The following is a 57,671-nucleotide window of genomic DNA, read 5'->3' on the forward strand; positions in this document are numbered from 1 at the left end:
TATGACAAGGGGCCTTTGTATGCCTTGCGTTTGCGGTAATCATGGAGCGTGCCAAGCATTGTGTTTGCTAGGATTTCCATTTCTTCTAGATCGTTTCTTGTGACTGGAGGGTCGTGCTGATTCCATTTGACATAACGAACGAAATAGTAATGACGAATGGGGGTAAGGACGGCAGGGGAGTGCGGAAAATCATCAAATAGAAATTCAATTTGTCCTTTTTTCCGATATGAATGTTTTAAGATTTCCATCCTGTCACACCACCCATTATCAAATTATTTCTGCGTGAGTTCATGCATGATCTCTTCAACGGTTAAAATCGAGAGAATGCGGCCAACCCCCTGACCTGCCCAAAGAGCCATTTGTTCTCGGTTTCCTGCAGCAGCTGCCGCTTTTCGCATCGGTGTTGTCCATACATGCTGTATGGGATAGGGGAGAACCCGGTCTTCATTTCGTCTTTCTTCCTCCATCCACTGATTGACAATACCTCTTGCTTTTTTTCCAGAGAAAAGCCGTGTCATCGCTGTTTCACTGCCTTCTGCCTGTAACAGCGCCTTTTTGTACACATCTGCCGCAGCACTTTCTTGACTCGCTAAAAATCGTGTCCCTATTTGAACCGCATCTGCTCCAAGTGCTAGTGCTGCTTTCATAGTGGTCCGGTCTGTGATCCCTCCAGCGGCGATCAATGGGATATGACAGACAGACTTGACATCACTGATCAGGCAGAAAAGTCCCTGCAGAGCATCTCCCTTTGAAGGTAAGAAGGTGCCTCGGTGCCCTCCTGCTTCGCTTCCTTGAAGAACAATGGCATCCATTCCTTTTTCTTCTAAAAGCAGTGCTTCTTTTTTTGTTGTAGCTGTTCCAATGAGAAAGATCCCCTTTTGTTTCAGATGATGAATTGTTTGTTCATTTGGACAGGCAAATGTAAACGACACAGCTGGGACTTCTTCTTCTTGAAGAATGTTGATTTTTTGTTCATAGTCCTTCCATAATTCTTCTTCTCTAGGGATCATCTGTGCTTCTTGTATGACAGGCAGCCGGTCTGTCCAAAATGATACATCTTCTGTTTTCGTTTCTGAAATGGGTTCAGGGACAAACACATTCACTTGAAATGGACGAGATGTCAGCTGTTTGACCTGTCTGATTTGCTGCCTCATCTTTTCTGGCTGTACATAACCACTTGCTAAGCTACCGAGACCGCCATATTGTGAAACAGCGGCGACAAGCTGCGGCGTCACCGCTCCTCCTGCCATTGGTGCTTGAATGATGCCATGTTCAATTTGAAGTAACGCTGTGAATTCTCCCATCTTCTCCCCCGCCCTTACTCGTTAGATGACACCTGGACATAAAAGTGACGATGTCTCGGTCCGTCAAACTCACAAAAATAGATTCCCTGCCACGTTCCAAGCACAAGATCACCATGATGGACAAGAACGTGCTGAGATGCTCCCATATAACTAGCTTTCATATGCGCTGCTGTATTGCCTTCCATATGACGATCTTTTGAATGTTCCCACGGAAAGACTTCGTCAAGCCGGCGCAGCATATCTCGTTTGACGTCTGGGTCGGCATTTTCATTAATGGTGATTCCAGCCGTCGTATGTGGACAATAGACCATAACCTTTCCGTTTTGAATTCCAGTTTCCCGGACATATTGCTGAACTTCATGGGTAATGTCTATCATGTCATCGTGTTTGTCTGTTTGTACGTTGATTTTTTTCATTTCTCTGCTCCTTTTGATCATGTCTATAAAACCATACCCTTTTTATGTGAAACCAATCACTGCCGGTTGGCAGAAACAAATCTTCTTACCTAAAGTTTACCAAGCAAAAAAACCTCGTCAATAGCTCCGAGGTTTTTAGGAAAAGTGAACCTTTTTTACTTCTATGGTTCGAATATGATGATCTTCTGCATCGACAATTTTAAATTCACAGCCTTCTGCTTCAATGATATCTCCAATGTCAAAATCAATTTTATGCGTCATCATCCAGCCGGCAATTGTATCAACATCATCATTTTCAATCGCTAAATCCAATAAATCATTTACTTCATCGATCAAGGCTTTTCCATCCATGACATAGTGGAAGTCACCTTTTTTCACAATATGCGGGGTCTCATCTTGATCATATTCATCTCGAATCTCGCCCACAATTTCTTCTAATATGTCTTCAACTGTGACGAGACCTGCTGTTCCGCCGTATTCATCTACAAGCACCGACATATGAATCCGTTCCTTTTGCATCAAAATCAGCAGTTCTTGAACCGGTGTACTTTCAATGACACGAATGACAGGGCGCATTAAGTCTTCAATGGACACCTCTTGATTGAGAAAACTTGCTTTAAATACGTCTTTGCTATTGATCACACCAATGACATGATCTTTGTCTTCTTTAATGACAGGATAACGTGTATACCTTTCGTTCAGCATATAATGCGTCACGTCTTCCAGGCTCTGTTCAATTTCAATGGCAGAGATTTCTGTGCGCGGGATCATGATCTCTCTCGCCACTCGGTTATCAAATTCAAATATTTTATTGACATATTTGTATTCAGATTGGTTGATCTCGCCCTTTTCGTAGCTTTCAGAAAGGATGAGACGCAATTCTTCCTCACTGATCGCCACTTCATGTTCTTTGACAGAATGAAAACCAAATAATTTCACAATGCCTCGTGCAGCCCCATTTAATGCTTTAATAAACGGGTACATGACTTTATAGAAAAAAATAAGAGGTTTTGCCGTCACAAGACTGACGGCTTCTGCCTTTTGAATGGCAATCGTTTTGGGAGCAAGTTCCCCAACGACAACATGCAAAAACGTAATGATCACAAAGGCAATGATAAACGATATGATGTCTGTCAAAGCGGAATGAAGCCCTGCCTTTTCAAAAAGCGGATGCAGGAAATGTTCCACTGTCGGCTCCCCTAACCACCCTAAGCCTAATGCCGTGATGGTAATACCAAGCTGACAGGCAGATAAATATTCATCAAGGTTGGTTGTCAGTTTTTGAACATGAATGGCTCTCTTATCACCGCTTTCAATCAGCTGATTGATTTTTGAGCCTCTAATTTTCACAATCGCAAATTCAGTGACAACAAAAAATGCTGTCGCAGCAATGAGTAATAGGACTAAAAATACGTTTAAAATATACAAAAAAACCCTTACCTAACACGGGTAAGGGCTCACCTCCTCTGGCGTCAATTAATCATTACGGCCATTTAGGAAGATCATTACAAAACGGAGCAATTCAAACAGGGAGACAAGGGCCGCTGCTACGTACGTAAGAGCTGCAGCATTTAACACCTTGTTCACGCCTCTTTCTTCACTGCTTCTAATGATTCCTTCTGAAACAATGATATTCTTTGCACGAGAACTTGCGTTAAACTCAACAGGCAATGTCACTAGCTGAAAGAACACAGCAGCTGAGAACAAAACGATCCCAAGCCCGATTAAGTTAAGGCTGCCGAGCAATAATCCACCTAGGAAAAGAAGCGGGGCAACACCAGATGCAAAGTTCACGACAGGGAAAATCTTATGTCTCAAGACAAGCGCACCATAGGATTCCTGATGCTGCAAGGCATGTCCAACCTCGTGTGATGCGACTGAAATGGCCGAAATGGAATGGCCATAATACACTGGTTCAGATAAACGAACCACACGCTGCGTCGGGTCGTAATGATCAGTCAAAGTTCCTCTTACCGGTTCAACGGGTACATCATATAACCCGTTGCGATCTAAAATATATCGAGCGGTTTCAGCACCTGTTTTCATACTGGCAGCTTCAACCTTTGAATACTTTTCAAAATTATTCTTTACTTTAAATTGTGCCCAAAAAGACAATCCCAATGCGGCAAATGTTAAAAAATAAAAAAACAGCATGCTCATCAGCTTCCTTTTTATTTTATATATTTATTTACAATTTTAATGACTTTTATGTAACGTGTACAGCAAAAAGCACTAGGTCTTTTTAAGGGGAATCACTACACCAATGAAAAAGAAGAACATTCCGATGCATGCTGTATAAAATGTCACCGTTCCATATAGGTCTTGAAAAAAACGAAGCCACGAGAAATCATTCATGAAATGGTTCACCGCATTTAAATCAAACACGAGTAAAATCACCGCAGATGATAAAAAGTGTGCGCCGATAAAAAGAAGTACGGTCTTTTGAACAAACGACATTCGCATTCCCTCCTTCTTCTCTCTTATTTTAAGATATGGGTTCTGTTTCAATACATGACGATGATGAAAAATTGTTTCCTAATCGGGCATACTGACATTAGCAGTCTCCCTGAAAGGACGAGTTCGATGAAATCAAACCGTATCTTCATTGCCTGGCTAAGATGGCCTCTTTATGTTCGCATTGCGATCATCATCTGTTTCTTGCTTCTCTTTTTTGGACAATTAATCGTCATACTTGAACCAAAGCAGTATCATACGATCTTTGATGGGATCTGGTGGGCTCTCATTACAGTCGCGACGGTAGGCTATGGTGATTTTGTGCCGCAAACCATGCCCGGACAAATCGCAGGTATGGCGCTGATTCTGATCGGGGCAAGCTTTGTAACGGCTTATTTTGCCACACTCGCTGCCGCTGTGTTCAGTAAGCAGCACCATTATGTAGAAGGAAAGGTCGCTTTTAAGGGGAAAGGACATGTCATTATCGTTGGCTGGAATGAGAAAACGAACAAACTGCTTCAATCGTTTCAAACCATTGATCCCGCCATGCCGATTGTACTCATTGATGATTCCTTAAAGGAAGGACCTCTTTTAGAGAATGTCCATTTTATTAAAGGCCATGGTACAGAGGATGCCACACTTCGCAGAGCAAATATTATGAGTGCTGATACATTGATGATTACCGCCGACCAGCATGAGAATGAAGTGACAGCTGATATGCAGAGTGTCTTAACCTTGCTTGCGGCAAAAGGATTAAATCCTTCGTTATATTGTTTAATTGAAATTTTAACCGACCGCTATGTGAAAAATGCTGAGCGGGCTGGCGCCAATCAAGTCATCCATACTTCTGATGCAGTCAATCATCTATTGGTGGAGCATTTTCTTTTAAAAGAACAGCTCATGGCGTTAAAAATAAAAAGAAACATGACCCTCCATAAACAGATCACCATCATTCCAGTACCAGCTTCATTAGCTGGAGAGACATTCTTAACGGCACTTCATCACTTTCTAGAGCACCATGTCATCATTGTAGGCGTACAAAAAAAAGAAGGACCCATGATGAATCCTCCTTTTGGATATGAGCTTCATCCAGAGGATGAGCTGATCAGCTTTTAAAGCAGTGCATCTTCTAATTCTTTGACGAGTGAAAAGCCAATTTCGGCATAAGCCTTTGACACATCTCCGTCTTTCTCTTTCGGTTCTTGGAATTGGTTAAAAGATGCCCCTACATTTCCAACCATCGCATGGTCATCTAATTTATCTTGATAGACATGCTTTAAGAGAAATGGATGTCCCATTTTCACCACAACGCCTGGCTGATCCAGCTGTCCTTTCTCGGCTGTAAACGGAACTCTGAGAAAGGTATAGCCGTCACGGTTGTCAATTTTATAATCAAAATATCCATGATCATAATCCCAATTCCCATTAATGACATATCCGAGCGGCTTCATGTTTTCTTCTAAATGGTACAGTGAAAAGCTTTCACCAGTTAGCCTAGATGGTACATGAATCATACAGAACCCTCCTTTTTGTATAGGGTTCGTTAAAGAGAGGAATTCATACATTTGCCTTTCGTGATTTGCACATTGTTTGTAAATGCGGCATCAAATAAGGCCTGGCTGGATGATGCATTTGTCTCGTTCGCACTGCCCGCTCCTGATGTTTCTTTCGTAGCACTCATTGGACAAATCCGCCCAACATTCCCAAAGTTAACGATGGCCTGCCCTGAAATGTCATGGATATAAATATGATTTGTTCTCATCGCTTCATCAACCTCCTCCATTGATTATTCTATGTACAGAGCTTAGGGAGGCTTGCACTGACACCATGAGAACATAAAAAAAGGCACACCTTATGCAAAGATGTGCCTTTTATTCTTATGATTGTTTGAGACGGCTCTCAAGTTCTGCCTTTTTCTCTTCGAAGCCCGGTTTTCCTAATAAAGCAAACATGTTCACTTTATACGCTTCTACTCCAGGCTGGTCGAATGGATTGACGCCTAGTAAATACCCAGACATCGCACATGCTTTTTCGAAGAAGTACACGAGATATCCGAATGTATAAGCATCCATTTCAGGAATCGTCACAATCAGGTTCGGTACTTTTCCATCCGTATGAGCAAGCATTGTGCCTTCAAATGCTTTTTTATTGACGAAATCAACCGTTTTTCCTGCAAGATAGTTTAACCCATCAAGGTCTTGTTCTTCTGCTTCGATGACAAGTTCATGTCGTGGCTTGTCTACATTCACGATGGTTTCAAACAAGTCTCTTCTTCCTTCTTGTACATATTGACCAAGTGAATGAAGATCCGTTGAGAAGTTGGCAGATGAAGGATAGATTCCTTTTTCATCTTTTCCTTCACTTTCTCCGAATAACTGCTTCCACCATTCTGCAAAGTATTGTAAGCCTGGCTCATAGTTAATCAGCATTTCAATTGTCCGTCCTTTATTGTAAAGAACATTACGGACAACCGCATATTGATAAGCCGCATTTTCTGAGAGCTCAGATGAAGCGAAGTCTTCACTTGCTTTCGCAGCACCTTCCATCATTTGATCAATGTCTGCACCGCTTACAGCGATTGGCAATAGACCAACTGCTGTTAAGACAGAATAGCGTCCGCCGACGTCATCAGGGATGATAAATGATTCATAGCCTTCTTCAGTTGCTAATGTTTTGAGTGCCCCGCGTGCCTTGTCAGTTGTCGCATAGATGCGTTTTTTCGCTTCTTCAGCACCATATTTTTCGATAAGGAGCTTTTTAAAGATACGGAACGCAATGGCTGGCTCTGTTGTTGTACCAGATTTTGAAATCACATTAATGGAGAAATCGGCATCTTCTAGCAGATCCATTACATCTGTTAAATAAGAAGAACTGATGTTGTTTCCAATAAAGATGATTTGCGGTGTTTTGCGTTTGCCTTTTGGCAAACTATTATAGAAAGAATGGTTTAAAAACTCAATGGCCGCACGTGCGCCAAGATAAGAACCACCAATTCCAACAACGAGTAATACATCAGAATCAGATTTAATCTTTTCTGCACTTTTTTTAATGCGGGCAAATTCTTCGCGATCATATTGCTTCGGTAAGTCAACCCAGCCTAAATAATCACTGCCAGTACCCGTTTGTTCATGAATATTATGATGGGCCACCTTCACAAAATCTTTTAAATATGTAAGCTCATGTTCTTGAAAGAAAGGTAACGCTTTCGAGTAGTCAAATTGAATATGTGTCATCGCTTGTAAGCCCTCCATTACGTTAGTTCTGTCCCTTTCACTTTAGCGGAACTAGCTATTGAAATCAAGTGATCGTCATTGATGCAGCAAAAAGCCGCTCCTCATGAAGAGAAGCGGCCATCCAAATTATAGAGAAGCTTTCAAAATCGCTAAAATGTCATCACGGCCAAGTTTCATAAAGTTACCAAAACCACCATATTCCATTTCTTTTGCTGCGATGTCAGCAATTTTGTCCAGTTGATCTTCACCAATATCATAATCCGCTAAACGGTTCGGTGCACCGAGGCTTGTCCAGAAGGCTGACAGCTTGTCGATTCCTTCTAATGCGATGTCACGATCCGATTTTCCTTCTGTCTCAATGTCAAACATGTTCAACATGAGGTTTTTAAAACGTTCGACATTATGATCAAGTGTATGACGCATCCAGTTTGGGAAGAGGATCGCAAGTCCACCTGCATGCGGAATGTCATAGACTGCTGATACTGCATGCTCAATCGTATGAGATGCCCAATCGCCAAAATAGCCCATTTGCAGCGTGCCATTTAAAGCAATCGTTCCTGCATAAAGGATGGTTTCACGGTGCTCATAGTTTTGTAAGTCTTCAAGTAGCTTTGGTGCTGTCTCGATGACTGTTTGAAGAACAGCAAAACACATCCGATCTTGTAGAGGCGTGTTTTTGACATTATGGAAGTATTGTTCAAATACATGGCTCATCATATCAACCATGCCATACACCGTTTGATTCTCTGGCACAGAATATGTGTGCTCAGGATCTAAAATTGAAAAAGCAGGGTGCGTGACTGAACTGCCCCACACATACTTTTCATTTGTTTCCCAGTTGGTGATCACAGAATCCGGGTTCATTTCTGAGCCTGTCGCTGCAAGTGTCAATACTGTGCCAAATGGCAGTGCTTTTTGAGCGGTCGTTTTCTTTGAAATAATATCCCAAACATTTCCGTCATATTCAGCTCCAGCTGCAATGGCTTTTGTACAGTCGATGACACTTCCCCCACCAACTGCTAATAAGAAATCAATGTTCTCATTTTGGCAAATGTCGATCCCTTTTTGCACTGTAGTGAGACGAGGGTTCGGTTCAACTCCTGACAGTTCAAATACGTCAGCCTCTGCTTCATTTAAAGCGCTGATGACCTTATCATAAAGACCATTTTTCTTAATACTGCCTCCACCATATACAAGAAGCACTCGCTTTCCATAACGAGCGAGTTCGCTTTTTAGTCCGTCTAGTTGTCCTTTTCCAAACATCAATTTCGTTGGATTATAGTAAATAAAGTTCTCCATCTGTTCTACATCTCCTTAAAACATTTATATCCAAAAACATGAAAGACTACTGTAACATATGTACATGCAGAACTCAAAAAAGATAACTGCTTAAAAGCAGCTATCTTTTCCATGTTCGATTATAAAGAAGCGTTTAAAATAGCTAGAACATCTTCTTTGTTCAGCTTTTTAAATTGGCCAAATTCACCACGTGCCATTGCACGGTCTGCAATCAGATCAATTTTCTCATCGTTGATGTCATAGTCAGCTAAACGGTTTGGTGCGCCTAGACTTGTCCAGAAAGCAGAAAGTTTTTCGATTCCTTCTAAGCCAACTTCTTCGTCTGTTTTGCCCGCAGGGTCTACATCGAATACACGCACTGCTAATTGCTTGAAGCGACCTGGGTTTTCTTGAATGACATGCTTCATCCAGTTCGGGAACAAGATCGCAAGACCACCTGCATGAGGGATGTCATACACAGCGGATACCGCATGCTCAATATTGTGAGATGCCCAGTCTCCGCGTGCGCCCATTGAAAGCATTCCATTCAGTGCAATGGTGCCTGTGAATAAAATCGTTTCACGAAGCTCATAGTTTTCTAAATCATTGATCAGCTTTGGTGCTGTTTCAATGACCGTACGAAGAAGTCCTTCACACATGCGATCTTGGTAAGGTGTATTCTCCGTGTGATGGAAATATTGTTCAAACACGTGAGACATCATGTCGACCATGCCATAAATCGTATGGTTTTTTGGCACAGTAAATGTATTGACTGGGTCAAGAATAGAGAATTTAGGGAAGACAGCTGGACTGCCCCATCCGTATTTCTCATTTGTTTCCCAGTTTGTGATGACGGAGCCAGAGTTCATTTCAGAACCTGTCGCGGCAAGTGTTAATACTGTACCAAATGGGATGGCTTCCATTGGGACATGCTTACGAGTGACGATATCCCAAGCATCTCCATCGTATTTCGCACCAGCTGCGATCGCTTTGGTTGCGTCAATGACACTACCGCCGCCGACTGCCAAAATAAAATCAATTTGGTTCTCTTTGCAAAGCTCAACCCCTTTTCTAACTGTTGTTAAGCGCGGGTTTGGCTCAACACCAGCAAGCTCAGTGATTGCAGCTCCTGATTCTTTTAAAATGCTGACAACTTGGTCATAAAGGCCATTTCGTTTAATGCTGCCTCCACCATATACAAGCAATACGTTTTTTCCGTAGTGTTTTAGTTCATCTGAAAGGGCTGATACTTCTCCCTTTCCAAAAATTAATTTCGTTGGGTTCCAATAAGTAAATCGATCCATGTGATCTCCTCCTCGCGCTACATTATGCGCCTCTTTCATTCCAAAAGTAAAGTAATTTGCTTTCATCCATTTTCTTACGCATAGTTTGGCTAAAAATCTGCAAAATATAAATGTATTGATACTGTAGCGAAAGGAGGAATCACGATGAGTGCTATTCAGCGTATTGCCCTCGTGCTCACGATTATCGGTGCTATTAACTGGGGACTAATCGGCTTTTTTCAATTTGACTTAGTAGCAGCGATCTTTGGCGGTCAAGGTGCTGCATTATCACGTATTATTTATGGTCTTGTTGGAATTGCAGGCCTTGTCAATCTTGGTCTGTTGTTCAAACCTAGCGAAGAAGCTGTCCGCCGTGACGAGCCAAATCCAGAGGTCCGCTAACAAAAAGACATAAAAAAAGACTGCCTATGAGGCAGCCTAAGGCACCGTTTGAAGCGGTGCTTTTTTTATTTCTTGATAAGGTCTTTACGGTTTGATTGCTCAATCCACTCTTCAAGTTTATCTTTCAGTGTATTGAAACCTTGTGGTGCAGCAGCTTCTTCTTTCACTTGCTGTGGTCTTTGTTTCTTTGGTTTGCTTTCTTTTCTTTCAGGTGCTTCTTGCGTTGCACGGATAGAAAGGCTGATTTTACCAGCATTTTCATCAACAGAAAGAACTTTCACTTGTACTTCGTCACCAATTGAAAGGTGCTCGTTGATGTCTTTTACAAAACCGTGTGTCACTTCAGAAATGTGCACAAGCCCTTGAGTTTCTTCATCTAATGCAACAAACGCACCATACGCTTGTAATCCTGTTACTTTACCAGTGTAAACACTGCCTACTTCAAACTTTGTCGCCATGATAACAACTCCTAAATAAATGTTTTAATATTCGTTTATACGCAATTAAAAACTATATCACAGAACGGTCTTTTACGCAAAATATTTTTTAATTGGGTTTAGATCCGTTCAAAAGGGGGAATACCTGAAAACAAGAATGCTTTCTAGTATTCCCCCCTAATTTGAGAGGCATGAATCCAGATGGATTGATGCCTTTTTTTATTTTAAGATAGCAGGTGCCTCTTCTTTCACTTGTCTATTCTGCAAAAAACGCTGGATTCTTGAAAGTGATTCCTGCAAGTGATCGAGTGATGATGCATATGAACAGCGAATATGTCCTTCACCACTTGGACCGAATACATTTCCAGGGACAACCGCTACTTTCTCGCTAAGCAGCAGCTCCTCGGCAAATTGTTCTGAAGTCATGCCTGTGCTTTTAATGGACGGGAAAGCGTAAAACGCTCCGTTTGGCTGGTGGCAAGTGAGTCCAAGTTCATTGAGAGAGCCGACAAACAAATTACGGCGCCTTCTGTAGCTTTTCTTCATTTTCTCCACATCTTCAAGTCCATTTTTTAATGCTTCTTCTGCGGCATATTGTGCCATAGCTGGTGCACACATCATAGAATATTGATGTATTTTCAGCATGGCATCACGGAGGATTGGCGGTGCTGCCACATAGCCTAAGCGCCACCCCGTCATAGCGAACCCTTTGGAAAAGCCTGAAATCAAAATCGTTCTTTCCTTCATATCTTGAATCGCCGCCACACTCGTAAAAGCTTCATCGTACGTCAGCTCTGCATAAATCTCATCTGTGATGATTAAAAGATCATGCTCCTTTGCAAACTGAGCAATATCTTCAAGCTCTTCTTTCGAGTAAACAGACCCTGTTGGGTTTGATGGAGAGCATAGCAAGATGGCTTTTGTTTTCGGCGTCAGCTTCGTACGAAGATCAGCAGAATCGGCTTTAAAATCTTTTTCTGCCGATGTACTTAAATAAACCGGTACACCGCCCGCAAGTGTCGTCAGAGCCCCATATGCGACGAAACAAGGCTCAGGGATGATTACTTCGTCCCCGTTGTTTAAAATGGCGCGAAAGGCCAAATCAAGCGCCTGGCTGCCGCCAACGGTAATAATGAGTTCTTCTTCAGGACTGTATTCAATTTGAAACCGCTTATATAAATAATGGCTCAATTCTTTTCGCAAAGAGAGCAGCCCAGCATTTGCTGTATAAGAGGTCAGTCCTTGCTCTAAAGACATAATACTGGCTTCTCTCACATTCCAAGCTGTCACGAAATCCGGTTCGCCGACGCCGAGGGAGATAACCCCTTCCATTGTGGCTGCCAAATCAAAGAATTTCCGAATACCTGACGGCTGAATGCTTTGTACCGTTTCAGATAAATAAGACTTTTTCATTTAAGGAGACACCACGATTCTTTTGTCATCGTCCCCTGTTTCAAAGACTTTCCCATCATGCTTATATCTTTTCAAAATAAAGTGGGTAGTGGTTGAAACAACAGAATCAAGTGTCGATAATTTTTCAGATACGAAGCGGGCGATATCAGACATGGATCTTCCTCTGATCACAACAGATAAATCATACACGCCTGACATTAAATACACGGACTCCACTTCTTGGAACCTGTAAATGCGTTCAGCAATTTCATCAAAACCGACGCCTCTTTTTGGGGTCACTTTCACATCAATCATCGCTGTAACGCCTTCGTGTCCGTCTACTTTTCGCCAGTCAATCATGGTCGAATAATCAATAATGACTTTTTGATCTTCCAGCTTTTGAATAATGGCTTCTGCTTCTTCTGATGTCACACCTGCCATTTTTGCAATTGTATTTAAATCGGCGCGGCTGTTTTCATCTAAAATCTCTAATATTTCAGTTTCTTTTTCGGTTAGTTTCATTGATTTCACACCTCTGATTGTAAAAAGCTAGTTTAAAAAAATCTTCTGAACATTATAGCACGTTTTTCCCGTTATGCTAAGCAGGGAAAAGATTCTAATCGTAGCTTAAAATCCACTTTTTAGGGTACAATACAGTCACCTAACAGAGAGTGAGTATCAAATATCGGAGTTGATGAGTGTGGACATTGTACAGCCATCCTATATGAAAAGTAAATTCGGTTTAGATATCTATTACGAACACTATCCAAATGAAGGTAAGAAGACATTGATTTTGATTCACGGCCTTTTCTCATCTACCTTCAGCTATCGAAAGCTCATCCCGCTTCTGAAACAAGACTTCAATTTAATTGCGATTGATCTGCCTCCATTCGGGCAGTCCGAAAAATCGAATACGTTCATTTACAGCTATCGCAACATGGCAAAAATCATCATTGAACTAGCTGGTTATTTGCAGATTCAGCATGCGATCCTCGTGGGGCATTCCATGGGGGGACAAATTGCTTTATATGCTGCCTCTGAGCGTCCCGACCTATTTGAAAAAGCTGTTCTTTTATGCAGTTCAGGGTATATGAATAAGTCCAAAAAGTCGCTTGTTTACAGCACATATATTCCTTATTTTTATCTCTATTTAAAAAGAAAGTTGTTCAAGCAAGGTATTATGAAAAATTTAACCGCTGTTGTGCATGATCATTCGATTATTGATCAAGAGATGGTGGACGGATATTTAAAGCCTTTTTCAGATGACCAAATTTTCAGAGGTATTTTTCGTTTGATTCGGCATAGGGAAGGCGATTTAGCGTCAGATGTCTTAAAGAAAATGGAGACACCTGTCCTGCTGATTTGGGGGGAGGAAGACCGGATCATTCCTATTCAAATTGGCGAAAGACTGCACAAGGATCTGCCGCATTCAACCTTTCACGCATTAAAAAAAACCGGGCACCTCATCCCTGAGGAAAATCCGGTCTTTGTGTCTGATCAAATTGGTCATTTCAGCCTGTCTTAAAACGAACAGGAGCTACTTTCTCTTATGATAAAAAGCTGATTTGCGATATGCTGGCAGCTTTCCATCGGAAGAAGCTGATCAAATGAGTGATGGTAAATGGCTTGAATGTCTTTCGCGAAAGATAACGGGTCTTCTGCGTCGTATAAGGCACTGATGACGTCAGCAGGCTCCGTTTCGTAAAAGTCCTCTCCATACTGAAAAGGGTCCCATGCCTTAATGATTTGAATCATCTCTTCTACAGCTTGACTATCTTTCATGGGGATCACCGCTTATAATAAATTTTGTGATGTTTATTTTAGCACAACCAAGAATGGTTGAAAAACGGCTAGAGGTGGGTTTCATGAATTTCGACGAACAGATCATACGTAAAGGTTCAAAATCAGTCAAATGGGATCAAGCAGAGTCTTTATTCCTGACAACAGATGCGCTGCCAATGTGGGTAGCAGATATGGATTTTAAAGCGCCCCAAGTCGTGCTTGATGCTTTAAAAGAACGATTAGATCACGGCGTATTCGGCTATGCATTTCAGGATCAGGATACGCAGCAAGCAGTAGCTGACTGGGTCAAAAGAAGACACGGTTGGACGATACAAACAGATGCCGTCACCTTCACACCAGGTATCGTGACAGCACTTAGTTTTGCGGTACAAGCCTTTACAGCTCCGAATGATGAAGTGGTCATTCAGTCACCGGTGTATACGCCCTTCTATCAAATGATTGAAAGAAACGGACGTATCGTCTCAACCAACCCTTTAAAAATAGAAAACAACCGTTACATGATGGATTTTGATGATTTAGAGAAGAAATTAAGCAGGCCAGAAGCAAAGCTGATGTTTCTTTGTCATCCGCATAATCCTTCAGGGAGAGCTTGGTCAAAAGAGGAATTAAAGCGTGTAGGAGATTTATGTGTACAGTACGGTGTCACCGTCGTGTCAGATGAAATTCATTCCGATCTGATGCTTTACGGGCAGCCGCATGTGCCTTTTGCCAGCCTTTCTGATGAGATAGCTAACATCACGGTAACGTGTATTGCACCGAGTAAAACATTTAATTTAGCTGGGCTTCAGGCATCTGCCATTATCATTTCTGATGAAGAAAAAAGAACTCTTTTCACCAATGAAGTGCAAAGAAATGGATTGTCTAAACTGAATGCCTTTGCGATTCCTGCCATGGAGGCGGCCTATCGCCACGGAGATGAGTGGCTTGATTCACTTGTTCTTTATCTCGAAAATAATATGAAGATCGCAATGGATTATATTGATGATTATCTGCCGAGCATGCGTTATATGAAACCAGATGCTTCTTATCTATTGTGGCTGGATATTCGTGATTATGAGCTCACTCAAGCAGAATTGAAACGTAATCTGCTGAAAAAAGGCAAGGTCATACTAGAGCTCGGAAACGTATATGGGCACGAAGGAGACGGCTTTATTCGAATGAATCTAGGCTGTCCTGCCGGAACAGTGAAAGAAGGTCTGAAGCGCCTTCACCAAGCATTCACTCAATCATCCGAATAAAACCATTTCTATCAAAAGAACATCCTAACGGGTGTTCTTTTTAAAGAAAAAAACCCTCCTATTATCATATCTACTTTGTACATGAAATGATATAATGAGAGGAATTACAATTATTTACGAGGAGAGCATTTAAATGGAAATGTTCAAGGATTTTCTGCTCCATGTATCTTTTATTCTATTTCCAATCTTTTTATATCATGCACTATGGCTAAGCCGGACCCCTGCTCATTTCCCTAAAACGAATAAACTGCTCATCACCATATTTGCATCCATTTCATCAGCACTATGTATTATGTATCCAGTTGGTTCGATTTTAGATTTGCAGACTGGGCTTCAATCGATTCCCCTTGTACTGGCTATTTTATACGGGGGATATACCGCCGGAATCGTCGCTATCTTGGTTAGTTCAACCGTAAAATTCGTGATGTATGGTTCTTTTTTATGGGTTGGATTGATTGTTGTACCGATTTACTTTTTCATTCCTTTCTTGCTTTACCGGAAATGGCGCCAATATTCTAAGCAGAGAAAGCTGTTATACGGAGTCATGATTGCGTTATCAAAAGGGATGTTTATTTACATTGGACTGCTTGTGGTCAGCTTAATTGAGTACAGCCCTGCATTCATTATGCAGCAAAAGCTACTTGAATTATTTTTCTCAACTCTTTACTACATATTCTTTCTTGTGCTGAGTATTTATTCCATTGAGTTTGTGAAAGAGAATGCGCAAATGAGAACACAGCTTGTCCAATCAGAGAAACTGACGATTGTGAGTGAACTGGCAGCAAGTGTCGCCCATGAAGTCCGCAATCCACTGACGGTGGTGAGAGGATTTATCCAACTGCTCTTTTCAAGTGACAATACGAAAGAGCCGTCAACCAATAAAGATTATAAAAATCTCGTTTTATCTGAACTTGACCGTGCTCAGGATATTATTACGAGCTATCTTGATATTGCGAAACAAAATTATTATCAAATTGAGTCTCTCAATTTATCTAAATTACTTGAAGAGTGTGCGTCGCTGATGACATCCTATGCGAATTTTAAGTCGGTCACGATTCATCAATCGATTGAACCAGACTTATACATCCAAGGTGATGAAACGAAAATCAAACAAGTCATGATTAATTTAATCAAAAATGCAATCGAAGCAGCACCCGAACACGAAGGTAAAATCGAACTGTTTGCTTCAAAAGAAAATCATCGAATCTGCCTTTATTTCGTTGATAACGGTGTAGGCATGTCAGAAAGCCAAATGAAAAAGCTTGGTGAACCCTATTACACATTGAAAAATAAAGGAACAGGGCTTGGGTTGACAGTGACATTTTCCATCATTGAAAATCATCATGGAACGATTCGTTTCAAAAGCTCATTGCAGTCTGGTACAACAGTCACCGTGAAGTTTCCTGAAGATACAAGAAGAAAATGATCAATCCATTTTTTTTGTCCTTTTTTCATCGATCTGCTCCTGCTTCTTAGAAGCACGAACGATCAGACGAAAGCAAATAAATGCAGCAGCAAAGAAAAGCACCGTCGTGATTGCCGCAGGGATATACTCCCTTTTATCTTCAGGAAAATACAGTAGAAAGAATATGATGAACGACATGTTCCGCTCTTCCCCCTTTTGCTCGTTTACTTCACTATATTGGCTAAAAGAAAGGAAATACCTTCTTATGCGAAGGAAATGGAGGAATTTCATATGACAGACATTCAGATTGGACAAATCGTGAAAGGTTTTTACAAAACAGGTGTTTACATTGGGGAAGTGACAGCCATTAAACCATCTACTTATCTCGTTCAAGTAAAAGCGGTTTTAACACACCCCACTCAAGGTGACCTGCATCATCCAAAAGAAGCGGACGTACCTTTTTTTCAGGAAAGACGGGCTTTGGCCTTTAGGGAACAGACGAACATCCCTCATCATATGGTCAAGCCTTATGATGGCGACATACCTGATTATCAAGTATCACTGAAAGACGCCGTAGACAAATTGAAAAAAGGGCTCAGTGCGGATGATTCCAAGTGGGCTGAAAAATCAAGAGCGTGCCTCTCTTCTCTTGAAAAAGATTATTTTCCAGAAGACGCCCGCTAATCTGCCGAATCAAAAAAGTGAGAGAAGTCAATGAGTTCACCAATTTTGGTTGTTTGCGGATTTTCCACATAGGATCGATCTTTTTCAAAAAGGGTGAACAGCTGATAAGTGGTCATGGCATCATCGAGTGCTTTATGATGCTTACCAGCTCCTTCACTGCCGTACTCCTTAGCTGCTTTCCGAAGTCCTGTGAGTGTTCTATCCCCAAAAAAGGTTTTATATTCAAAAGCCAGATCCCTTTGATTCCCCTTAAAAGGAAAACCAATATGATTGAGCATACAGTTTTGCTTCAGTACCTTCATGTCCATATTTCCCCATGTGATAATCTCACAGTCTTCTCCCCCATCGAGTGACACGAGCTTCTCGATAAACGTCTCAAAAGAAATCCCGCTTTCTACATCCTGCTGCGTAATGCCAAGGAACGATTTACAGCGCTTTGTCAGCTTCGGGAACTTTTTCGGTTTGACATAGCTTGAGAATGTGTCTATGATCGTTTCATTTGATGCTTTAACGACACCGGCTTCAATGATTTCCGGGAAAAAATTTTGCGGATGATATTTCCCATCAGGCATCGTAAATTCAAAATCGACCACAAGCAGCGTCTTCTGTTCCATCAGTCTCACCCCACTTTCTCGTCTATTTTCCATCCTGCTACTATTATATTAAGACGGACTTTGAAATCACTTCATTTTCGTGAAAATAATGCAGATTCACTATGCCCAACCTATTCATCAGATGAAAGATCGTTTATTTTCCTTTATAATTATTAAGGAACACGAAATAAATAAAGAAGGTGGTCTTTATCACAAACAGGAAGAAAAACTTGTACATCATGTGGTTTGTGAACTTTTTTGTATCTGCCAGCATTACAATGATCGTCCCTTTTTTATCACTTTACATAGAGTCTCTTGATAGCAGTTATTCGAATGAATTTGTTCAAAGATGGAGCGGCTATGTCTTTGGGGTTACGTTTTTAACAGCCTTTCTCATTTCTCCAATTTGGGGACGGATTGGTGACCGGCATGGCTATAAAAAGATTTTGCTCATTAATGGCATTGGGATTGCAACAAGCATTTTATTAATGGGGCTTGTTCAAACCGTTTATCAACTATTTGCGTTAAGGCTTTTCATGGGACTTGTGACAGGCTTTATTTCGACTTCGATGGCACTGATTTCTGCACAGACCGAAAAGGCAACAGCCGGTAAGACCCTTGGTACGATGCAGATGAGTAATGTCGCCGGAGGGTTATTCGGTCCGTTAATGGGTGGATTTATGGCAGACAGTGTCGGATTCATTTATACATTTTTCTTAACAGCTGCTGTCATATATGTGTCAGCGATTGTCATTATCTTCGGTGTGAAAGAACAGCCGATCCGTTCAAAAGAAGCAAAACGGGTATCTTACTCACGGAAGGACGTCCTTGTCCATATTTTCAAACAGCCTTTACTTGTCGTCACCATGCTACTCACATTTATTACGCAAGTCGGGAACTTTAGTATTCAGCCGCTTTTAGCCTTGTACATTCATGATTTACACGGCCCAGTCAATCTTGCCTTTTATGCAGGGCTGGCGTTTTCTGCAACCGGGCTTGGCAATTTGCTGTTTACACGGAAATGGGGAGACCTTGGAGATCGTATTGGTCACGATAAGGTGCTGCTTGCCCTTCTCATCCTCTCCTCCATTTTATTCATCCCGCAAGCGATGGCAGATTCCTACGGGATGTTAGTGATCTTCCGTTTCTTATACGGGATGGCACTAGGCGGCATCATTCCTTGTACGACGGCCTATATTCGCATCAAAGCGCCTGCCTCTATGCAAGGAGAAGTGCTTGGTTACAATGTCAGCTTCCGCTTTCTTGGAAATGTCGTCGGACCCGTCATAGGCGGTATTGTGGCGAGTCATTACGGAATTCCAGCTGTCTTTTATGTTACCGCCGGCATTTTCCTTTTCGGGGCATTATTTTTATGGGCGGTCCGCTCACAATCAAAGACAAAAGAGAGGAGTGTCTGATCCATCATCAGATACTCTTTTCTTCTGTCTAAATGCCTTGTTTACTAGACTTCACGTCTATTCTTTTCTAAAAATAACCTTCTCGTAATCGCAAAAGAATGGTACGATATGGCTAGAAATCCGAAGAAAGTGAGTGACCTCATGTTTCGTGCAATCATTGGTTGGTTATTACTTGCTGCCCTCATCCCATTATTTGTTCTGACTTTTTATCTATCAAAGGAAGAAGCCGCAAGTGTAAAACCTGTTAACGAAGTGCTTGATCAAAAAATCAAGCTGGAAAAGGTAGACTTTTCCCAAAACAGTTATATGTATGATCGAGATGGTTCTCTTATCTCTGAGATCGTATCAAACGATGAGAACCGTGTTTTCGTGAAATACGATAAAATTCCTGATTCCGTCAAGGAGCTGTTCCTCCGATCAGAGGACCGCAACTTTTATGACCATAAAGGCATTGACTTTATGGGCGTGATTCGTGCCCTTGCTGCAAATGTGAAAAACCATGGCATTAGCCAAGGCGCCAGCACCATCACACAACAGTTATCCCGTAATTTATATTTAAGTCATGAACGTTCATTCAGCCGAAAGTTTACAGAACTGCTCTATTCCTATGAGCTCGAGCGAAAATTTACAAAAGAGGAAATTCTCGAAAGCTATTTAAATACGATTTATTTCAGTAACGGGGTTTACGGTGTCGGTTCTGCGGCTAATTACTATTTTGATAAGCCGCTTAGTTCTTTGACGCTTGCACAGATGGCATTTATTTCTGCGATTCCTAACAACCCTACGCTGTATGACCCATTGAAACAATTCAAACATACAAAGAAACGCCAGGAACGGCTGCTTGGTATTTTAGAAAAAGATGGTGTCATTACGAAGAAGCAATACAAAAAAGCAGTGAAAGAAAAAATCAGCTTGTCCTTAAGTGAAAAGAAAAATCTTTATCCTGACTATGTGACATATGCTAATGAAGAATTTACCGATCTGGTGTCTGATCAGGAAGGCTTTACAAAACGATTGAAAAAAGCCAAAACAGCTGGCGCAAAAAAAGCAATTCAAAAAGAATTATCAGAAAAGGTTAGTGCATTGCTTCAAGATGGTGTGAAGATTTATACAGCACTAGACCCTTCCTTACAACAAAGAGCGGTCTATCAGCTCAATGCACAATTGCCTTATCAAGGTGTGGAAGGCGGTTCAGCAGTCATTAACCACCAAACCCACCAAATCGTCGCACTTGCTGGCGGGAAGAATTATAAAAAGTTTGATTTCAACTACGCCTATCAAGCGCAAAGACAACCTGGTTCCGCAATTAAGCCGCTGTTAGATTATGGCCCTTATATTGATCAAACCGGTGCCACGGCATCAAGCAAAATTAGTGCCGGCAAGTTTTGCAGCAGCGGATACTGCCCGCAAAACTATAGTCATAAAACATATGGAACTGTAACACTTGAAACAGCCTTTAAGAACTCTTACAATACACCAGCGATTCGTATGCTTGATACAGTCGGTGTCAAAAAAGGCTTCAGCTATTTAGAAAAGTTTTCATTCGAACATATTGTCGCAGATGATTACCGCCTCCCTTCTGCACTTGGAGGATTTACAAAAGGCTTCTCGCCGCTAGAAATAACCGATGCCTATACCGTGTTTGGCAATCAAGGTGCCTATACGCGAAATCACTCCATTACAAAGGTCACAGACTTAAACGGCAAAACCCTTTACAAGTGGAAAGAGTCGCCGAAGCAAATCTATTCTCAGCGTACAAATGAAACAATGCGCAAACTACTTGCCTCTGTTGTGAAAAGTGGAACAGGGAAAAAGGCGAATTTCAATTCTCCTTACATTGGGGGGAAAACAGGGACATCCAATGACTACAAAGACATTTGGTTTGTTGGCCTGACAGATCAATACACAATGGGTGTATGGGTAGGAAGAGATAGAGGAACCGTTGAATCGATTTATAGTTCAAGCCCGCACTTACGTATTTGGAAACAAACTATGCAATACGCTAGATAAACAGGAGGTTTGATTGCAATGCATTCAACACAACCCTCTCACTTCATTTTATTTGACGGTGTCTGCAACGTGTGCAGTGGTGCTGTTCAGTTTATCATCAAGCGCGACCCGAATGAGCGGATGATGTTTGCTTCTTTACAATCAGATACAGGACAGCGTATTTTAAAAGAAAACGGCTTGCCTTTAGATGAGTTCAATTCATTCATTTATATTGAAAATGGGACCCTTTATATGAAGTCAACAGGCATCTTAAAAGCCGCGCGGCATTTAAAAGGGATATACAGATGGAGCTATTTACTCCTCGCGATCCCTCGTCCAATCCGTGACTGGTTTTATCAGCTCATTGCAAAGAATCGCTACAAATGGTTTGGTCAAAAAACATCCTGTATGATGCCTACACCAGAAATTCAGAAGCGGTTTCTTCCATAAAAAAAAGCATCCTCCATCATCGGAGGATGCTTTCTTTCGTCTGATTAAGCTGGCAGACTCGCCATCACACTGTTATAAAGCTTAATAAATAAGTACAAAATGCCGATCAAAAACGTGGCCCAAAACAGCAGAATAAACATCATAAACCCAATTAAATTCAGCATGGAAAGTGATTGATAAATGCGTACCACAACCCAGATAAAATAGACGAGACTTGCTAAAACAAAAAGTCCAACAAGCAGAATGAGCTGCTGCGTCAATAGAAATGCAAGTAAGCTGGCAAACAAATAGACAACCGATGCAATCCGAATTTTCTTTAAGTTCTCCCCTTCAGGGTCCTTTGCAAAAAAGAGCAGCGCCAACTCTAACACCGTATCTGCAATGAGTTTTAAAGCAGATAAAATCATAAAATAAACAAGTGCAAATGCGGCAAACAAAGCAAGACGAATGCCCTGTTCAGAGAAAAATTCCAGCATTCCTTTTAAAATCCCTGCTTGGGTCAAGAAGTCAGTCGTGATACCTACTGTAAAAATAGAAAAGGCAGAGCTGAATAGCAAAATCGAAATCAGCGGAAAATATCCAGTCAAATATGTATTTTTCATAAATAGATCCTTTCTCATAAGCTCATTTTTATTATGGCTCACTTAAAACGGATTGACAAGATGCTTTCCAAGTAAACTGGAATCTAAATCAAATTTGTGATTTTGCACGTACATTCCTTCACAAACTTACATTTTCCCGTTAAAGTATTACTATTACGAAAAAATTGCGCGTTAGGGGTATACTCGTGAAAAAAACTTTAAGACTGCAAACACGGCTGACGATCTTTGTCTGTATTGTTGTCCTGATCTCCCTCTGTATCACATTCTTTACGATCTGGTCAGAAACAGCCAAAAATATTCATCAGCAGGAACGTGATATCGCCCTCTCCACTGCCAAAATGGTCGCAGAGGCTCCGATCACAGCAAAATCATTGGAAAAAGATCAATCATATACAGCACTGCGAAAATATACAACAAGTGTTCAGCGTATTACCAAAACCGAATTCGTTGTCGTCATGGATATGAACGGTATCCGCAAAACACATCCGAATCCGCAAAAGATTGGGAAGCGGTTTGCTGGCGGTGATGAAAAACCGGCATTACAGGGTAAAGAACATATTAGTACCGCATCTGGAACACTTGGCAAGTCCATGCGTGCCTTTGTTCCTGTTTATAACCAAGATGGCAAGCAGCTCGGGGCTGTGGCAGTTGGGATTACATTAAAGGAAATTGATTTAATTATTCATCAAAGCCTGCTCCCGCTCTACTTTGTCACATCGCTAAGCCTTTTATCTGGCATTATCGGCGCACTCATTGTGGCACGTAAAGTAAAGAAGATTATGTTTGGACTAGAGCCAGATGAAATTGCCACATTATTAAAAGAACGAAGCGCTATGCTAGAATCAACAAAAGAAGGCATTCTTGCCGTCGATCAGCACGGTAAAATCAAGCTGGCAAATGCAGAAGCTAAACGTCTTTTTCATAATATGGGCATTATGGTTGACCCTAGAGAACAAGATGTACAGGCCCTTCTTCCTTCAAGCGGCTTAAAGCAAGTAATCGAAACACGGAAACCGCTGCTTGATCGCGATGTCAGAATGAACGGACTGGAGCTGGTCTTTAATGAGGTTCCGATTACGGTAAAAGGAGAAATTGTCGGAGCGATCGCAACCTTCCGTGACAAAACAGAAGTCAAACACCTGGCTGAGCAGCTGAGCGGGGTGAAGATGTATGCCAATGCACTTCGTGCCCAGTCACACGAATTTATGAACAAGCTCCATGTCATTTTAGGATTGGTCCAGCTGAAGAACTATGATGACCTTGGCACCTATATTAAAGATATTGCGATTTATCAGCAGACAGAAACAAATGAAATCATCAACCATGTGAAAAACTCTGTCTTAGCCGGGTTTTTACTAGGAAAACAAAGCTACATCAGAGAACAAGGCGCAGCTTTAGAAGTCAATTGCAGTACACAAGTACCAAACTCGGAGGACCCAGCAGTCACACATGACCTTATTACGGTCATCGGTAATCTGTTAAATAACGCACTCGATGCCGTTTCCCATACAGAGAACAAAAATATCTCCATCTCATTCAGATATGTCCAAGAGCAGCTTCATATTGAAATTACAGACACAGGGGTCGGTCTGACAAAAGAAGAACAGGACATTATGTTTGATCAAGGCTTTTCAACAAAAGGAGAAGACAGAGGATTTGGCCTTTACTTTGTTGACCAAAGCATCAAAAAACTGAACGGACATATGATCGTCACAAGCGAAAAAGGAGAAGGAACGACCTTTAGTCTCCGTATTCCATATAAACAAAAGGAGGATTCACATGATTAATGTGTTGATCGTAGAAGATGACCCAATGGTCGGGGAGCTGAATAAACGCTACTTGACCCAAATAGAAGGATTTGAATTAAAAGGGATTGCCACCTCATTTCAGAAGGCACTAGACATCTTAAAATCAGAAATCATTCACCTTGTATTGCTTGATATTTATATGCCTGGACAAAATGGGCTTGCCCTATTATCAGAAATTCGTCAGCAAAATCATTCCGTTGACGTCATCGTCATTTCAGCTGCAAATGAAGTGGATGTCGTACAGCAAACGATGCGGAACGGAGCTGTCGACTATTTAATCAAACCTTTTGAGTTCGAACGCTTCCAATCAGCACTGGCAGAATATAAAAGAAAACATGCCCTATACCAAACGATGAACAGCATCTCGCAAAATGATTTAGACGCGAAGCTTTTTCATAAAAAAGCAGAGGCGGAAAAAGTCCTGCTGCCAAAAGGCTTAACGAAGAGCACACTCAAACTCATCTGGACAAGCATTCAATCATTCGGTCAGCAGGCTTTCACGACCGAAGACCTAGCCAATCATACTGAAATCTCCCAAGTTTCGATTAGAAAATATTTGAAATTTCTTGAGGATATCGAAGTGGTTGATGTGGAGATGGCATACGGGACAATCGGCCGCCCTGTTTTCCAATATAAACTGAATACAAGCAACATGAATTTGATACAGCAATATCTTTAATTTGACACATCTGACCTTTCACAAAGGCCAGATGTTTTTTTATGGCATACGATGTCACAAACCCCTTGATATCAGTGGTTCCACTGTAGTAGAGCACATCATAAAAGCGGCATTATATCATATTTCAGCACATAAAAAGACATCGAATTTAGCCTTTTAACATTTTTTTAAAAATAAAACAAATTTCTATTTATTTATTCGATGGGAAATGATAAATTATGATTGATTAGTTCAACGAGATATAAGTCTGATGTCTTACATCTTCTCTCCTGTTTCCATCAATTTTAAAAGAATGCAGGATAAAATACCCTTTTCACAAGGATAGGAGAAGGCAAGAGTCGGTCTTTTTTCGCGAGACTTTTCTGAAACTTTTAAATTTTATAGGGGGTTATGTTTTGAAGAAGCGCAAAATTGGACTTGCATTGTCCTTAGTCGTAGCAGCAGGAACCATCCTTGGAGCATGCGGCAACTCTGGCTCAAACAGCGGTGAAAACAAAAAAGATAAAGATCAATTCACTGTTGCAATGGTAACTGATGTCGGTGGTGTCGATGACAAATCGTTTAACCAATCTGCTTGGGAAGGTTTACAAGCATTTGGGAAAGACAACAATTTAACAAAAGGTAAAAACGGCTTTGATTACTTACAATCTAAATCAGACGCTGACTATACAACAAACTTAAACACACTTGCTCGTGAGAAATTTGATTTGATTTACGGAATTGGTTTCTTAATGCAAGATTCTATTACTGAAATTGCTGATCAACGTAAGAAAAACCACTTTGCCATCGTTGATGCAGTTGTAAAAAAAGACAACGTAGCAAGCATTACCTTTAACGAAAATGAAGGTTCATTCCTTGTAGGTGTGGCAGCGGCTCTTTCTACAAAATCAAACAAAATTGGTTTTGTTGGCGGCGTTGATTCTGAATTAATCAGAAAATTCGAAGTTGGTTTCCGTGCAGGCGTTGAAGCAGCTAATCCAAAAGCAAAAGTTGAAGTGAAATATGCTGGTGCATTCGATAAAGCAGACATCGGTAAAGCAACAGCTGAAAGTATGTACAAATCTGGCGTTGACGTCATTTACCACGCAGCAGGCGGAACTGGAACTGGTGTCTTCACAGAAGCGAAAAACCTGAAAAAAGCTGATCCTGACCGCAAAGTGTGGGTCATTGGTGTTGATAAAGACCAGTATGACGAAGGTAAAGTACCTGGAACAAAACAAAGTGTCACTCTTACTTCTATGATTAAGAAAGTAGACACAGCGGTACAAGACTTAACAACAAAAGCAAAAGAAGGTAAATTCCCTGGTGGCGAAGTCATCACGTACGGTCTGAAAGAAGGCGGCGTTGACATCTCTCCATCTCAAGAGAATCTTGATAAAGATGTATTGAAGAAAGTCGAAGAATGGAAACAAAAAATCATCAAGGGTGAAGTAAAAATCCCTGCAACACGTGATGAACTAAAAGATTTTAAAGCTTAATTTGTGCATCGGGATAAGCGCGCCTTATCCCCTTGCCTCTCCTTTACCTCCTCTTTATTCGTAAAAGGTGGTAAAAGAAAAGCTGCAGCCTTGTTTTGCAGCTTTTCTTTTGCTAGTTTTTATCTTCATCAGCACCCTAAAAAAGGAGCGGTTAAACCTGTGGATTATGTCATTGAAATGTTGAATATACGCAAAGAATTCCCTGGCATTGTAGCAAATGATAACATTACGCTGCAGCTAAAAAAGGGCGAAATTCATGCGCTGCTTGGTGAAAACGGCGCTGGAAAATCAACGCTTATGAACGTGCTTTTCGGACTGTATCAGCCTGAAAAAGGTGAAATCAAGGTACACGGAAAACCGGTTACAATCTCAAGTCCAAATGATGCTAGTGATTTAGGCATTGGAATGGTCCATCAGCATTTTATGCTAGTTGATACATTTACTGTGGCTGAAAACATCATTTTAGGAAAAGAGCCAAAGAAATTTGGAAAGATTGACAAAGAACAAGCCATTCAGCAAGTGCAGGAACTTTCTGACCGTTATGGACTAAAAATAGACCCTGCGGCTAAAGTATCTGACATCTCAGTCGGTATGCAGCAGCGAGCAGAAATCTTAAAAACACTATACCGCGGCGCTGACATCTTGATCTTCGACGAACCAACAGCCGTCTTAACACCTCAAGAAATAAAAGAACTCATACAAATTATGAAAAACTTAATCAATGAAGGCAAATCCATTATTTTAATTACCCACAAGCTTAAAGAAATTATGGATGCCTGTCATCGTGTGACCATTATCCGAAAAGGGCAAGGTATTCGTACACTTGATGTGGAACACACAAACAAAGACGAGCTTGCCAGTTTAATGGTCGGCCGCGAAGTCTCATTTAAAACAGACAAAAAAGCAGCCTCCCCTGCTGAAGAAGTCTTGCAAATTCAAGATCTCACTGTTAAAGATACGCGAGGAATTGAAGCCGTGAAACAACTCAATTTATCAGTGAAAGCCGGTGAGATTGTCGGAATTGCGGGTGTAGACGGAAATGGTCAATCTGAATTAATTGAAGCCATTACAGGTCTGAAAAAATCCGAATCTGGGACGATCATGCTAAACGGGAAAGCCATTCAAAATCTCCCGCCTCGTAAGGTCACAGAATCTGGTATCGGACATATTCCTCAAGACCGTCATAAGCACGGACTTGTCCTTGATTTTTCAATTGGAGAAAATATTTCCTTACAAACGTATTATCAGCGTCCATATTCGAAGTTTGGCTTGATGAATATGAAAAATATTTATCAAAAAGCAAAACAAATCATTGCTGAATACGACGTACGGACACCTAGTGAATATACAGAAGCACGTGCGCTATCAGGTGGTAACCAGCAAAAAGCCATTATTGGCCGTGAAGTGGACCGAAATCCTGATTTATTAATTGCTGCACAGCCGACACGTGGACTTGATGTCGGAGCCATTGAGTTTGTTCATAAACGTCTGATTGAACAAAGGGATTCAGGCAAAGCTGTTCTGCTCATCTCCTTTGAGCTTGATGAAATTATCAATGTCAGTGATAAGATTGCTGTGATTTTCGAAGGCAGCATTATTGCCATTGTGGATCCAAAAGAAACTACAGAGCAAGAACTTGGTCTGTTAATGGCTGGAAGTACGCAACAGGAAGTGGGGAAAGAAGCAAATGTCTAATCGCTTAACAAATCTGCTGATTCCGCTTATCGCCATTGTACTTGGTCTTTTCGTTGGGGCCATCATTATGCTGGCAAGCGGTTATAGTGTCATCGAAGGTTATAGCGCCCTTTGGAATGGCGTATTCGGTGAAACCTATTATATGGGAGAAACCATCCGACAAGTCACGCCTTATATTTTATCAGGACTTGCTGTTGCCTTTGCATTTCGGACAGGCCTCTTTAATATCGGGGTAGAAGGTCAAATGCTGATTGGCTGGGTAGCTGCTGTATGGATCGGCACAACTGTCCATGCCCCTATGTATATCCATTTGCCTCTTGCACTGATCACAGCAGCAGCTGCTGGTGCATTATGGGGCTTTATTCCTGGATTTTTAAAAGCTCGTTTTTACGTACATGAAGTCATTGTCACCATCATGATGAACTACATTGCCCTTCATGTCACAAATTATTTAATCTCAAATGTCTTAACAAACAATAAAGATAAAACAGAAAAAATTGATGCAACAGCTTCCCTTCGATCTGGTTTTTTTGAGCAGATCACTGATTTCTCTAGAATGCATAATGGGATTTTTGTTGCCATTATTGCGGCTGTTGTCATGTGGGTTATTATCCAGAAAACCTCTAAAGGGTTTGAATTACGTGCAGTTGGGATGAACCAGCAGGCCTCTCATTATGCTGGGATGAACGTTCGACGCAACATCATTTATGCGATGCTCATTTCTGGTGCCTTTGCAGGTCTTGCAGGTGCGATGGAAGGACTCGGAACATTTGAATATGCTTCGATTAAAGGATCATTCACTGGCGTTGGTTTTGACGGAATCGCTGTTGCCTTATTAGGCGGAAACACAGCTATTGGTGTCGTCTTAGCGGCATTATTGCTTGGTGGATTGAAAGTCGGTGCTTTAAACATGCCGCTTGAATCTGGCGTACCGACTGAGGTCGTTGATATTGTGATTGCGATCATTATTCTTTTCGTTGCCTCAAGCTATATCATCCGTCTTGTCATTCAACAATTGAAGAAAAAGGGGGGAAAATAAGTGGGATTTCTGCAAATTCTTGAAATCATCGTCCCGGCTACACTTGTATATGCTGCACCACTTATTTTAACCGCTCTTGGAGGCGTCTTTTCAGAAAGATCAGGTGTCGTCAATATCGGTCTTGAAGGTTTGATGGTCGTCGGAGCATTTTCTAGTATTATCTTTAACTTAATGTTTGCTGATACGTTTGGTGCCTTGACCCCGTGGCTCGGTCTACTTGTTGGTATGGCCATTGGCGGCGTGTTCTCACTCATTCACGCTGTTGCCACGATTACGTTCAGAGCAGATCAAACGGTCAGTGGTGTTGCGATTAACATGCTAGCCCTTGGTGCTACGCTTTTTGTTGTCAAACTGATTTATGGAAAAGCACAAACGGATAAAATTACAGAACCTTTCTATAAAGGAGATATTCCCCTTTTAAGTGATATTCCGATCATTGGTGATATTTTCTTTAAAGATGTGTATTATACGTCCATTCTCGCATTAGTTCTTGCGGTTGTCGCTTGGTTTGTTTTATTTAAAATGCCGTTTGGCTTACGACTTCGTGCAGTCGGAGAGCATCCAATGGCAGCTGATACAATGGGAATCAAGGTATACCGAATGCGCTATATCGGGGTCTTCATTAGTGGTCTTTTTGGCGGTCTTGGCGGAGCTGTGTATGCATCGACCATCGCTCTTGATTTCTCACACGCCACCATTACAGGACAAGGTTTCATTGCGCTAGCCGCCCTTGTTTTCGGGAAATGGCACCCATTTGGCGCTATGGGCGCTGCTTTATTCTTTGGATTTGCACAAAGCTTAAGCATCATTGGCTCTCTGCTTCCGCTGTTTCAAGATATCCCGAACGTGTACATGCTCATCGCACCATATGTGCTGACGATCCTAGCTCTTACTGGCTTCATTGGACGAGCAGACGCACCAAAAGCACTTGGTACCCCTTATTTAAAAGGAAAACGATAAATAAATACCATGTATGATCAATCCCCTGAAGGACAAACTATCTTCAGGGGATTTTTGTATGATAAAAACGACAAAACCCCCGTTTATTTTACTTTTATTACACTTAATTTAGTTTAATAAATAGATGAGTGTCACAGAATCTTCTACAATTGAGACAAATAGCATTTGGGGGTGTTTATGTGGCTAATACACAACAATTGAAATCGATTACAAACGATTCTGACAATAATAAAAGCGTTTTCCGAAAAATTCTTTCTTGGAAAATTGGTGTTATTGATCTACCTGTGTATATAGTACTTGCAGCGATTATTTTAACTGCCGCTTATTTTAATAAAATTCCAGCAAATATGCTTGGTGGTTTCGCTGTTATTATGATTTTGGGGATTTTCCTAGGAGATGTAGGACAACGTATTCCAATCTTAAAAGATATTGGTGGACCGGCGATTCTTTCTTTATTCGTACCATCGTTCCTGGTCTTTTTTCATGTTCTGAATCCAAACTCGTTGGAAGCGGTTACGTCTCTGATGAAAACGTCGAACTTCCTATACTTCTATATATCTGCTCTTGTAGTAGGTAGTATTCTTGGGATGCAACGAACTGTTTTAGTACAAGGCCTTATTCGTATGTTTGTTCCTCTTGTTGCAGGTACAATTACAGCTGTAGCTGCTGGAATTCTAGTGGGTCTTCTAGTTGGTTACACACCGCATCATTCGTTCTTCTTTATCATTGTACCGATTATTGCCGGTGGTGTCGGTGAAGGGATATTGCCATTATCGATTGCTTATTCGCAAATTCTTGGTGTATCAGCAGAGTCATTAATTTCTCAATTGATTCCGGCTGCTGTCATTGGGAACGTCATTGCCATCATTTGTGCTGGCGCAATGAAAAAGCTTGGTGAAAAACGTCCTGAACTAAACGGGAATGGACGACTTGTTAAATCAAAAGAAGCAAATGAAATCTTTGAACAGCCTGACATGGATACTAAAGTTGACTTCAGCTTAATGGGTGCAGGTGTACTTGTTGCTTGTACAACCTTTATCTTTGGCGGCTTATTAGAAAGTTTTGTTCATATTCCAGGTCCAATCTTAATGATTGTTCTTGCTGCATTAATCAAATACTTAAACGTGATGCCTCAGCATTTGCAAAACGGCTCACAGCAGTTCTACAAGTTTGTATCGAAAAGCTTTACATGGCCTCTAATGGTTGGTTTAGGAATTCTATACATTCCACTTGATGATGTGGCCACTGTTATTTCGATTCCTTTCGTATGTGTATGTATTGCTGTTGTTCTAGGCATGGTTGGTTCTGGTTACTTTGTTGGTAAATTCATGAACATGTATCCAGTTGAATCTGCCATTGTGACTGGCTGTCACAGTGGATTAGGCGGTACTGGTGATGTTGCGATTCTTTCAGCTTCTGGAAGAATGGGCCTTATGCCTTTCGCTCAAGTCTCTACACGTCTTGGCGGAGCAGCAACCGTTATTTGCGCAACAATCTTACTCAGAATGTTTACTTAAAAAAGAAACAAAAAGCATGTCCTTTTCATAAGGGACATGCACAGATAGTTGACAAAGGGCTAAAATGTACTTTATTTTAGCCCTTTGTCTTCTTTTCAGCGTGATAGAAAACCTTTGCAGTCTAGGAAGGACGAGCACCGGAGCAGAGCGAATTTGACATTCGTGAGCACCGGAGCGCAGGACTGACAACGAATGCGAGGGTTTGTCTACACGCTGAGCATGTCCTTTTCGTAAGGGACATGCTTTTTTTATATTTCTTTTCTCCCATACATCCTCATTCATCAGCTAATACAATTCGTATATACTCCCGAGGCTGAAAAGGATACTGTTTCGCCTGCGGATAGGTCATATGGAGGAGTTGTTCAGAAAATAGTGGCCATTCACTCCCAGCCTGCCACCTTTTTTGATCATTTCGTTCAATCAAGAATGCTCCTCCTAAAATCGTGCAGAATATGCTTAAGCTGATGGCGATCTTTCGTTTCATTTGATCAGCTCCTTTAAGAAAAGCATGTACGAAATACAAAACAATATACAACGAGTTTCATTTTTGATAAAATATTTTTTGTGGTCAAAAGAACTCAAAACAATTTCGATTTGCCGTAAATCAGTTCAAACCAATGCACTATGTCTGTATTTACGCTATAATTTTAGTTACCAGTTCTTTAGAACGTGAATTTATATTGATCAAAGGAGGTTCATTTTCTTGCAGCTTATTCACTTCGCCATCCTATCACCTTTTTTACTTGCCTTTGTCGTCCCTTTTCTCTTTAAATACGTAAGGCGTATACATACAGGATGGTTTGTTCTCATCTTGCCTATTCTTTTATTTACCTATTTCATCCAAATGCTCCAGATCACCTCGAATGGACGAACGTTGTTCTCACAAGCTGAATGGATTCCCTCTCTAGGGATGAATTTCACTGTGTATGTAGATGGTCTCAGCCTGTTATTTGCTTTACTCATCACAGGTATTGGTGCACTTGTGGTACTGTACAGTATTTTCTACTTATCAAAGGAAAAAGAACAGCTTGGCTCTTTCTATACGTATTTATTAATGTTTATGACCGCTATGCTTGGTGTTGTCCTCTCTGACAACATGGTCGTACTTTATTTGTTCTGGGAGCTAACGAGTATCTCTTCCTTCCTCTTAATTGGGTATTGGTATAAGCGTGAGCGTTCTCGTTACGGAGCAACCAAATCACTTCTTATTACTGTGTTTGGCGGATTAGCTATGCTTGGCGGCTTCATCCTCATTTACCTGATCACTGATTCATTCAGTATTCGCGAAGCAGTCAATCAGCTTCAGCTCATTATGGCATCACCTTATTTCATCCCTGCGATGGTTCTCATTTTACTAGGGGCCTTCACGAAATCAGCGCAGTTCCCATTTTATATTTGGCTGCCTGATGCCATGGAAGCACCAACCCCTGTAAGCAGTTATCTGCATTCTGCTACTATGGTCAAAGCCGGTATTTATCTGGTTGCCCGCTTTAGTCCGATTTTTGCTATATCAGAGGTGTGGTTTTGGACCATTTCGATTGTCGGACTTATCACACTATTCTGGGGATCTTTCCACGCCGTTCGGCAAAATGATTTGAAAGCCATTCTGGCCTTCTCGACAGTGAGTCAACTCGGTATGATTATGCTCATGCTAGGAGTAGGCGCAGCTGCCATTCATGAAAACAACCCTGCCTTTTTTGGCGCAGCCGTTCTTGCTGCTATTTTTCATCTCATTAACCACGCGACCTTTAAAGGTAGTCTCTTTATGGCAGCAGGGATTATCGATCACGAAACAGGTACACGTGATATTCGCAAATTAGGTGGATTAATGACCATCATGCCAATTACCTTTACAATTACGTTAATTGGTACATTCTCGATGGCTGGACTCCCGCCATTTAATGGATTTTTAAGTAAAGAGCTATTTTTCACAAGTATGATCCGGATTTCTGACATCAGCTTTACGGATGTTTCAACATGGGGGGCTGTCTTCCCTGCTATCGCTTGGCTCGCTAGTGTGTTTACGTTCATCTACAGTATGATGATCGTCTTCAAAACATTTAGAGGCCGTCTGAATGTCGATCAATTGGAGAAAAAACCGCATGAAGCACCGATTGGTATGCTAATCCCGCCAATTATTTTAGCTGCACTTGTGGTCACGTTCTTCTTTTTCCCTAATATTCTTGCCTATTCTGTCATTGAACCTGCCATTCAAGCGATCATTCCAGAAGCCATTCAAACAGGAAGCCGCTTTGCCGTAAAAATTGAAGCGTGGCATGGATTCCAGCCAGAGCTTTACATGACAATTGGTGTAGTTGCGCTCGGTACCATTGGCTATTTAACGCTGTCAAAATGGCGCCCAATGTACAACATATTTAAGGAAAAATGGTCATTTAACGCTTTGTATGATCGTTCACTTATAGGTGTAGAAAAAGGGGCTTACCGCCTAACAAACAGCTATATGACAGGATTCCTTCGTGACTATCTTGTCTATGTATTTGGGTTTATGATTATCGTGCTTGGCAGCGTGATGTTCTACAAACAAGCCTTCTCATTTCAAACTGAGCACGCTGCATCAATCGGCACGTACGAAGTCATCCTTTCACTTGTGATGGTCGCAGCGACAGTCACGACTGTATTTGCTCGTTCACGCTTAACAGCTATTATTGCGCTAGGTGTTATGGGCTACACACTGTCACTATTCTTCGTGATTTTCAGAGCACCTGACCTTGCGCTGACACAGCTCATTATTGAAACCATTTCTGTCGCGCTGTTTTTACTTTGCTTCTATCATTTGCCAAAGCTGAGCCTGAAGCAAAAAACACGAAGATTTAAATTAACAAATTTGATCATCTCATTAGGTGTTGGAGTCGTTGTCACATGTCTTGCTTTCGCTTCAACAAGCCAGCAGTCTCTTGACACGATTTCAACGTACTTCATTGAAAACAGCTACAAACTGGCTGGCGGAGACAATATTGTCAATGTCATTCTTGTCGATTTCAGGGGCTTTGATACACTCTTTGAGATTACAGTGCTGGCCATTGCGGCACTCGGTATTTATGGATTATTGAAGGTAAAAGCACAAGGAAAACGGAAGAGAGGCGTACGGCGATGAGAAAGATTGATACGAATGATATGCTCTTACAAGTCACAACTAAAATTACAGCATTCATCATCTTGCTTTTCTCACTTCACCTATTTCTTGCAGGACATAACAATCCTGGCGGAGGATTCATTGGCGGTTTGATGAGCGCTGGTGCTGTCGTTCTTCTGCTTTTAGCCTACGACCTTAAAACAGTCAGACGCATTTTACCATTTGACTTTATTTATGTGGCTGGTGTCGGTTTGCTCGTTGCCATCCTAACAGGTATGGGATCTTTTCTGTTCGGAGCACCTTTCCTATCCCATGCATTCGATTATTTCCAACTGCCGTTTCTAGGGAAAACAGAACTGGCGACAGCGGTCCTGTTTGATATCGGTGTGTATTTAGTTGTTGTTGGTGTCACCATGACCATTATTCAAACGATTGGAGAGAAGGAATAATGGAATTTCTAATGTCTATTATCGTCGGAATCATTTTTATGGCAGCGACCTATTTAATGCTTTCAAAAAGCCTTCTGCGGGTCATCGTCGGTACTGCCGTTTTAAGTCACGGCGTCCATTTGCTTCTATTAACAATGGGCGGCTTAAAAAAGGGAGCACCTCCTATTTTGAAAGAGGGGCTCACATCCTATGTAGATCCATTGCCACAAGCATTAATTTTAACAGCCATTGTCATTGCTTTTGGTGTAACATCCTTTTTGCTCGTGATGGCCTTCCGTGCCTTCCAAGAGCTGAGAACAGATGACATGGATCAAATGAGAGGAAATGATCAGCATGAATAATCTCGTGATCCTGCCTATATTAATTCCATTACTAGCTGCTACATTATTGATCTTTATGAATAAAAACACCATGCTGTCGAGAGGCTTTAGTGTGTTTGCATCTCTTTTAGCCATTATCTGTAATGTCTATTTGGTCCAAACGATTTTCACAAACGGCATACAAACCCTTTATTTGGGCGGCTGGAAAGCACCGTTTGGCATTGCTCTTGTGGCCGATCAGTTTGCTGCGCTTCTTGTGCTGACCGCTTCCATTGTTGGACTTGTCACAGTTCTTTTTTCCTTTCAAACGATTGGGAAAGAAAGAGAGCGACTGTTCTATTATTCTGGTGTCCAATTCTTGTTAGCTGGCGTCAGTGGTGCCTTTTTAACAGGAGATATTTTCAACCTGTTTGTCTTCTTTGAATTGTTGCTAATGGCATCTTATATGCTCATTGTTCTGGGTGGTTCAAAGCCCCAGCTTCGTGAATCACTGAAATACATTGTGTTTAATATAATCTCATCGGCATTATTTATTGTTGGCGTAGCGTGTTTATATGCAGTCACAGGCACACTGAACATGGCTGATTTAAGTGTGAAAATAGCTGAATCTGGGCAAACAGGGTTAATCACCGTGATTGCCATTCTGTTCCTGATTGTATTTGGCTTAAAAGCTGGAGTCTTCCCGCTTTATTTCTGGCTGCCAGGGTCTTATCATGCACCGCCGGCAGCGATTTCAGCTTTGTTTGGTGCACTGCTGACAAAGGTCGGGCTATATGCGATTGCCAGGGTCTTTACGCTCATCTTTATACATGATACAGGTTTTACACATACAATTATGGCCTGGCTAGCCGCTCTAACGGTTATATTCGGTGTCATTGGCTCTATCGCCTATTCTGATGTGCAAAAAATTGTGATTTATAACATTGTCACAGCTGTTGGTGTCATTTTGTTTGGGATTGCGGCCAATACACCGGCATCACTTCAAGGCGCCATTTATTACCTCATTCACGATATGGTGATCAAAGGAGCTCTATTTATGCTCGCAGGGGCACTGTTTGTGTATGCTGGAACCAATCATCTGAAAAAAATGGGTGGGCTGATTCAATCCCAGCCTCTACTCGGCTGGATGTTCTTCATATCGGCTTTATCACTTGCGGGTATTCCTCCGCTAAGTGGATTTGTTGGCAAGCTGAAAATTGTTGAAGGTGGGTTTTCTGCTGGGTACATGACGTTCTCTATCCTTGTTTTACTGTCCAGTCTTCTTGTCCTTTATTCTGTTATGAGGATTTTCATGCTCGCGTTTTGGGGAGAGGAACAGGATATGCGAAGAAGAAAGCCATCCATTAGAGGAATGGTGTATCCTGGGGTACTGCTTGTTATCTTATCGCTTGCGATTGGATTAGGCACAGAATTCATTGCACCTTATATCAATCAAGCTGCGGAAATGCTTTCAACACCAGAAAAATATATTCAAGCTGTGCTGAAGGAGTAGATGAACATGGCCTTTCAAATATTATTAAACGCTCTCCTCGCCTTTACATGGATGTTTATGAATGATACATACAGAGCTGCAGACTTTGTATCAGGTTTTGCACTAGGGATGATCGCCATTTTTATGCTACGGCGATTCTTCCCGCAACGTTTTTACGGCTATGCCCTGTATGCGATTATCAAGCTCGTCATCATTTTTATCAGAGAGCTACTTCTTGCTAATTTGAGTGTACTCAAGACGGTGTTATCTCCAAAGCTTAAGATCAAGCCTGGTATTTTCGCCTTTCGTACAGATTTAAAAACAGATTGGGAAATCACCATACTGGCTAATATGATTACATTAACACCTGGTACACTGGTCATCGATATTTCGGATGATCGTTCGATTTTATATATTCATGCGATGGATATTGAAGATGCTGAAAAAGCCATCCACGATATTCGGGTATCATTTGAAAAAGCGATTCAGGAGGTGAGCGGTAAGTAATGGAACTGATCTTGCAAATGTCACTTGGAATTCTTGCGCTGTCTACTTTGCTTTTTGTCATACGGGTCATCAAAGGACCTTCTATCCCTGATCGCGTTAGTGCGCTTGATGCGATAGGAATCAATTTAATTGGGATGACAGCCATCGTGTCTATCTTACTGAAAACCACGACGTTCTTTGAAATTATTTTACTGCTCGGTATTCTTGCCTTTATCGGCACTGTCGCTTTTTCCAAATTCCTTGAGAAAGGGGAAGTGATTGAAAATGATCGTCATCGCTAAAGCGATCGTAATTTTCTTTATTCTGCTTGGCGCCATCCTCTGTTTAATTTCAGCCATTGGTGTCCTTCGCCTGCCGGATGTTTACACACGTATGCATGCTGCATCAAAAGCATCGACACTTGGTGTTGTTCTCATTTTAGTTGGTGTGTTCTTTCATGAATGGTTTCTTGCAGGGATCATCTCTGCGAAAATCCTGCTTGGGATTGTCTTTATCTTTCTGACCGCACCAGTCGGCGCTCATTTGATCGGAAGAGCCGCTTACAACACTGGTGTGAAAATGGACAAACGAAGTGTCCAAGATGATTATGGCGGTTTCCGTAACTTTGTCATTAAACGAAAAGAAGATTCTTATTTATAAATGAAGAACCTGACATTCAGGTCTTGTTCACTTTACCCGCATGTTCATAAAAGGGTATTAAAAAAAGCTTCCGCTGCACCGGGAGCTTTTTTATATGCGATCAATGACAGCGAGTGTACATCTTGACGTACAGATATGACGGTCTCGATCATCTTTTATATCGATTTGGAATACCATTGTACGCCGTCCTACATGTACAGGAACAGCTGTAGCTGTCACCACTCCATCACGTACAGATTTTAAATGATTGGCATTGATTTCAATACCTGAACAAACCTGCTTCGTTAAATCCAAATGAGCAGCAGCACCCATGCTTGCCACTGTTTCTGCTAGAGCAGCTGATGCTCCTCCGTGCAGTAATCCAAATGGCTGTTTTGTTCGGTGATCGACTGGCATTGTCGCCACGCATCGTGACGTATTGCATTCCACAATCTCAATCCCCAGTGCCTCAAGCAGTGTATTTGAACCACTCACATCCATCAAGGCCCTCTCCCTTCACACGTTTACAGGACACTTTCCGATTTTGCAATTAACACCGCTTCTGTTCGAGATCCAACATTCAGCTTATTAAAGATGGAGGTCAAACTGTATTCAATCGAGCGTTTGCTCAAATGAAGCACATCGGCGATTTCTTGGTTTGTGTACCCTTTTTCCACTTCTCTTAAGATTAAGCATTCACGCTCTGTTAACAGCTCATGATCCGTCTGCTGCGCCTGTTCTGGCTTTTCTTGCTGCTGTGAAATTAATTTCTTTAAATAGGATAGCTGAATGACAACTTCTCCTTGCAATGTGCGGTGTATGTATTCAATGATTTTGTCTTTTGTCTCTGTTTTACTTATTGCACCATGCAATCCAGCTCGAATGGCCTCTTCGAAATAATCATCTACTTCATATCCTGTATAAATGATAATTTTCACTTGTTGATTCGTTTCTAGAATTTGTTTGGCAATGTCCATTCCATTGATATCCCCGAGATTTAAATCCATCAAGATCACATCATAGATGGAAAAGTCATGCGTCTTTAAAAAGGCGCCTTCTGCATCAGGACTTAAACAATCGACTGATAGCTGCTGATCTGATTCTAATATGCTTTTTGTCCCTTCCATGACAGCCGGATGATCATCAATGACCAATATCTTCTTCATGTCTTCCTCCCTTTAAATCACTCACTTCCATTTTATATAAAAGACTTGGCAGATGCCAAGTCTTATTCCTTAAGAAATCGTTACAATTCCATTTCAATTTTCACCTTGAGCCCTTTTTCAGGTGCTGTGTGAATTTGAAGCTTTCCATTTAGAGCTTTGACTCGTTCCCTTATGCCAGAAAGACCCATGCTCATCGTGTGCTGATCAAGCTGGCTTGCATCAAATCCGACTCCATCGTCCTCATAATGGAGAACAACTTGATCTTTAATACAAATGAGCATCACTAAGACTTGGCTGGCCTTAGAATGCTTCAACGCATTGGATAACAGCTCCTGCACAATCCGGTAAATATTCAGCTGTGAGTCAATATCAATGTCCAGTTCTTTATCAAAGCGGGTTGTATTCAGCCTAATATGAAATGGCGCTTCCTCTTGAATTTGCGAAGTCAGCTTCGAAATTGCCTTCACTAACCCCAAATCATAGAGGAGCTGCGGCCGAAGTTCATGACATGTTTCTCTCGTGGTTTGAATCACCTTAGACATTTGTTCATTCCATGAGATCAATGAATTTTCAATAGATGTTGGGCATTGGTTGTTTTGGAAATTGGTTAAGAACATCTCGGACTGTCTCTTCAGTGAAATCAAATCCTGCAGCACAGAATCATGAAGATCCCTCGCTAAATCTGAGCGCTGCTTTTCTTCCATGGCGAACATGACTTTCTTCAGCCAGGCGGGATTGGCTTCCCGCTGTTTCAAATCCTCAAGATGCTCCATCAGTTCTTCGATCTTAACGACATTTTCTAAACTGACACTTGTGTAAAATGCCAATGTTTTCAGCCATGAAATTTCATCGCGGGTCAGCTTAGGTGTCCGTAAATTAGATAAACAGCAAATCACAAACGAGTGACCGCCCCGCTCACCAATTTTCATCATGAATCCTTTATCCAACCCGATGATTTTACCAACTTCACCTAAAATATCTTGAAATTGATCCACATAATCTTTCCATAGCTGGCTTTCTTCTATTGATTCATCAATTTCAACAATTTGTCCATCTGCCTTCACTTCAAGCACAAAGGCTTTGTTCACAACAAGTACTTCTAAGATGGTGTATTTTAAATGATACAATACTTGATGAAGTGATGACGCCTCACGAATAAGCTGTGTGAATTTAAATATACTATCCTGATAATTATGCTTCTCTGAAAAACGCTTCAATCGAAAACGGAAATCGATAATTTCTTTAAAGTAGAAGACGGTAAGCATAAGAATGTACGTGATAATCGTAAATTTCACTGTATAGAAATTTGCATTTGGCTTTTGAATAAAATCAAAAAGAACAACCACTAGTATTGTTGGTGTAATTGCTAAAAAACCGTAGTATTTAATCCTTCCCATAAAGAAATCAACATTATATAGCTTATTTGACATAAATTGATAGACTAAGAAAAAAGGAATTAAAAGAACAAACGATGCAACAACATACGGTGAAATAAAATATATACCAAAAAAATAAGGAATGATAAAAAATAGCATGAATGGACTGAATGCTGAGATTAAAATGAGTGCAAATGCTCGAAGTACATTGCTGACTTCATTGTCTTTCAATTTTTTAGCAGCCCTTATAGTGATAATAATCGAAAGGAAAGCCAGAACAAAAAATGAAAGTAAATTGACATATGCTAATAGATCTACTGGTCCTGCTTTATTTTTATAGAATAAAACTAATAAAACGTTAGTCACTGGAACTAGATACAAATAAAAAAGAACTCGACGACGAATAATTTCTGTTCCTAATTCTTTTAAATATTGATACATAAAGTGCATATATAGTGGAGGTACAATATTCATTGTAACGATTACAAGAATACGACTGATAGCCTCTCCTTTTCCAGAACCACCAGAACTTACATAACCTATAGACACCGCCAAAAGAAATAAAGCTAAAATATAAGCTGACTCTTTTTGGTTTGCTTTATTCATTTTTAAAATCATAAATATACAAAATAGACAGATGGAATAAAGAATGACTGGTATTAGATAAATAAACAGATTCGCTTGACTCAATAACCTTACATTCTCTAAATCAATTTTATCACCATGTCTATCAACGACTAAACTTTTAACATTAGCTAAAAAACCTCTTTTAACTTCTTCAACTGGTTTTTTATTCCCATTCACTTCAAGTATGATATCGCCTTTCCTAACTCCAGCTAGATAGCTATCTGTAAAATTATCGACATCCACTACCTCAAGTTGACCGTGACTATTTTCCTTAACAGCTGCTCCAACAAAAATATTAAATACGTTGATATAAGAGATGTAAATCACATAGATGAAGCTAAGGATAACTAATATAACTGTTAACTTAGAGTAAAACTTTCTCATAATATTTATCTACTCAAGCAGTTGCCCATATGATTGCTTTAATAACGTCTTCTTTCTGGAATCCGTCAACAATAATACTTGCAGTTTCTTGATCAACGTGAAGCAATGATGCGTTCCCATTAGCGATTTGATTTAATGTTGAAGGATTCTCCACTAAATAACTAACCAATTCCTGAATTTTCATCTTCTCCATCTCCAATTAAAAAAAGTATCAGTTTTTTCTTTTTTGAAGCCTCTAAATGTAGTTTCTTGAATGCTTCTTTAAACTTATTTCTGAGAAGGTTTCTCATAATAAATACATATTGTTGAGCACCAGATTTTTTTAATTTATCCTTTAATTCTTCAGAGCCGGCACTCTTATCCTTTGATTGAAAATAACTGAGCAAGTCTGAACTAGATGGATTAAATTCATTTTTCAAGTAAACTAGCGGTAATGTTTGCATTCTTTTAAAGTCAATATTATCTTTATTAAAAAGACCTAGATAGTCATTTTCAAGCTGTTCCGCCATTCCTAGGTAATAAGCATATTCTTCTACCTTCTTTTCAAAAGAACCTGTTGCCAAAACAACACCTAACACACAAGGTAATACAAACAGTGACCCTGCTTTTAACTTCATGATATTTAAACAATCCTGCTCATTCTCCGGTTCCAGTGTCATATCCAAATGCTGCCCTTGCATTGACTGAATGGAATAAGAATATACATTGTTTAAAAGCTTCGCTCCATGATCAAGCTTTGAAAACACATCAAAACTCAATGCAAAGAGAACATTCGCCGCATTAATCGCAATTCCGCTCTGACATTTCATCCAAGGATACGAATCATTATCCTGATCTTCAATATCATCTAATATATCGGCAGATAAGATGAGAAGTTCAATCCCTGCTGCCAGTTTTGTAATCGCTTGCTTGTCTTGTCCGCCAAATGCCTCATAATGTTGGTAAGCCAATTGCCCAAAAGGAAATTCATTCTTTATATCTGTAAATTCGAGAAGCAGCTTTTGTAAATCATTTTGTCTGACTGCATGTTGAATAAAATCAGACATTTTCTGCTTGATTTTTGTATTCTCTAGATAGTTTAGCATACTCGATCTTGATCCTCACCCTCTCGCCTCTTATTTTACTAAAAAGAAATAAGCAAATGTCCACTGACATCACTATTTAACAATTATATAATAATATATCCTTTTTTTGTATGTATTTGGATAAAAAAAAGACTTGATGGTTATCAAGTCTTTAAGAAATTTTCACATATTCATATTTGTCGTATTGATCAATGCTTTTGTTAATGTTATGAAGAGAAGCCGTTGTTTCTCTAATTTCGTTTTCAAGTTTCCATAATAATTGTTTAAGTTCTTCGATTTCATACTTTTCCATCGATTCCACTCTCCTTTTTTGGAAGATCAATGTATTTGTGTATGTTGATTGGGTCATAAGTATTTGATCTGTTACTAACAGTGTAAATGCTATTGAGTATTTTTTCACCGAAAAGTATGCACAAAATGTGTGCGTGATACCGCAAAATTCAATAGGTCTTTTTTCATCATTTTCAGACTTTTCAAATGATACTTTTATCTCAATTTCAAAGGAAATACGTCATTTTTGCGACATGAACAGGCATCATTCGTCACAATTCTCACGATACAGAACATACGATCCCCTCCATTTCCTCGGTTTTTCATGTTATAGGTCAGACGACAGGCTCTACTGTAGACACCGCAATTTTTTGGCGACATTCACCGAAATTGACCGCAAAAGTACCTATTTTTATGATGAATATGCAAAGGTAGAAAGATCATTTTGATTCTTTATTCGGATTTTCTTCATACATTTAGAACAGATATCCGTCCAAATTCACTTCAATGAGAGAAGAGGTGACCATGTGTTTTACTATGTTCCTTATCCGCCTTTGCAGGTTCCCGCAATGGGGAACGCATACCACCTGCGAACACCTATGACTTTTCCTCCAGTAGATGCTCATGCGTTTCAAAAGGCTGCAAAGGAATCAACCCGTCTCGTTGCTGATGCATCCCTCATTACACAGCAGATTTCCGGTTCGCTTTCGTTTGGACAGCGAATCATGGAAGCTGCTGAACGAGCTGACACCGCAAGTGTGATTCGAATGCTGAAGCAGATTGGGGTGAAAAGCAATATCGATATCCGCTTTAGTCCAGAAGGCATCCGCATCTACTTATCCCTCTCTTCAAGCAGGCTTTTTCTACTTTTACAGTGGGGATAACAAAGAAAGAAGCCGCTCTAGTGTGAGCGGCTTTTCTTAAGATTCAAACATTTTATGACACCATTCAATGGCTTCTATATAACAGCCGTAGGCTTCCTGCTTAGGGAGACTTCCACCTAACATCTCATCATCCCATTCATTTCGTTCAATACGTTTGGCAACGTCTAACACAAGGAAATAGTCATTTTCATAGCCAAGCAGTGCCTCACCTACTTCATCCGAAAGAGGCAGTTCTTTCACAAGTTCAGTAATGTCCGCCCTGACAAGCGTATCAATGAGTGAAAACATACCTGTTAGCATATAAGAAGCGGGATGCTCTCGTTCAGTCCGACTAGCAATGAGTTCACACGTTTTGGCACGAATGAACGACATTTTGATGATTTCCTTTTGGCTTGAGTTGGCTTGGACATTTAGTTCTTTAAATGAAAGGATAAAGATCCATCGCCGTATTTCATTAAACCCAAGCAGGATAATCGCCTGACGAATACTCTTGATTTGATAAAGACGTCTCATGCCGCCAGAATTCAGCATTTTTAATAATTGATATGAAAGAGAAAGATCACTTTCTATAAAATGCGTCACGGTCTGAATATTCGGCTGCTCCTTGCTCAGCTCATTCAATAGCTGATGGTATGCGTGGAAGCTAGTCGATAAGGCTCGTCCCGAAATGACGTGCGGCTCACTAAAGAAATATCCTTGAAACAAATGGAAGCCAGCTTCTAACGCTTCTTCATATTCTTTTCGCGTTTCTACCTTTTCAGCAAGGAATCGAAGTCGATACTTTTTATATGTATGTAAAATGTCTCTTCGTTCTTTACATGTTGTTTTCAGAAAATCAATTTTTAAAATATCAATGCAATAGAGGAGTTCATCGAGTAACTTGTCATGAAAATGTGTTCCGCTCAGAAAGAAATCATCGAGCGCAATCGTGTATCCCCACTTTTTTAATTGCTTACATCTCATAATAAGTGCCGGGGTAATCGGTACATTTTCTAATATTTCGATCACAAGCTGATGTGGATCAAAATAAGTGAGCAGATCAGACGAAAGCAAGCTTTCGGTGAAATTGATGTAGCATCGTTTTCCTTCTGTCAGTGTTTCGATGCCAATGTTTAAAAAACTATTGATAATGAGGTCCGTTGTCGCTTGATCACCATCTTCAGCGCTATATATATTGGTTTCACTATCTCTATAAAGCAGCTCGTATGATACGACTTGTTCTTTTCTGTTAAAAATAGGCTGCCTTGCAACAAACACCCTCAACTGCTCCATTCCTCCTTTATGCAATGACAAACAAGATGTGCCTTCAGTATACCAAATGATTGCCCATAAGGTTCATTTTGAATCGTCCAACATGAAAAAAAAAGAGACCATCTGGCTTGATGATCTCCTTTCCCGGGGTAATCAGCTTTCATAAAGCTCTTTTTTGATTTTATTTTTCACATCATGGATAAATTGCATCTTATTATCCCAGCATTTTTGACTCAAATCGACTGGGTATTCTTCTGGTTTGCTGATTCGTTTGTATTCCTCCCAGAAGAGTCCGAGACTGTCCTGCACATATGCTTGAATCGTTTGGATATCTGGATTATCATACACCAGCTTCCCTTGTTCAAAAATTGGGACATGAAGGTCCTTCGCCACAAAATTTGTCACAAATTTGCTGATAAATGTATGAACTGGATGGAACATTTTCAGCTTATCTTCACTTTGAACATCTTCTTCTTCAAGGGCAATGTAGTCTCCCTCAGAGTGATGATTCAATTGATTGATAATGCGATACACTCGTTTACGGCCTGGTGTTGTCACTTTCTCTGGGTTAGAAGAAATTTTGATCGTGTCATTCATCTGACCGTTTTCTTCAATCGATACAAGCTTATATACAGCACCAAGAGCTGGCTGATCGAATGCGGTAATCAGTTTCGTTCCAACACCCCATACATCAATTTTTGCACCTTGTGCTTTTAAGTTCATAATGGTGTGTTCATCAAGATCGCTTGATGCAATGACTTTTGCGTCATGGAATCCAGCTTCATCCAGCATCGTTCTCGCCTTTTTAGACAAGTAGGCAAGGTCTCCGCTATCAAGTCTGACTCCAATAAAGTTGATTTTATCACCGAATTCTTTCGCTACCTTAATCGCATTTGGAATGCCTGATCTGACCGTATCATATGTATCCACTAAAAAGACACAGTCTGTATGTGTTTCGGCATATTTTCTAAATGCAGTATATTCGTCGCGATATGCTTGTACAAGTGCATGGGCATGTGTGCCTGATACGGGAATATTGAAGCGTTTCCCTGCACGGACATTACTTGTTGCCTGAAATCCGCCGATCAGTGCTGCTCTTGCTCCCCACATCGCTGCATCCATTTCATGGGCACGTCTTGTTCCGAATTCTAATGCTGTCTCATCTTCAATGATTCCTTTAATACGAGCCGCCTTTGTTGCAATTAGCGTCTGGAAGTTCACGATGTTGAGCAGTGCCGTTTCAATTAGCTGCGCTTCAACAAGTGTTGCCTCGATGCGCATAATAGGTTCATTCGCAAAGACAATTTCTCCTTCTCTCATTGAATGAAGTGTCCCTGTAAAAGACAATCCGCTTAAGTATTCAATGAAATCGCTTTTATAACCGAGTTCATCTTTTAAATATGCAAGGTCGCTCTCGGTGAAGGAGAAGTCCGATAAATATTCAATCGCTTTCTCTAAACCAGCAAATACAGCGAAGCCGTTGTCAAATGGAAGCTTTCTAAAGAAGAGTTCGAAGACTGCCTTCTTCTCATGAATGCCGTCTCTCCAATACGTTTCTGCCATGTTAATTTGATAAAGATCTGTATGTAGTGATAAACTGTCGTCAATAAACCGATGCTCCAACTTCCATTCTCCTTCCCTTACTTAACCACTTTCGCACCAAGCGTATGCTCAAAGTGAGAAAGTGCCCACTCGTGCCCCGCTTCATTAAAACTCGCCACGGCATTCTCATGAATCACAAGTTCAAAGCCTTTATTGTACGCATCAACAGCTGTATGAAGTACACAAATATCGGTACACACTCCGGCTAGGTGAAGTTCAGTGATGCCACGCTCGCGCAGTTTCATTTCTAATTGAGTGCCTGCAAAAGCAGAGTATCTTGTTTTTTCCATATAATAGACATGATTTAAATGTGTTGACGTGTGAAATAGTGAACTTAGTTTTCCGTAAAGTTCAATTCCTTCTGTCCCGCGAATATTATGGGGCGGAAATAACTTTGTCTCTGGATGATATGGATCTTGCTCTTCATGATGATCGACGGCAAAAACAACAAAGTGTCCTTCATCAATAAATGAAGAAGTGATCTCTGTGATCTTCGACTCAATCGCCTGTCCAGGCTTTCCGCACGTCAGTTTTCCATCGTCTGCAACAAAATCAACTGTATAATCAATACAAATCAATGCTTTGCCCATCCGCATCTCTCCCATATGCTCTTTTGAATCATTATAGCTTATTCATTTCACTAGGGAAACCTATTCAACAGATTCACGAGAAAAAGCTTTTTGAAAAAGCTCATCTTCTATATAGATGTGCTCTTGATTGATCGCATGCGGCACCTCTATCACAAGCCCAAAAGGTGAATGTGACTCGTGATGGTTGACCACTTTAAAAGAACAACCAGCGGCATTTGCCATTTTCACATATGGAGAATAAGAAGCATATGACAATTCACCATTTAAAAGAACAGTGGCCTCTCGGTTTGCCTTCAATACTTGCTCTACCTCTTGATACGATTTATGTCTCGATACTTGCCCTTTTGTCAGAGCGAGAAGAGCACGTTCTCTTAATGAGCCGAGAAACATTCTTCGTTCATCTGGTTTTGTTTCAGCATGTCCAAATATCCCTTGCTGCAAATAAAAGTCTACGGATTCTTCTTTCATTGCTGTGTTCACTCCTGGTTTCTGAATTTACATTTCTGTGACCCAGTGCACAATTTTTTGTGCAAGTTCACGGGCTTCGTCTATTTCTACTCTTTTGTTTAAAGATTGTTCTAGTGCTTGCTCAAGCTGCGTTTTTTCGTCTTCATACGCAATAGAAATACTCCATTCTATGTCAGGTACAGCGACAAGCGTTTTATATTCTTTTTTATTTTCATGTAAATATACATTGTAGGTTGTTGGTTGCCCGCTTGTCAGATGCGCTTTTCTTATTTTCATTTGATGTGTTTTACCCCCCTTTTTCTTCTTCCTTCTTCTATCCATTGTACCATAAAAAAAGACAGCTTCTGAAAAGGAGACCCTTTCAAAGCTGGCTATGCGTTAAAGCTCTTTTGCTGGCTGATCAGGTTTGAATCCCAAACAAATGTGACGTTCGGATTGTTGAAAAATTGAACAAAGTCTCCTGCATTATAGGTACCTGAACCACCAGCGGAATGATCCACACTTTTTGGCGAAATGGCAAACACATCGCCGAAATGTGCAGAACCGTTTCCTATCACACGGTCAATATGAATGGGTCCAACAATTGCTGGCATCTTTCCACCACCTTTACTACCCTCATCATATGCCCAGCGGAACAATACGTGTCTATCCAACATAAAAAAGACAGCTGATATGTCATATGATCAGCTGTCTTTTATGCATTAAATGATTGAGGCTGGCCAAACAGTGTAAAGTCCCAAAGCATGGTGGCATTCGGATCGCTTGTCAGGGACATATAATCACCTGAATTAAAAGCTCCCGCTCCACCGGTCGAGTGATCTACAGCCAAAGGGGCAATGGCGAGAACGTCACCAAAAGTAGCCGAGCCGTTTCCGCCTAAAGACTCAATATGGATGGGTCCAACAATCGCAGGCATCTTCCTTCTCCTCCCTATTCGCTTATGTGAGTTATGTTATGCAAAAAGGGAAAAGTTGTGCATCTGCCCTAAACGTTTAAATGCTGTTCTTTTCGAGAGCGCTGACGCAGCTGAACCAATCTGACAATATTGAGTGTGATGGCTTTCAGCAGCGCATAGACAGGGACGGCAAAAATCATGCCAAGGATTCCGCCAAAACTTCCTGCCCCAATTAATAGCAAGATAATTGTTAACGGATGTGTGTTGAGACGTTTTCCAATGATCAATGGAGAAATGACGTTTCCATCGACCTGCTGAACAACAAGAATGACAATAACAGTCACAACCGCTTTTCCAGGCGAATCAAGAAAAGCAATGAGCACAGCTGGTGCCGCACCAAGATATGGCCCAAGATATGGAATGACGTTTGTCACCGCAATAATGATGCCGAGAATGAGCGCATATTTCACACCAATTAATAAGTATCCGATAAAACAAGCAACTCCGACAAATAAACAAACAACGATTTGCCCTTGTATGTAAGCAGCAAGCGTATCGTTTAATTCTTTAAAAATCTTCAATCCTTCCTTACGGTAAGGCATTGGCAAAAATTGAACGAGCTTGTCCGGAAACTTATGCCCGTCTTTTAGCATGTAAAATAAAATGAATGGAACGGTAATGACAGCGAGGGCAATATTCGCAATCACGCCAAACACCGCCGACATACTTGAAGCAATATTTTCCGGTAAATCTTTTAATGTCGAAACGATCGACTGTTCAAACTTTGAAACAGACACATAATCTTGGTTCATCATCCACGTAAATGTTTTAGAATGCGAGAAGTCGTTGATAAATTTCTGCATGTCCGTGACATACCCCGGGAAGCTTTTGACAAGTCCACCCACCTGCGTGACAATGACAGGTCCAGCAGCATTAACAATAAACGTGATAAGCCCGATGAATAGAAGATAAATAATCAGAATGGCGAGCGTCCTAGGTATCTTCTTCGACAAAAATCGAACAATCGGATTAAAGATGAAAAAGAGAATACCTGCCAGTAAAATAGGAACAAACAACGTTGAAGCAAATAAAATGATCGGCTGAAATAAAAACGAAACTTTTGTTGATACGTACACAATTAGTAAAACCAGTAATATTTGGAATGTCCAAAAATGAACTTTAGATTTTAACAAAGATGCTCCTCCTGTTACGTATTGACCTTATTAAAAAACTACTATTCAACCCACCTTCTGTCAACTGCTTCTTGTTTTAGAACCATATTTTTTGAAAAAAAAAGAACAATTGGTATATCATGCACTTTTTCCAGATATACATTCTGTAAGCATTGAAAAAAGCAGACACCTGTGCGTCTGCTTGTTACACTCTTTCACTGTGATCAGGCATCACCGACACGATTTGCTGGATCCGCACATAAAACACTGATTTTGCCCCCGCCTCAATCACAATATGATCCGGCATCACTTCCTTCAACTTTCCACGTACTGTATCTTTCACTGTTTGAACAATCAATCTCATACCGACTACTTTCTGCAATGTTTGATAAACATATGGATCAACTAATGAAACAAGCTGTGGACTTCCTTGTTGTGCCATGCTACCTGCCCCTTTACTTGTGTATTTACCCACAGCGTATGCAATGACCCATGTGAGTGTCACTCAGCAAACCTACAACATTATTACCGTATTTTTACATTTTGTATTTTTTTACAATTTTTAGAAGTATAATAGATTGGTGCTGCCAACATCTTAAATTATTTGAAGAGGTGAATGATCTTGAAAAAATTAATCTGTATCGTTGCTGTCATGCTCTTACTATCCTCTGCAAGTTATGCGCACGCAGGCACAATTGGAGATGCACCTGGTACACCAGGGAAGTGGTTTAAAGGAGAAGAACCGGTACAAAAAGACCTGTCAAAACCCCCACTTGTTTTTGTTCATGGCATAAACAGTTCTTCCTCCACATGGTCTGATCGAAACGATATGGCAAAACAAGCTGTTCTGAACGGATACGAAAGCGCGTTCATAGATTTGTATCCAGATCAGGACATGAAAAAGAATGGGAAACTATTAGCAGAAAAGTTAAAAGAAATCTATGAATTTTTCGGCAGAAAACTGATCATAATCGGTCATAGTAAAGGCGGAGTGGATACGCAGGCTGCCCTCGTGTATTACAACGCTCATCCATATGTAGAGAAAGTCATCACACTTGGCTCTCCACACTATGGGACGCCGCTTGCGGATTTAGCCTATAGCAAAGGCGGAAGCTGGCTTGCGCAAATCCTTGGACAAAAGAGCGACGCGCTCTATTCTCTGCAAACCGGGATGATGGCAGCTTTTCGAAGTGAAACCGACCAGCTGGAGACGTTCCCTCATAAGTATGTAACCTATTCTGGTTCAGATTGGGGAACCTTTGGCGGAGTGCTTTATTTAGGCGGCATGTATTTAAAAAGCTTTGGTGCAAACGATGGCGCTGTGACGGTCAGCAGCACAAAGCTAGCATATGCAAACAATATTTTAACAGGAAAGTGGGATCACTTTTCGATCAAAAACGGCACAAGCATGTTCCCCGTATTTCAGGCACAGCTGCGTGCAAGTACCGCAAGCGCTGAAAGCGAAGACGAACAAGAGCAAGAACCAGTTTCTTCGGAGCTAAATACAAACGTTTATGTGAAAGGTGGAGAAAGTGAAAAGGATAAAACAGAAGCGTTCTATGTAGAGGAAGGAACGAATGGCCTATCGATTCAGTGGTTAAATGAAAGACAGGAAGCCAATCCGGAAATCGTTGCGCCAAATGGAGATGTTTTAACCAATTTGACGACATCCGAATCATCATTCCCATATGAAGGCGCCTATTCACATCATGTGCAAATCAATAAACCCGTTCCAGGAAAATGGACGATTCGATCAAATTCAGGAAAAAAGGATCCTTATTTGCTACTTGTATCCTTTGATTCACCATTGAATGAAGAAATCAAAATCGCTGCAGCGAAATCAGGAGATGCATCGACACATTCGAGCAAGCTGATTAAACGATTAAGCAAAACTGTAGAGACCACTTATTTTAAAGATGCCGAGAAGGATCATCCACTGAAAACGAGCTCTTCATCAGCCGTTCAATTGAAAAAAGAAGGTGCTTATTCCGTCACGGTTCATTACACAGGTCTCACTGCGTCAGGGACGTCGGCATTTAACCGTACTGTGATCCGCACATTGTATGTGGATCAGCACGGAACGATTCATGGAGATATTCCATATTAAACAGAGCGTTTCATGGGCTGAAGCGCCTGCTGCACCTTCTCATCCAAATCAGCAATTTTTTGGAGCGCAAGTGATTCATCTATTTGTCTGTAATGATGGTATCCACCAGGCTCTTCGTCCATTTCATCTGCTTTCTTCACAATTTGCTGGAGTGTGTCCTTATGCAGGTCGCCCTCTGGCAAATATGAATCTGTGTGAAGCAAAATCGCAAGGGCAATCTCTTTGGCTGCTTTTGGTTCCTCGCCGAGCCGTATGAGCAGTTTATGTGCCCGCTCTGCCCCTTTAATGGCATGAATATCATTTCGTCTATATGTCTCGTAATCCCATTCTCCGCCTGCTGTATACCATTCATAGTGGCCGATGTCATGCAAGAGTGCTGCTTTCACAGCAAGATCCGGGTTAATCCCCGCCTGCATCGCCAGTTTGAATGCGTGATAAGCACAAGCAATGGCGTGGGCTTTTCCTGAACGATTTAAATATTTTTGAGCGACTGGATGGGTGTAAACATCCATTAATGTAACCTTTCTCATGGAAACCCCTCCTTATCTATATTTTTAGCATCCTAACATATTCTGAAAAGAAACTCAAATGTTCTGTCATATTTCCGATGAGTCTCAAAATTAGCTTATGCTCGATAAGCTGTCTTTGCTTGTACAATACGAAAAAAGCAGCCGTTATGACTGCTTTTTTTCATACTCACGGGCATCGTATACACAACCGCTAGCTGGGTCATCTGCTAGTAGGTCTAGTAAAATACCGGCCACTTCATCTGGGCTCTTTAGCGTACCTGTTTCATGTAATTGCTGAAACCGCTCAATTTGTTCAAAGTCCTGTTTGGAAGATTTCCGAATCTCTCCCTGCATATCCGTATCAATCGTACCGGGTGAAAAGGAAAACGTGGTGACAGGATATGCTTCGTCCTGCTGTTCCTCATGTAAAGTCCTCATAAACATATCAAGCCCTGCTTTTGAACTGCAATAGGCACTCCATCCTTTGTACGGGTTTTTAGCTGCCCCAGAAGAAAGATGCACGATGGTTTTCTTCCCTTCAAGAGATTGTGTCTCCCTCACAAACACATGGCTGAGCAAAACAGGGATGACAAGGTTCAGCGTATAATGCTGATGAAGCGTATCCTCTCCGCCTTGCCCTGCACGTTTGATAGGAGTCACCATTCCTGCATTATTGACAAGCAAGATGTCATCAGCGTCTGCGAGAGTTTGCGAGGACAAGATGCCCTGAAGCCACTTTGCAGCCGATTCCTCATCAGTGAGATCAACCTGTGAATGCGTGAGGTGTGGGTGGGATAGTGGCGACTCACTTCTTGCAGCGGTATACACGTTATCCCCGCGTGAAAGTAGCTGTTTGACAAGTGCTAAACCAAATCCTTTTGATCCGCCTGTGACGATTGAAATTCGAATGACAATCTCCTCCCTTGATAACACTATTTTAAATAGTGAATCGGTATCACATCAAGCAATCTGCATAAAGAAAAGCCTGCCCTTTTCAAAAGGCAGGCTATTTCTTTTCCGTCTTCACATTCACTTTTGGAATCAGAATGATCATGACAATGATGCCAAAGGCGATCAAGATGCCAAAAATGATTGGCAGAAGCGCCGATCTCTGCTTTTCATGATCATCGCCAGAAGGCGTTGATACAGCCGAATCGCTGAAAGAGATATTCATCTCTTTCATCATACGAGCTGGCGTTTTAGGCGGATTTTCTTTCAGATCACTAAAAATTTGTGGCGAAAGTTGACCACCAGAGGTCTTAGGCGGGTCAGCAAAGTGAATGTCCGTTTTGACTTTAGATGTTGTTTTGCTTTGTTCGTATTTCGTTTGATCCCTCAATATACTCGAATTAATATTGAGGTTCTTTTCTTGATATTCATTCGGCTTGACATTCGTATCCGTATCTTCACCTGTAGCAGCAAAAGCAGCAGGACTGAGGAGAAAAAGGGATATGACACCAAGTGCCATCCCTTTGACGAATAGATTAAGCCTCATGAGTGACATCACGTTCCTCTGTTTTGTCTTTCCATAGCTTCTTCACTAGTGGAATGACCATGAACAATATCGTTAAAATCAGTAGCCCTGTGATGCCCATACCGAAGTTGTCTCCATTTCCATATTGGATAGACAGATACACGTCTGTCACTGGATTTGTAAAATGGAAGTTTGGCATGACCAAATCAATTAACGGTGCAACAAAGAAGAATATAAGCGCCGTTGCTGCCATCCATCCGGCAATTGAACCGAAAAGGAAAGCTGTGCGAATAAAGGCAGAGCATGCCACTAGCAGCAAAATCGTAAAGATGGACCATTGAATGGCTTGGTCATCAGCTAGTTTGTAAATGTTGAGTCCAAACAGGCTGATCATGAGCCCGACTAACAGATTTAAAATACCAAACAGTGCACCTTTGACCAGCATTGGCGCTGACGCATAGTACGAGCTAAAAAAGCCAATCAACAAACTGCTGATCATGACAATAACCAAAATGACTACTGGCGGTACAGTCTGCGTTTTTTCTTCTGGCACATCGCCGCTAATTTTCAGCGGATTGGCTAAATGGTTATACACATAGTTGCTGTTGCCTTGATCGTCTAAAGTGTTGCCTAAAATACCCTTCAAATCTTGTTGAACAAGCTTCGTAGAATTGACATTCTTACTCCAGTTTTCGTTCAACGTATCTGCTTTTTCTTGAACGGTTGTGACACTTTCTTCAATATTATTCGTATAATCCGCCACCCCTTTTTGGCGGTCGGTTAACGAACTCATATTTTCAGAAAGACGAAGCACTTCCTGACCAATTGAATCCTGTGCACTCACAACAATCGAACTGCCCGCAAGGTCTGCCGTATACACCGCATCTCCTTGATCAGCCATTTGTTCAGCTACTGTGTCCGCACTTTCAGAAATGGCATTTAACTCCTGTTCCATGCTTGCCTGCTGAGTCGAAATGTATTCTGCGTAGCCATCTGAGAATTTTTGCATCTCATCAATAAAGGTAGACACATCATCATTTGACGTCAGCATTTGATTTTTGAGTGTATCCCAGTTTTCCGTTTCTTCTTTTTTGATGGCAAGGATGGACTGGATTTCATCTCCTTTTGTGTCTAGTAGAGATGAGTTGTTTGTTGGTTGATATAGATTCCCAAGCATCATCTCTAGCTGAGACAGTTGATTGGAGTATTCCATTAACTTTTTGGTGCTTGTTGAATTTGTTTTAAACTCTTGATCAAATATTTTCGTATTCACAGTGTTGCCAATCGGCGAGTTTACTCGTTTCAGCTCTTGCACTTTGTTTAAAATAGAGGATTCCTGATTTTTGATTTCATTCGGAATGACGTTATATCGATCTTGTAACCTTAGAATCATCTTTTCAAGCTTCTCTACTTTTTTCGTGAGGCTTTCAAGCTCCTTACTCATTTGACTTACTTTGTCTTTCAATTGGTCGTTATGAGCGGCCGCTTTTTCTTGAATCTTCTTTTTCACTTCTTCTAAACGATTAGACAGTGCTTTCAGGTCGTCTTTTGATTGATTCGTGCCGCTGTTATCTGGCTGAACAGCATCCTGGCCATTTTCACTCTCTTTATCATATTCATTAGTAGGAGGTGCAGTCTGATCTTCTAATTGATCAGCTAGATCGTTCATTTCCGATGAAATTTGCGAGAGTTCATTTGTTTCATCATCTAAGTTAATGCCAATCTCTTCTGGGTTCTCGTTATCTTGATCTGATTGCCCGTCATCATCAGGATCAGCTGGCTGCTCGGGCGCGTTCATTAACTCTTGCCTTTTTGTCTCTAGCTTATTCTGCAAGGCGATGATCTTACTTTTATAGGCCTCTAAGTATTGACCTTCATAATTCTTCAATAGTTCTTCTTGAGACGCCTTCACAAGGTCCGTTAATCCCGACGATTGCTTAGGAATTACGTCTTCTCTTGCCCTTTGAACAGATTGAATTGCGCTGTCCGTTGTTTTAAGCTGACTTTGGACCCCATTGATATCGGTTTTGAGTCCGCCCATTTGATCGCTAAAGCTGCGGGCGTTTTGGTTTTGAATCTCCGCAAGCTGTTTGAGTCCTTGCTGGATTTGTTTTTTGCTTGTCGATTGCGCTTTGATCAAGAGATCCTTTTGTTTGTCTTGATACTGCTGATATTGATCGACTACTTTTACGAAATCCTTCAGCTGGCTTTTCGCTTCTTCTGTTGTACTTAAACCGTCTTTATACTGTTTTTGTGAATCGGCCATCGCATTTTTTAGTTCTTCTATTTGTTTCTTCTGCTGCTGGACGGCATCAGATAGTTTGTTTGAATTTGGCTTATAGAAGTTGTACATCGTGTTTTGGAATTCGACCTCTTTACCAACAATATGCTCAAACTCTTCTCTGACATTGCCGATTTCCTGTGATACAAAACTCCAATATAAAGTCGACATTTGTTCATTCATTTTCTTTTGAGCATTTTCTAGCTCTCTTTGTACTTTTTCTTTATTCACTGCATTGAGCTGATCTTGGATTGAGAATTGGATAGATGCCTTCTCAGGATGATCCTTATCATAGCTCAGCACATTTTTAGAGAAGTCAGATGGAATATAAAGAACTGCATCGTACTTTCTATTTTTCAGGCCATTTTCTGCCGCACTTCGATTGACGACTGTCCATGTGTAATCTGGACGCTCTGATAATGCCGCCACCACATCCTGTCCGAAACGAGCGGTATTTTCACTTTCGCTCGCCCCCATATCCTCATTGACCACGGCTATGTTACGTGTGGCATTCTTTTTCTGTTTTGCCGGATCATCCCCAATGAGATGGAAAAATAGAACCGGCAAGACGAGAATCAGTATCATGGTCGACACGATTTTGATGGAGCTTTTTTGCTGCTCTGTCATTGAACACTCTTCCTTTCTACCGCACATAAAGGAACCTGGATTTTCTTCTCTTTCCCGTTTTCAACCAAATATCCGAATCCTGGCTGAATCTCTGGTTCTTGTCTTGCATACGGAAGCGGTATGATGTTTTGCTCTGATTTTTTCATCAGTAACATGGCATGACGAACCTGTTTGATTTCGTTTGTGAGTGCATCATAGCCTTTACTGAATTCGGTATGATTTCCTGACGCGATCAGGCTGAAGCCTAAGTGTGCATATGACTTCATGAAATCAGCCAATTGATCTTGAAGACGCGGGTCGATTGTCTGCTGAAAACGCGTAATGCCATCAATCACAAGCACAATTTGAGAGAACGACAACTGATCAGTCTCTCCTCGGCGCACAGCTTCGACGTACATCTCTTCACGCACCTTGAATAAACGATCTATTTCCTCTGCCCATTCTGTGATATCATCCTTTGTTTCAAGGTAATCAATGTTCTCTTCTTTTGCATAATGAGAGAGCCCCCGATCAATCGAATCAAAGACGGCCAGCTTCTCAGGTTTTGCTACTAATAGCTGATCAAGCATTAGTTTGGTCACATTTGTTTTCCCTCGCTGCGTTTGACCGATGATGAGGCAGTGTTTATTCTTCTTCAAGTCAAAGTAAACAGGTGCAACAGATTCCTCATCTAGTCCGACTGGAATCTCATACGGCTGTTTTTGTCCTTCTAAGCGACTCTCTAGCTCCCAAATGGTCAGCTTATCAGGAAGCATTGGTACAGGTTTTGGTTTTTCAGCTGATTCAAAGCGAGCATCTAGAAGCTGGATCTCTTGTTTTAAATGCTCAAACAATTCGAGATCGTTCTCTCCTTCAACTGGCAGGAACATTTGTGCAAAGTAAAGCTC

Annotated in this window: 64 protein-coding genes (2 of these 64 only partly in view); 25 read left to right on the plus strand and 39 right to left on the minus strand. The window is 41.0% G+C overall.

From position 1 onward, the window contains the following. The 6 genes from ID12_RS00330 to ID12_RS00355 form a co-directional block, all read right to left on the minus strand. Positions 1–248 carry the 5' portion of a hypothetical protein gene (locus tag ID12_RS00330; protein ID WP_017358966.1) on the minus strand. The gene continues 1 nt to the left of window position 1, outside the view, so the window shows 248 of its 249 coding nt (coding positions 1–248); it begins with the start codon at positions 246–248; only part of the stop codon is in view: it crosses the left edge, with 2 bases visible at positions 1–2. A gap of 24 nt (positions 249–272) precedes the next feature. Beyond that, positions 273–1,304: a nitronate monooxygenase gene (locus ID12_RS00335; protein ID WP_050826556.1), complete on the minus strand. Its 1,032-nt coding sequence runs from the start codon at positions 1,302–1,304 to the stop codon at positions 273–275. 14 nt (positions 1,305–1,318) lie between these two features. Then, positions 1,319–1,720: a secondary thiamine-phosphate synthase enzyme YjbQ gene (locus tag ID12_RS00340; RefSeq protein ID WP_048002206.1), complete on the minus strand. Its 402-nt coding sequence runs from the start codon at positions 1,718–1,720 to the stop codon at positions 1,319–1,321. Positions 1,721–1,855: 135 nt separating this feature from the next. Beyond that, entirely contained in the window at positions 1,856–3,148 is a 1,293-nt protein-coding gene (locus tag ID12_RS00345) for a hemolysin family protein (protein ID WP_007500537.1), read from the minus strand. 48 nt (positions 3,149–3,196) lie between these two features. After that, positions 3,197–3,871 carry a zinc metallopeptidase gene (locus ID12_RS00350; protein WP_024719711.1) on the minus strand — a complete coding sequence of 225 codons (675 nt, stop codon included), beginning with the start codon at positions 3,869–3,871 and terminating at the stop codon, positions 3,197–3,199. An 81-nt stretch (positions 3,872–3,952) separates the two neighbouring features. Next, on the minus strand, positions 3,953–4,177 hold the full coding sequence (locus ID12_RS00355) for a YuzI family membrane protein (RefSeq protein ID WP_008345775.1): 225 nt from the start codon (positions 4,175–4,177) through the stop codon (positions 3,953–3,955). A gap of 126 nt (positions 4,178–4,303) precedes the next feature. Here ID12_RS00355 and ID12_RS00360 point away from each other — a divergent pair, with 126 nt between their 5' ends. Then, a complete protein-coding gene (locus tag ID12_RS00360; RefSeq protein WP_050826557.1) occupies positions 4,304–5,290 on the plus strand; it encodes a potassium channel family protein in 987 nt (328 codons plus the stop codon). On the opposite strand, the gene ID12_RS00365 is transcribed toward ID12_RS00360, so the two are convergent. From ID12_RS00365 to ID12_RS00385, 5 genes are all read right to left on the minus strand, one after another. After that, positions 5,287–5,688, minus strand: coding sequence for a YugN-like family protein (locus ID12_RS00365; RefSeq protein WP_008345780.1), 402 nt, complete (start codon positions 5,686–5,688; stop codon positions 5,287–5,289). The two genes, ID12_RS00360 and ID12_RS00365, sit on opposite strands and share 4 nt — an antisense overlap. Before the next feature lie 29 nt (positions 5,689–5,717). After that, positions 5,718–5,936 carry a spore germination protein gene (locus ID12_RS00370; protein WP_008345782.1) on the minus strand — a complete coding sequence of 73 codons (219 nt, stop codon included), beginning with the start codon at positions 5,934–5,936 and terminating at the stop codon, positions 5,718–5,720. A gap of 115 nt (positions 5,937–6,051) precedes the next feature. Further along, the gene (locus tag ID12_RS00375) at positions 6,052–7,407 is read right to left on the minus strand and encodes a glucose-6-phosphate isomerase (RefSeq protein WP_024719715.1); all 1,356 of its coding nucleotides are present in this window, start codon (positions 7,405–7,407) and stop codon (positions 6,052–6,054) included. A gap of 126 nt (positions 7,408–7,533) precedes the next feature. Continuing rightward, entirely contained in the window at positions 7,534–8,706 is a 1,173-nt protein-coding gene (locus ID12_RS00380; protein WP_050826558.1) for an iron-containing alcohol dehydrogenase, read from the minus strand. 119 nt (positions 8,707–8,825) lie between these two features. Further along, positions 8,826–9,989, minus strand: a complete 1,164-nt coding sequence (locus ID12_RS00385; protein WP_017358962.1) for an iron-containing alcohol dehydrogenase — start codon at positions 9,987–9,989, stop codon at positions 8,826–8,828. Positions 9,990–10,133: 144 nt separating this feature from the next. On the opposite strand from ID12_RS00385, the gene ID12_RS00390 reads away from it, so the two are divergent. Next, positions 10,134–10,370 carry a DUF378 domain-containing protein gene (locus ID12_RS00390; protein WP_008345792.1) on the plus strand — a complete coding sequence of 79 codons (237 nt, stop codon included), beginning with the start codon at positions 10,134–10,136 and terminating at the stop codon, positions 10,368–10,370. 65 nt (positions 10,371–10,435) lie between these two features. On the opposite strand, the gene yugI is transcribed toward ID12_RS00390, so the two are convergent. From yugI to ID12_RS00405, 3 genes are all read right to left on the minus strand, one after another. Next, positions 10,436–10,828 carry a S1 domain-containing post-transcriptional regulator GSP13 gene (gene yugI, locus ID12_RS00395; protein WP_008345795.1) on the minus strand — a complete coding sequence of 131 codons (393 nt, stop codon included), beginning with the start codon at positions 10,826–10,828 and terminating at the stop codon, positions 10,436–10,438. A 198-nt stretch (positions 10,829–11,026) separates the two neighbouring features. Next, entirely contained in the window at positions 11,027–12,220 is a 1,194-nt protein-coding gene (locus tag ID12_RS00400; protein WP_050826559.1) for an aminotransferase, read from the minus strand. Next, positions 12,221–12,721 carry an Lrp/AsnC family transcriptional regulator gene (locus tag ID12_RS00405; RefSeq protein WP_007500517.1) on the minus strand — a complete coding sequence of 167 codons (501 nt, stop codon included), beginning with the start codon at positions 12,719–12,721 and terminating at the stop codon, positions 12,221–12,223. A gap of 178 nt (positions 12,722–12,899) precedes the next feature. On the opposite strand from ID12_RS00405, the gene ID12_RS00410 reads away from it, so the two are divergent. Then, positions 12,900–13,724 (plus strand): alpha/beta fold hydrolase, encoded by an 825-nt coding sequence (locus tag ID12_RS00410; RefSeq protein WP_050826560.1) that lies wholly within the window; start codon positions 12,900–12,902, stop codon positions 13,722–13,724. Here ID12_RS00410 and ID12_RS00415 read toward each other — a convergent pair. Then, positions 13,721–13,981, minus strand: a complete 261-nt coding sequence (locus ID12_RS00415) for a DUF1871 family protein (protein WP_025207895.1) — start codon at positions 13,979–13,981, stop codon at positions 13,721–13,723. The genes ID12_RS00410 and ID12_RS00415 overlap by 4 nt on opposite strands. 83 nt (positions 13,982–14,064) lie before the next feature. On the opposite strand from ID12_RS00415, the gene ID12_RS00420 reads away from it, so the two are divergent. Both ID12_RS00420 and ID12_RS00425 read left to right on the plus strand, forming a co-directional pair. Continuing rightward, positions 14,065–15,240, plus strand: coding sequence for a MalY/PatB family protein (locus tag ID12_RS00420; RefSeq protein WP_025207896.1), 1,176 nt, complete (start codon positions 14,065–14,067; stop codon positions 15,238–15,240). Between the two features lie 133 nt (positions 15,241–15,373). Further along, on the plus strand, positions 15,374–16,666 hold the full coding sequence (locus tag ID12_RS00425; protein WP_024719721.1) for a sensor histidine kinase: 1,293 nt from the start codon (positions 15,374–15,376) through the stop codon (positions 16,664–16,666). Here ID12_RS00425 and ID12_RS19295 read toward each other — a convergent pair whose 3' ends face one another. After that, positions 16,667–16,843 carry a hypothetical protein gene (locus tag ID12_RS19295; protein WP_008345810.1) on the minus strand — a complete coding sequence of 59 codons (177 nt, stop codon included), beginning with the start codon at positions 16,841–16,843 and terminating at the stop codon, positions 16,667–16,669. Positions 16,844–16,936: 93 nt separating this feature from the next. On the opposite strand from ID12_RS19295, the gene kapB reads away from it, so the two are divergent. Then, complete coding sequence (gene kapB / locus ID12_RS00430; RefSeq protein ID WP_041091822.1) at positions 16,937–17,329, plus strand: kinase-associated lipoprotein KapB; 393 nt, start codon at positions 16,937–16,939, stop codon at positions 17,327–17,329. Here kapB and kapD read toward each other — a convergent pair. After that, positions 17,326–17,943, minus strand: a complete 618-nt coding sequence (kapD, locus tag ID12_RS00435) for a 3'-5' exonuclease KapD (RefSeq protein ID WP_025207898.1) — start codon at positions 17,941–17,943, stop codon at positions 17,326–17,328. The genes kapB and kapD overlap by 4 nt on opposite strands. Positions 17,944–18,161: 218 nt before the next feature. Between kapD and ID12_RS00440 the strand changes: the two genes are divergently transcribed. From ID12_RS00440 to ID12_RS00450, 3 genes are all read left to right on the plus strand, one after another. Further along, positions 18,162–19,340: an MFS transporter gene (locus ID12_RS00440; protein WP_220482436.1), complete on the plus strand. Its 1,179-nt coding sequence runs from the start codon at positions 18,162–18,164 to the stop codon at positions 19,338–19,340. Between the two features lie 108 nt (positions 19,341–19,448). Then, complete coding sequence (locus tag ID12_RS00445; protein ID WP_050826561.1) at positions 19,449–21,350, plus strand: transglycosylase domain-containing protein; 1,902 nt, start codon at positions 19,449–19,451, stop codon at positions 21,348–21,350. Between the two features lie 18 nt (positions 21,351–21,368). After that, positions 21,369–21,779: a thiol-disulfide oxidoreductase DCC family protein gene (locus tag ID12_RS00450; RefSeq protein WP_035701187.1), complete on the plus strand. Its 411-nt coding sequence runs from the start codon at positions 21,369–21,371 to the stop codon at positions 21,777–21,779. A 44-nt stretch (positions 21,780–21,823) separates the two neighbouring features. On the opposite strand, the gene ID12_RS00455 is transcribed toward ID12_RS00450, so the two are convergent. Beyond that, a complete protein-coding gene (locus tag ID12_RS00455; RefSeq protein WP_008345822.1) occupies positions 21,824–22,381 on the minus strand; it encodes a YufK family protein in 558 nt (185 codons plus the stop codon). A gap of 185 nt (positions 22,382–22,566) precedes the next feature. Here ID12_RS00455 and malK point away from each other — a divergent pair, with 185 nt between their 5' ends. The 7 genes from malK to ID12_RS00490 all read left to right on the plus strand — a co-directional run bounded on the left by malK (position 22,567) and on the right by ID12_RS00490 (position 31,557). Next, positions 22,567–24,168, plus strand: a complete 1,602-nt coding sequence (gene malK / locus ID12_RS00460; protein WP_017367953.1) for a malate sensor histidine kinase MalK — start codon at positions 22,567–22,569, stop codon at positions 24,166–24,168. Beyond that, positions 24,161–24,868, plus strand: coding sequence for a response regulator (locus tag ID12_RS00465; RefSeq protein WP_050826562.1), 708 nt, complete (start codon positions 24,161–24,163; stop codon positions 24,866–24,868). The genes malK and ID12_RS00465 overlap by 8 nt, the downstream gene beginning before the upstream one ends. Positions 24,869–25,263: 395 nt before the next feature. Continuing rightward, positions 25,264–26,346 carry a BMP family lipoprotein gene (locus tag ID12_RS00470; protein WP_035701194.1) on the plus strand — a complete coding sequence of 361 codons (1,083 nt, stop codon included), beginning with the start codon at positions 25,264–25,266 and terminating at the stop codon, positions 26,344–26,346. 159 nt (positions 26,347–26,505) lie between these two features. Further along, positions 26,506–28,041: an ABC transporter ATP-binding protein gene (locus tag ID12_RS00475; RefSeq protein ID WP_050826563.1), complete on the plus strand. Its 1,536-nt coding sequence runs from the start codon at positions 26,506–26,508 to the stop codon at positions 28,039–28,041. Beyond that, positions 28,034–29,080 carry an ABC transporter permease gene (locus ID12_RS00480; protein ID WP_017367955.1) on the plus strand — a complete coding sequence of 349 codons (1,047 nt, stop codon included), beginning with the start codon at positions 28,034–28,036 and terminating at the stop codon, positions 29,078–29,080. Before ID12_RS00475 ends, ID12_RS00480 begins: the two co-directional genes overlap by 8 nt. Next, entirely contained in the window at positions 29,081–30,040 is a 960-nt protein-coding gene (locus tag ID12_RS00485) for an ABC transporter permease (protein WP_008345835.1), read from the plus strand. 179 nt (positions 30,041–30,219) lie between these two features. Continuing rightward, positions 30,220–31,557, plus strand: a complete 1,338-nt coding sequence (locus ID12_RS00490) for a 2-hydroxycarboxylate transporter family protein (RefSeq protein ID WP_017367956.1) — start codon at positions 30,220–30,222, stop codon at positions 31,555–31,557. A gap of 274 nt (positions 31,558–31,831) precedes the next feature. On the opposite strand, the gene ID12_RS00500 is transcribed toward ID12_RS00490, so the two are convergent. Continuing rightward, positions 31,832–32,041, minus strand: coding sequence for a hypothetical protein (locus tag ID12_RS00500; RefSeq protein ID WP_019744044.1), 210 nt, complete (start codon positions 32,039–32,041; stop codon positions 31,832–31,834). Positions 32,042–32,260: 219 nt separating this feature from the next. On the opposite strand from ID12_RS00500, the gene ID12_RS00505 reads away from it, so the two are divergent. From ID12_RS00505 to mnhG, 7 genes are read left to right on the plus strand one after another with little or no spacing between them, the layout of a single operon-like run. Continuing rightward, positions 32,261–34,672 (plus strand): Na+/H+ antiporter subunit A, encoded by a 2,412-nt coding sequence (locus ID12_RS00505; protein WP_035389255.1) that lies wholly within the window; start codon positions 32,261–32,263, stop codon positions 34,670–34,672. Next, positions 34,669–35,100 carry a Na(+)/H(+) antiporter subunit B gene (locus ID12_RS00510; RefSeq protein WP_008345843.1) on the plus strand — a complete coding sequence of 144 codons (432 nt, stop codon included), beginning with the start codon at positions 34,669–34,671 and terminating at the stop codon, positions 35,098–35,100. The genes ID12_RS00505 and ID12_RS00510 overlap by 4 nt, the downstream gene beginning before the upstream one ends. Beyond that, on the plus strand, positions 35,100–35,441 hold the full coding sequence (locus ID12_RS00515) for a Na(+)/H(+) antiporter subunit C (RefSeq protein WP_003213576.1): 342 nt from the start codon (positions 35,100–35,102) through the stop codon (positions 35,439–35,441). The genes ID12_RS00510 and ID12_RS00515 overlap by 1 nt, the downstream gene beginning before the upstream one ends. Then, positions 35,434–36,912 (plus strand): Na+/H+ antiporter subunit D, encoded by a 1,479-nt coding sequence (locus ID12_RS00520; protein WP_019744043.1) that lies wholly within the window; start codon positions 35,434–35,436, stop codon positions 36,910–36,912. Before ID12_RS00515 ends, ID12_RS00520 begins: the two co-directional genes overlap by 8 nt. A 6-nt stretch (positions 36,913–36,918) precedes the next feature. Continuing rightward, on the plus strand, positions 36,919–37,398 hold the full coding sequence (locus tag ID12_RS00525; protein ID WP_017358944.1) for a Na+/H+ antiporter subunit E: 480 nt from the start codon (positions 36,919–36,921) through the stop codon (positions 37,396–37,398). Beyond that, positions 37,398–37,679 carry a Na(+)/H(+) antiporter subunit F1 gene (locus ID12_RS00530; protein WP_008345849.1) on the plus strand — a complete coding sequence of 94 codons (282 nt, stop codon included), beginning with the start codon at positions 37,398–37,400 and terminating at the stop codon, positions 37,677–37,679. The genes ID12_RS00525 and ID12_RS00530 overlap by 1 nt, the downstream gene beginning before the upstream one ends. After that, positions 37,663–38,037 (plus strand): monovalent cation/H(+) antiporter subunit G, encoded by a 375-nt coding sequence (mnhG, locus tag ID12_RS00535; protein ID WP_003213369.1) that lies wholly within the window; start codon positions 37,663–37,665, stop codon positions 38,035–38,037. Before ID12_RS00530 ends, mnhG begins: the two co-directional genes overlap by 17 nt. A gap of 90 nt (positions 38,038–38,127) precedes the next feature. Here the strand turns inward: mnhG and ID12_RS00540 are convergent, their stop codons facing one another. From ID12_RS00540 to degQ, 6 genes are all read right to left on the minus strand, one after another. Continuing rightward, positions 38,128–38,517 carry a hotdog fold thioesterase gene (locus tag ID12_RS00540; protein WP_017358943.1) on the minus strand — a complete coding sequence of 130 codons (390 nt, stop codon included), beginning with the start codon at positions 38,515–38,517 and terminating at the stop codon, positions 38,128–38,130. A 23-nt stretch (positions 38,518–38,540) separates the two neighbouring features. Beyond that, the gene (locus ID12_RS00545; protein ID WP_007500477.1) at positions 38,541–39,182 is read right to left on the minus strand and encodes a two-component system response regulator ComA; all 642 of its coding nucleotides are present in this window, start codon (positions 39,180–39,182) and stop codon (positions 38,541–38,543) included. Between the two features lie 80 nt (positions 39,183–39,262). Next, entirely contained in the window at positions 39,263–41,569 is a 2,307-nt protein-coding gene (locus tag ID12_RS00550) for a sensor histidine kinase (protein ID WP_017358942.1), read from the minus strand. Between the two features lie 13 nt (positions 41,570–41,582). Further along, positions 41,583–41,753, minus strand: a complete 171-nt coding sequence (gene comX, locus ID12_RS00555; RefSeq protein WP_017358941.1) for a competence pheromone ComX — start codon at positions 41,751–41,753, stop codon at positions 41,583–41,585. After that, positions 41,731–42,654 (minus strand): polyprenyl synthetase family protein, encoded by a 924-nt coding sequence (locus tag ID12_RS00560; RefSeq protein WP_017358940.1) that lies wholly within the window; start codon positions 42,652–42,654, stop codon positions 41,731–41,733. Before ID12_RS00560 ends, comX begins: the two co-directional genes overlap by 23 nt. Before the next feature lie 151 nt (positions 42,655–42,805). Then, positions 42,806–42,946 carry a degradation enzyme regulation protein DegQ gene (gene degQ, locus ID12_RS00565; protein WP_003213123.1) on the minus strand — a complete coding sequence of 47 codons (141 nt, stop codon included), beginning with the start codon at positions 42,944–42,946 and terminating at the stop codon, positions 42,806–42,808. Between the two features lie 505 nt (positions 42,947–43,451). Here degQ and ID12_RS00570 point away from each other — a divergent pair. Further along, entirely contained in the window at positions 43,452–43,808 is a 357-nt protein-coding gene (locus ID12_RS00570; protein WP_050826564.1) for a YuzC family spore coat inner layer protein, read from the plus strand. A gap of 36 nt (positions 43,809–43,844) precedes the next feature. Here ID12_RS00570 and ID12_RS00575 read toward each other — a convergent pair whose 3' ends face one another. The 9 genes from ID12_RS00575 to ID12_RS00615 all read right to left on the minus strand — a co-directional run bounded on the left by ID12_RS00575 (position 43,845) and on the right by ID12_RS00615 (position 50,228). Then, positions 43,845–45,071 (minus strand): EAL and HDOD domain-containing protein, encoded by a 1,227-nt coding sequence (locus ID12_RS00575; RefSeq protein WP_050826565.1) that lies wholly within the window; start codon positions 45,069–45,071, stop codon positions 43,845–43,847. Positions 45,072–45,212: 141 nt separating this feature from the next. After that, positions 45,213–46,682 carry a nicotinate phosphoribosyltransferase gene (locus ID12_RS00580; RefSeq protein WP_007500472.1) on the minus strand — a complete coding sequence of 490 codons (1,470 nt, stop codon included), beginning with the start codon at positions 46,680–46,682 and terminating at the stop codon, positions 45,213–45,215. Between the two features lie 17 nt (positions 46,683–46,699). Beyond that, positions 46,700–47,251: a cysteine hydrolase family protein gene (locus ID12_RS00585; RefSeq protein ID WP_008345872.1), complete on the minus strand. Its 552-nt coding sequence runs from the start codon at positions 47,249–47,251 to the stop codon at positions 46,700–46,702. A 60-nt stretch (positions 47,252–47,311) separates the two neighbouring features. Next, on the minus strand, positions 47,312–47,719 hold the full coding sequence (locus ID12_RS00590; protein WP_007500468.1) for a YueI family protein: 408 nt from the start codon (positions 47,717–47,719) through the stop codon (positions 47,312–47,314). A gap of 27 nt (positions 47,720–47,746) precedes the next feature. Further along, positions 47,747–47,995 (minus strand): YueH family protein, encoded by a 249-nt coding sequence (locus tag ID12_RS00595; protein ID WP_024719734.1) that lies wholly within the window; start codon positions 47,993–47,995, stop codon positions 47,747–47,749. 95 nt (positions 47,996–48,090) lie between these two features. Continuing rightward, complete coding sequence (locus tag ID12_RS00600; protein WP_008345878.1) at positions 48,091–48,312, minus strand: spore germination protein; 222 nt, start codon at positions 48,310–48,312, stop codon at positions 48,091–48,093. A gap of 101 nt (positions 48,313–48,413) precedes the next feature. Then, a complete protein-coding gene (locus tag ID12_RS00605; RefSeq protein ID WP_008345880.1) occupies positions 48,414–48,635 on the minus strand; it encodes a spore germination protein in 222 nt (73 codons plus the stop codon). A 68-nt stretch (positions 48,636–48,703) separates the two neighbouring features. Next, entirely contained in the window at positions 48,704–49,807 is a 1,104-nt protein-coding gene (locus ID12_RS00610; protein ID WP_050826566.1) for an AI-2E family transporter, read from the minus strand. A 184-nt stretch (positions 49,808–49,991) separates the two neighbouring features. Beyond that, positions 49,992–50,228 (minus strand): YuzF family protein, encoded by a 237-nt coding sequence (locus ID12_RS00615; RefSeq protein ID WP_003213721.1) that lies wholly within the window; start codon positions 50,226–50,228, stop codon positions 49,992–49,994. A 180-nt stretch (positions 50,229–50,408) separates the two neighbouring features. On the opposite strand from ID12_RS00615, the gene ID12_RS00620 reads away from it, so the two are divergent. After that, a complete protein-coding gene (locus ID12_RS00620; protein ID WP_025207910.1) occupies positions 50,409–51,893 on the plus strand; it encodes an esterase/lipase family protein in 1,485 nt (494 codons plus the stop codon). Here the strand turns inward: ID12_RS00620 and ID12_RS00625 are convergent. From ID12_RS00625 to essC, 5 genes are all read right to left on the minus strand, one after another. Continuing rightward, positions 51,890–52,423 (minus strand): HD domain-containing protein, encoded by a 534-nt coding sequence (locus ID12_RS00625; protein ID WP_050826567.1) that lies wholly within the window; start codon positions 52,421–52,423, stop codon positions 51,890–51,892. The two genes, ID12_RS00620 and ID12_RS00625, sit on opposite strands and share 4 nt — an antisense overlap. A gap of 144 nt (positions 52,424–52,567) precedes the next feature. After that, on the minus strand, positions 52,568–53,311 hold the full coding sequence (locus ID12_RS00630) for a (S)-benzoin forming benzil reductase (protein ID WP_050827625.1): 744 nt from the start codon (positions 53,309–53,311) through the stop codon (positions 52,568–52,570). A 97-nt stretch (positions 53,312–53,408) separates the two neighbouring features. Next, on the minus strand, positions 53,409–53,906 hold the full coding sequence (gene essA, locus ID12_RS00635; RefSeq protein ID WP_041091830.1) for a type VII secretion protein EssA: 498 nt from the start codon (positions 53,904–53,906) through the stop codon (positions 53,409–53,411). After that, positions 53,887–56,784 carry a type VII secretion protein EsaA gene (gene esaA, locus ID12_RS00640; protein ID WP_050826568.1) on the minus strand — a complete coding sequence of 966 codons (2,898 nt, stop codon included), beginning with the start codon at positions 56,782–56,784 and terminating at the stop codon, positions 53,887–53,889. Before esaA ends, essA begins: the two co-directional genes overlap by 20 nt. Continuing rightward, positions 56,781–57,671, minus strand: the end of a protein-coding gene (gene essC / locus ID12_RS00645) for a type VII secretion protein EssC (protein WP_050826569.1). The gene runs 3,585 nt beyond the window's last position; the window shows 891 of its 4,476 coding nt (coding positions 3,586–4,476); the start codon falls outside the window, past its right edge; its stop codon occupies positions 56,781–56,783. Before essC ends, esaA begins: the two co-directional genes overlap by 4 nt.

The organism is Bacillus altitudinis (assembly GCF_001191605.1).
Classification (GTDB): Bacteria; Bacillota; Bacilli; order Bacillales; family Bacillaceae; genus Bacillus; species Bacillus altitudinis.

Coding starts and splice junctions, on each gene's coding strand:
- ID12_RS00335 (WP_050826556.1), bottom strand. CDS start 1,304: ATGGGAGAATTCACAGCGTTACTTCAAATTGAACATGGCATCATTCAA.
- ID12_RS00340 (WP_048002206.1), bottom strand. CDS start 1,720: ATGAAAAAAATCAACGTACAAACAGACAAACACGATGACATGATAGAC.
- ID12_RS00355 (WP_008345775.1), bottom strand. CDS start 4,177: ATGTCGTTTGTTCAAAAGACCGTACTTCTTTTTATCGGCGCACACTTT.
- ID12_RS00360 (WP_050826557.1), top strand. CDS start 4,304: ATGAAATCAAACCGTATCTTCATTGCCTGGCTAAGATGGCCTCTTTAT.
- ID12_RS00365 (WP_008345780.1), bottom strand. CDS start 5,688: ATGATTCATGTACCATCTAGGCTAACTGGTGAAAGCTTTTCACTGTAC.
- ID12_RS00370 (WP_008345782.1), bottom strand. CDS start 5,936: ATGAGAACAAATCATATTTATATCCATGACATTTCAGGGCAGGCCATC.
- ID12_RS00375 (WP_024719715.1), bottom strand. CDS start 7,407: ATGACACATATTCAATTTGACTACTCGAAAGCGTTACCTTTCTTTCAA.
- ID12_RS00380 (WP_050826558.1), bottom strand. CDS start 8,706: ATGGAGAACTTTATTTACTATAATCCAACGAAATTGATGTTTGGAAAA.
- ID12_RS00385 (WP_017358962.1), bottom strand. CDS start 9,989: ATGGATCGATTTACTTATTGGAACCCAACGAAATTAATTTTTGGAAAG.
- ID12_RS00390 (WP_008345792.1), top strand. CDS start 10,134: ATGAGTGCTATTCAGCGTATTGCCCTCGTGCTCACGATTATCGGTGCT.
- yugI (WP_008345795.1), bottom strand. CDS start 10,828: ATGGCGACAAAGTTTGAAGTAGGCAGTGTTTACACTGGTAAAGTAACA.
- ID12_RS00400 (WP_050826559.1), bottom strand. CDS start 12,220: ATGAAAAAGTCTTATTTATCTGAAACGGTACAAAGCATTCAGCCGTCA.
- ID12_RS00405 (WP_007500517.1), bottom strand. CDS start 12,721: ATGAAACTAACCGAAAAAGAAACTGAAATATTAGAGATTTTAGATGAA.
- ID12_RS00415 (WP_025207895.1), bottom strand. CDS start 13,981: ATGAAAGATAGTCAAGCTGTAGAAGAGATGATTCAAATCATTAAGGCA.
- ID12_RS00420 (WP_025207896.1), top strand. CDS start 14,065: ATGAATTTCGACGAACAGATCATACGTAAAGGTTCAAAATCAGTCAAA.
- ID12_RS00425 (WP_024719721.1), top strand. CDS start 15,374: ATGGAAATGTTCAAGGATTTTCTGCTCCATGTATCTTTTATTCTATTT.
- ID12_RS19295 (WP_008345810.1), bottom strand. CDS start 16,843: ATGTCGTTCATCATATTCTTTCTACTGTATTTTCCTGAAGATAAAAGG.
- kapB (WP_041091822.1), top strand. CDS start 16,937: ATGACAGACATTCAGATTGGACAAATCGTGAAAGGTTTTTACAAAACA.
- kapD (WP_025207898.1), bottom strand. CDS start 17,943: ATGGAACAGAAGACGCTGCTTGTGGTCGATTTTGAATTTACGATGCCT.
- ID12_RS00440 (WP_220482436.1), top strand. CDS start 18,162: ATGTGGTTTGTGAACTTTTTTGTATCTGCCAGCATTACAATGATCGTC.
- ID12_RS00445 (WP_050826561.1), top strand. CDS start 19,449: ATGGCTAGAAATCCGAAGAAAGTGAGTGACCTCATGTTTCGTGCAATC.
- ID12_RS00450 (WP_035701187.1), top strand. CDS start 21,369: ATGCATTCAACACAACCCTCTCACTTCATTTTATTTGACGGTGTCTGC.
- ID12_RS00455 (WP_008345822.1), bottom strand. CDS start 22,381: ATGAAAAATACATATTTGACTGGATATTTTCCGCTGATTTCGATTTTG.
- ID12_RS00465 (WP_050826562.1), top strand. CDS start 24,161: ATGATTAATGTGTTGATCGTAGAAGATGACCCAATGGTCGGGGAGCTG.
- ID12_RS00480 (WP_017367955.1), top strand. CDS start 28,034: ATGTCTAATCGCTTAACAAATCTGCTGATTCCGCTTATCGCCATTGTA.
- ID12_RS00500 (WP_019744044.1), bottom strand. CDS start 32,041: ATGAAACGAAAGATCGCCATCAGCTTAAGCATATTCTGCACGATTTTA.
- ID12_RS00510 (WP_008345843.1), top strand. CDS start 34,669: ATGAGAAAGATTGATACGAATGATATGCTCTTACAAGTCACAACTAAA.
- ID12_RS00515 (WP_003213576.1), top strand. CDS start 35,100: ATGGAATTTCTAATGTCTATTATCGTCGGAATCATTTTTATGGCAGCG.
- ID12_RS00520 (WP_019744043.1), top strand. CDS start 35,434: ATGAATAATCTCGTGATCCTGCCTATATTAATTCCATTACTAGCTGCT.
- ID12_RS00525 (WP_017358944.1), top strand. CDS start 36,919: ATGGCCTTTCAAATATTATTAAACGCTCTCCTCGCCTTTACATGGATG.
- ID12_RS00530 (WP_008345849.1), top strand. CDS start 37,398: ATGGAACTGATCTTGCAAATGTCACTTGGAATTCTTGCGCTGTCTACT.
- mnhG (WP_003213369.1), top strand. CDS start 37,663: ATGATCGTCATCGCTAAAGCGATCGTAATTTTCTTTATTCTGCTTGGC.
- ID12_RS00540 (WP_017358943.1), bottom strand. CDS start 38,517: ATGGATGTGAGTGGTTCAAATACACTGCTTGAGGCACTGGGGATTGAG.
- ID12_RS00545 (WP_007500477.1), bottom strand. CDS start 39,182: ATGAAGAAGATATTGGTCATTGATGATCATCCGGCTGTCATGGAAGGG.
- ID12_RS00550 (WP_017358942.1), bottom strand. CDS start 41,569: ATGAGAAAGTTTTACTCTAAGTTAACAGTTATATTAGTTATCCTTAGC.
- comX (WP_017358941.1), bottom strand. CDS start 41,753: ATGAAAATTCAGGAATTGGTTAGTTATTTAGTGGAGAATCCTTCAACA.
- ID12_RS00560 (WP_017358940.1), bottom strand. CDS start 42,654: ATGCTAAACTATCTAGAGAATACAAAAATCAAGCAGAAAATGTCTGAT.
- degQ (WP_003213123.1), bottom strand. CDS start 42,946: ATGGAAAAGTATGAAATCGAAGAACTTAAACAATTATTATGGAAACTT.
- ID12_RS00585 (WP_008345872.1), bottom strand. CDS start 47,251: ATGGGCAAAGCATTGATTTGTATTGATTATACAGTTGATTTTGTTGCA.
- ID12_RS00590 (WP_007500468.1), bottom strand. CDS start 47,719: ATGAAAGAAGAATCCGTAGACTTTTATTTGCAGCAAGGGATATTTGGA.
- ID12_RS00595 (WP_024719734.1), bottom strand. CDS start 47,995: ATGAAAATAAGAAAAGCGCATCTGACAAGCGGGCAACCAACAACCTAC.
- ID12_RS00600 (WP_008345878.1), bottom strand. CDS start 48,312: ATGCCAGCAATTGTTGGACCCATTCATATTGACCGTGTGATAGGAAAC.
- ID12_RS00605 (WP_008345880.1), bottom strand. CDS start 48,635: ATGCCTGCGATTGTTGGACCCATCCATATTGAGTCTTTAGGCGGAAAC.
- ID12_RS00615 (WP_003213721.1), bottom strand. CDS start 50,228: ATGGCACAACAAGGAAGTCCACAGCTTGTTTCATTAGTTGATCCATAT.
- ID12_RS00625 (WP_050826567.1), bottom strand. CDS start 52,423: ATGAGAAAGGTTACATTAATGGATGTTTACACCCATCCAGTCGCTCAA.
- essA (WP_041091830.1), bottom strand. CDS start 53,906: ATGTCACTCATGAGGCTTAATCTATTCGTCAAAGGGATGGCACTTGGT.
- esaA (WP_050826568.1), bottom strand. CDS start 56,784: ATGACAGAGCAGCAAAAAAGCTCCATCAAAATCGTGTCGACCATGATA.